The sequence below is a fragment of the Simplicispira sp. 125 genome (assembly GCF_003096555.1).
GTDB lineage: Bacteria > Pseudomonadota > Gammaproteobacteria > Burkholderiales > Burkholderiaceae_C > Simplicispira.
In genome coordinates this window covers 2,664,701-2,721,675 of sequence record NZ_QEKM01000001.1, presented here as the reverse complement: position 1 = coordinate 2,721,675, position 56,975 = coordinate 2,664,701, and the positions used below count along the sequence as shown (strand labels likewise).

Sequence of the window (56,975 nt, the reverse complement as noted above, 5' to 3'; positions counted from 1 at the left end):
GCCGTGCAACTGGTGCAGACCACCGACCGCGCAGTGGTGGGCCAACTCATCACCCTGCCGCAGTATGTGGATGTGATCATTCCGCGCGGTGGCAAGGGTTTGATCGAGCGCATCAGCGCGGACGCCAAAGTGCCCGTCATCAAACACCTGGACGGCAACTGCCACACCTATGTGGACGACCCCTGTGACCTCGACATGGCCGTGCGCGTAGCCGACAACGCCAAGACCCAGAAATACAGCCCCTGCAACGCCAGCGAAAGCCTGCTGGTGGCGCGCGGCGTGGCCGCGGCATTCCTGCCCCGCATCGGCAGCATCTTCGCGGAAAAAGGGGTGGAAATGCGGGTTTGCGCCGAAAGCAGGGCGCTGTTAGCTCCTGTTTCGGGAGCGAAACTGGTCGATGCCACCGAGCAGGACTGGTCTGAGGAATACCTCGCGCCCATCATCTCCATCCGCGTGGTGGCGGGCGTTCAGGAAGCCATTGACCACATCAACCAGTACAGCAGCCACCACACCGAGGCCATCCTCACCTCTGACCACAGGCATGCCCAGCAGTTTTTGCGCGAGGTGGATTCCAGCAGCGTGATCGTCAACGCCAGCACGCGCTTTGCCGATGGTTTTGAATACGGGCTGGGCGCCGAGATCGGCATCAGCACCGACAAATTCCATGCGCGCGGGCCTGTGGGGATCGAAGGCCTGACCTCGCTCAAATACGTTGTGCTGGGCGAAGGCGAAGTGCGTGCCTGAGCGTGCGCCACGCTTACATTGCGCCTGACGCACCATGAAAATCATCATTCTGGGGGCGGGCCGCGTGGGCCAAAGCGTGGCCGAAAGCCTGGTGTCCGAGCGCAACGACATCACCGTCATCGACACCGATGCCGACCGCCTGCGCGAGCTTGAAGCCCACCTGGATCTGCGCGGCGTGGTGGGCAACGGCATTGACCCTGCGGTGCTGGCCGAGGCTGGCGCCAAGGACACCGACATCCTGATTGCCTGCGCAGCGCAGGACGAGACCAATCTGGTGTGCTGCAAGGTGGGGCAACTGTTGTTCAACATCCCCACGCGCATTGCGCGCGTGCGCTCGTCGGGGTTTGATGCCGCCGGACCGCTGGCAGGTCCCGAGGGCTTTGCTGTCAGCATCATCTGTCCCGAGGCTTCGCTCACGCGCTACATCAGCAAGCTCATCGAATACCCCGAGTCCATGCAGGTGCGCGAGTTTGCCGGCGGGCGGGCCTGCCTGGTGGCCACGCGCGCGGTCGCGGGCGCACCCATGGTGGGCAAAACCATTGGCGAGGTGCGCGAAGCGACGCCCGATGTGGCCATGCGCCTGGTGGCCATTTACCGCCGCTTTCCGGAGGAGCCCGACCGTTTTGTGCCGTGCAGCGGCAGCACGCGCATCGAGCCCGGTGACGAAGTGTTTGTGCTCGCCGCACGTGAGAACCTGCCTTTTGTGTTGGCGTCGCTGCACCGCCGCAATGGCCAGCAGGCGCGCACGGTGCGCCGCATCATGGTGGCCGGTGGCGGCGATGTAGGTTTGCGCTTGGCGAAAAAGCTCGGTGCCGAACCGGGGCGCTTTCACGTCAAGCTGATTGAGGACAACCCGCAGCGCTGTATCGACCTGGCCTCTGCGCTGCCCTCGCATGTGCTGGTGTTGCAGGGTGATGCCACTGACGAGAAGCTGCTCGAGAGCGAGAGCATCGAAGAGGTGGACCTGTTTCTCTCGCTCACCGATGACGACGAGGACAACATCATGTCCAGCCTGCTGGCCAAGCGCATGGGTGCCAAGCGCGTGCTGGCGCTGATCAACCGGCGCAGCTATGCCGACCTGATGCATGGCACGCAGATCGACATTGCCCTGTCCCCTGCGCAGGCCATGCTGGGCGAGCTGCTGGCGCATGTGCGCCGGGGCGATGTGCAGGCCGTGCACAGCCTGCGCCGCGGCGTGGCCGAGGCGCTGGAGATCGTGGCGCGTGGCGACCGCAAGAGCTCGCGTGTCATCGGGCGCAAGGTGAGCGACTTGCGCTTGCCCGAGGACGTGCACATCGGGCTGATCGTGCGCGGCTTGCCCGAAGCCGGTGCCGAGGTGTTGCCCGGTGCGCCGAGCGTACCGCCCGAGGTCATCATTCCGCACAGCCATACGGTGATCGAAAGCAACGACCACGTGGTTTTCTTCCTGCCCCACAAGCGCCTTGTGCCGGATGTGGAAAAACTCTTCCGCGTGAGCGCCACGTTCTTCTAACGCTGCAGTCCGCAGCGCTTGTGCCATGACCGACGTTTTTCCCGTTCTGCGCGTGCTGGGCATGCTGATCATGCTGTTTGCCATGGCCATGGGCGTGCCGCTGGCGGTGTCCTGGTACTGGCAGGATGGCGTGTGGCAGGTTTACCCGCTGTCCATGGGCGTGACGTTGCTGGCGGGCCTGGCTCTGGTGGTTTTTCTGCGCCGCTACAAACGCGAGTTGCAGCCGCGCCATGGCGTGATGCTGGTGTCGCTGGTATGGGCGCTGCTGCCGCTTTTTGCCTCCATACCGCTCATGCTGGCGTGCGACGCGGTCGGACGCCCCTTGTCTTTCACCCATGCCTATTTCGAGGCGGTGTCAGGCCTGACGACCACCGGGTCGACTGTTTTGTCGGGCCTGGACAGCTTGCCGGTATCGGTCAATGTGTGGCGCACCTTCCTGCAGTGGATCGGCGGCATGGGCATCCTGATCCTGGCCGTGGCCGTGCTGCCGCTGCTGGGCGTGGGCGGCGCCCAGCTGTTCAAGGCCGAAGCCGCTGGCCCCATCAAGGACACCAAGCTCACGCCGCGCATGACCGGAACGGCCAAGGGGCTGTGGGGGGTTTATTTTTTCTTTTCGCTCGGCTGCGCGCTGGCCTACTGGCTGGGCGGCATGGAGCCGCTCGACGCCGCCATGCACATGTTCACGACGGTGAGCCTGGGCGGGCTGTCATCGCACGATGCGAGTTTTGCGCACTTCCAGTCGCCGCTGCTGGAATGCATCGCGCTGGTGTTCATGCTGCTGGCGAGCTGCAATTTTGCGCTGTATTTCGTCGCCATGCGCAAGGGGCACTGGTACGGTTTTTGGCGGGACCCGGAGATGCGTGCCACGTTTACCGCGCTGCTGGGCGGCGGCCTGTTCGTGGCCGCCCTGTTGTGGGCCAAGGGGGTGTACGGTCCGCTGGAGGCGCTGCGGCATGGCGTTTTTCATGTGGTTTCGGTGGCTACCACCACGGGTTATGCTACGGTGGACTATCTGACCTGGCCGGTGTTTGCGCCGGTGTTCATGCTCATGCTCTCGGGCGTGGCCACCAGCGCCGGCTCGACCGGCGGAGGCATCAAGATGGTGCGCATGCTCATTCTGGTCAAGCAGGCGCGCCGCGAACTCACGCGCCTGGTGCACCCGAACGCAGTGCAGCCCGTGCGTCTGGGCGGCGCGGTGGTAGAGCCCCGCATGATTTTTTCGGTCATGGCCTTCATGCTGGTCTATGGTGGCACCATCATCGTTTTGAGCATGGTGCTCATGCTGACCGACCTCGACCCGCTGACGGCCTTCAGCGCTGTGATCGCCAGCGTCAACTGCACCGGCCCGGGCCTGGGCATCGTCGGGCCAACCTCTAACTACACGGTGCTGACCGACTTCCAGACCTGGGTGTGTACGCTGGGCATGCTGCTGGGGCGCCTGGAGATCTTGAGCTTTATGGCGCTGCTGACGCCGGCGTTTTGGCGGCGCTGAGGCTGAGAAATGGGCATCTGTGGCACTCTGAAAAGTCTGGGAGGCGCTGTGCAAGTCCCTACAATCGACTCCAACCGCGTCATTCAAGGCAGCCATGGTCCCGAACCTCATCACGGCCCTCACCGGGCCCATCAACGAGCTTGAACAGCGCATCATCGACTCCATGCCCGCCACAGAGCGCTGGTTCCGGCTGGAGTGGATGGAGCATACGCCGCCGTTCTACACCTCGGTGGACATCCGTAACGCCGGGTTCAAGCTGGCGCCGGTCGATACCAACCTGTTTCCCGGGGGCTGGAACCACCTGACGCCCGAGATGCTGCCTTTGGCAGTGCAGGCGGCCATGGCGGCTATCGAGAAGATCTGCCCCGAGGCACGCAACCTGCTGATCATTCCCGAGAACCACACGCGCAACAGCGTCTATTTGGAAAACCTGGTGCAGTTGCAGCGCATCTTCAATATGGCCGGTTTGAATGTGCGCGTGGGCTCCATCAGCCCCGAGGTCAAGAAGAACACCGTGATCGAGTTGCCCAGTGGCGAGTCCATTACGCTCGAACCCGTGGTGCGCACCCGCGGGCGCCTGGAGCTCAAGAACTTCGACCCCTGCACCATCCTGCTCAATAACGACCTGTCGGCCGGTGCACCGGGCATTTTGGAAGACTTGCACGAACAATACCTGCTGCCACCGTTGCATGCGGGCTGGTCTGTGCGGCGCAAAAGCAACCACTTTCGCAGCTATGAAGAGGTGTCCAAACGCTTTGGCAAACTGCTGGGTATCGATCCGTGGCTCATCAACCCGATGTTTGCCAAATGTGGAGAGGTCGATTTCGCAGCCGATACCGGGATGGAAGGGTTGCAGGCCCAGGTGGACGCGCTGCTCGGCAAGATCCGGCGCAAGTACAAGGAATACGGCATCCACGAAAAACCGTTTGTGGTGGTCAAGGCTGATAACGGCACCCATGGCATGGGCGTGATGACGGTGCACGATGCCAAGGAGCTGCAAGCGCTCAACCCCAAAGCCAAGAACATGGTGGCGGTGATCAAGGACGGGCAGCCCGTGCATGACGTCATCGTTCAGGAAGGCGTGCTGACCCAGGAGCGCATGCACGACGCCGTGGCCGAGCCCGTGGTTTACATGATGGACCGTTACGTGGTGGGGGGCTTCTACCGTGTGCACGCTGACCGGGGCGTGGACGAGAACCTCAACGCGCCAGGCGCCGATTTTGTGCCGCTGGCGTTTGACCACAGCAATCACCTGCCGCAGCGCGGTGTACGCCCCGGGGCCAGTGCGCCCAACCGCTTCTATATGTATGGTGTGGTGGCGCGCCTGGCCATGCTGGCCGCAAGCTACGAGCTGGAAGCAACCAACCCGGACGCCGAAATTTACGACTGAGCGGGGCGGTCGCGTTCAGTTGTTGCGACGCAACAAATTGTAATTTTGCGGGGTGAATGGTTCCGCACACACCGGAGGGGCGGGGCCTGGGAGCGCAGAATAAGCCCTCTCAGGTTCATGGAACCCTGTCCGCCCGGCAGGCAGGGGAAATCAGTGCAGCACACAAAATCTTCTGCGGCAGCGCTCACTCTGGCTGCCATCGGTGTCGTCTATGGCGATATCGGCACCAGTGTGCTGTATGCACTCAAAGAGGTCTTTGCCTCAGGCCACGTGCCTTTCACGCAGGCCAACATCTACGGCATTCTGTCGATCCTGTTCTGGACGTTGACCGTCATCGTGTCCATCAAGTACGTGGTACTGGTGCTGCGGGCCGACAACAATGGCGAGGGCGGGCTGGTGGCCATGCTGGCGCTGGCGTCGCAGGCGGTGAAGGACAAGCCCCGCCTGCGCAGTGCCCTGCTGGCCATGGGTATTTTTGGCACTTCGCTGTTCTATGGTGATGGCGTCATCACCCCGGCCATCTCGGTTTTGTCGGCGGTGGAAGGGCTGGAGGTGGTTTCCCCGCATTTCACCCAGTTCGTTCTGCCTCTGACACTGCTGGTGCTGTTCTGCCTTTTTGTGGTGCAAAAGCGGGGTACGGGCGGTATTGGCCGTTTTTTCGGGCCGATCACGCTGGTGTGGATGCTGTGCATTTCGGCTCTGGGGGTCTCGCACATCATTGGCCACCCCGAAATCCTGTGGGCGCTGAGCCCTCACCATGCAATAGGTTTCATTTTCTACAACCCGGGAACGAGTTTCATCATCCTTGGGGCCGTGGTACTGTGTGTGACGGGCGCCGAGGCCTTGTATGCCGACCTGGGCCATTTCGGAAAAAAACCCATCCGCATGGCCTGGTTCGCCGTGGTGATGCCTTCTCTCACGCTCAATTACTTTGGCCAGGGTGCGCTGCTGCTGGCCAACCCCGAAGCGGTGAAGAACCCGTTCTACATGATGGCCCCGGACTGGGCGCTGGTGCCGCTGGTGGTATTGGCCACCATGGCGACGGTGATTGCCTCGCAGGCCCTGATTACCGGTGCCTTCAGTGTGACCAAACAAGTGATCCAGCTGGGTTATCTGCCACGTCTGAACGTGCAGCACACCAGCGTGCGCGATACCGGGCAAATCTACATACCGTTTGTCAACTGGGGCTTGTTTGTCGCCATCGTGCTGGCCGTGGTGATGTTCCGCTCGTCCAGTAATCTGGCAGCCGCCTATGGCATCGCCGTCACGCTGGACATGCTGATCACCACCGTGCTGACCTTCTTCGTGCTGCGCTATCGCTGGAACTATCCGCTGGCGCTGTGTGTGGCCGCCACGGGTTGCTTTTTTATCGTCGATCTCGCGTTTTTCAGCTCCAACCTGCTCAAATTGTTCCAGGGCGGGTGGTTCCCGCTGCTGATTGGCGGCGCGGTCTTCACATTGATGATGACCTGGAAGCGGGGCCGTTATCTGCTGAACGACAAATTGCGCTCCGACGCGATCGATCTGGTCAGCTTTCTCGATTCGGTTTTCATCAGCCCGCCGACGCGGGTCGACGGAACCGCTGTGTTCCTGAGCTCCGAGCATGGTGCGGTGCCCAATGCCCTGTTGCACAACCTCAAGCACAACAAGGTACTGCACCGCCAGAACCTGTTTGTGACGGTGCAAAACCATGAGGTTCCCTGGATCGGGCTGGATAAGCGCCTGCAGGTCGAATCGTTGGGGCACGACTGCTGGCAAGTGGTGATCCATTACGGTTTCAAGAACGACCCCGATGTGCCGCGCGCCCTGCAACTGCTGCGTGGGCGCGGCTGCGAAGTCGAGCCCATGACCACCAGCTATTTCCTTTCGCGCGATACGGTCATCCCGTCGATTGGCGGCGGCATGGCGCCATGGCGCGAAAAGCTGTTTGCCCAGATGCACCGCAACGCCAGCGCGGCGGCAGACTTTCTGAACCTGCCCAACAACGCAGTGGTCGAGCTAGGCTCCAAGATCGAGCTGTGAGGCACGCTGCGGGGGGGCTTTCACCTCTTTTGAAGTGTTTTTAGCCTCTTTCGCTTTACCCGTAAGCGCTATCAGCTATTATTTAAATAGCAATTTTGTGCAAGAGAGTGCTGCGTTGTGCAGCTTTGCCGCTGGCACGAGTAACCGGATGCTGCCCATGCGATTTTTCAAAGATCTGAGTCTGTCGGCCTTCACTGCCGGATTCGTAGCCGTGCTGGTGGGGTTCACCAGTTCGGTCGCCATCGTTTTCCAGGCAGCGCAGGCCTTCCACGCCACACCGGCGCAGGTCACTTCCTGGATGTGGGCCCTGGGTTTGGGCATGGGCTTGTGTTCACTGGTGCCCTCGCTGTGGCTGCGTAAGCCCGTCATGGTGGCTTGGTCCACGCCGGGCGCCGCCGTCCTGGCCACTGCGGGCATGGCTGGGGGCTTCAGCATGGCCGAGGCGATCGGTGCTTTCATGGTTTGCGCGGCGCTCATTACGGTGGCGGGCGTCACGGGCTGGTTCGAGCGCATCATGGGCCGCATCCCCATGGAAATCGCATCCGCCCTGTTGGCGGGGGTATTGGCGCGGTTTGGTCTGCAGGCTTTTGCTGCCGCGCAAACAGCCTTGCCGCTGATTTTGGTGATGCTGGCCAGCTATTTGGTCACGCGCCGACTGTTGCCTCGTTATGCCGTGGTCGTCACTTTGGCCGTTGCTATTGCCTACGCGGCTTTGCAAGGCCAGATGGCCTGGTCGGCAGTTGCGTTCGAACTGGCCATGCCCCAATTCACTACGCCGCAGTTCACCTGGGGCGCGCTGGTCAGCCTGGCCTTGCCCCTGTTTGTAGTCACCATGGCGTCCCAGAATCTGCCCGGGGTGGCGGTCATGCGCGCCACAGGTTACGACATGCCGGTCTCAGGTTTGATCACCCTGACAGGCTTGGCGACGCTGGTGCTGGCACCCTTCGGTGCATTCGCTCTCAATTTCAGCGCCATCACGGCCGCCATCTGCATGGGCCCCGAAGCCGATGAAGACCCAAACCGGCGCTACACCGCAGCAGTCTCCTGCGGAGCGCTGTATGTTCTGATTGGTATTTTTGGTGCTGTGGTCACGGGCTTGCTGACGGCGTTTCCCAAGGAACTGGTGATTGGCATCGCCGGGCTCGCGCTGCTGGGCACCATCGGCAACGGCCTGGCTGTCGCCTTGCGCGACGAGGGGCACCGCGAAGCAGCCCTGATTACGTTTCTGGTCACCCTCAGTGGTGTAGTGATCGGAGGCATTGGATCGGCCTTCTGGGGCGTGGTGGCCGGCAGCGTTGCGCTGTTTGTGCAACAGTACGCACGACGCGGCACGGCATCCTGGTAACGCAGGGGCTGGGGCCCAACGCTCAAATCGTCATTTCCAAAGCCACACCATGCAACTGCTTTTCATTGCCGACCCACTCGAAGTCTTTAAAACCTACAAGGACACCACCTTCGCAATGATGCGCGAGGCCGAGCGCCGAGGGCACACGCTTGCGGCCTGCCAGCCGCAAGATGTCATGTGGGAGCGTGGTCGGCCCGTAATGGCCCAGGTGCGCGACATTGCGCTGACCGGACACGCCGAAGACTGGTTTCGTGTGCGCACGGAACGAGCGGTGGCCCTGGCAGATTTTGACGCTGTGCTCATGCGCAAGGACCCGCCCTTCGACAGCGAGTATTTCTATGCCACGCACCTGCTCGAGCAGGCTGAGCGCGATGGCGCACGGGTGTTCAACAAGCCGCGCGCCCTGCGCGACCACCCAGAAAAGCTGGCCATCATGGAGTTCCCGCAATTCATTGGCCCTACGCTGGTGACGCGCGATGCGCGCGACATCCAGCGCTTCCATGCAGAACACCGCGACATCATCCTCAAACCACTCGATGGCATGGGGGGCATGGGCATCTTTCGCGTAGGGCCGGATGGCATGAACCTGGGCAGCATCACGGAAACCCTGAACCGAGGTGGAACACAAAGCCTGATGGTGCAGAAGTTCCTCCCCGAAATCGTCGAGGGCGATAAGCGAGTACTCATCATTGGTGGTCGCCCCGTGCCGTTTTGCCTTGCGCGTATTCCCCAGGGCAGCGAAGTGCGTGGCAACCTGGCCACCGGCGGAAAGGGTGTGGCACGGCCGCTATCAGAGCGCGACTTTGAAATTGCCCACGCATTGGGCCCCATCTTGCAGGATCGTGGATTGCTCCTGGCCGGCGTGGATGTGATTGGTGACTATGTCACGGAAATCAATGTCACCAGCCCGACCTGCTTTCAGGAGATACAGCAGCAAACAGGCTGCGACGTAGCCTCCTTGTTCATCGATGCCCTGGAAGAAGCGACGAACAAGGAATAAAAGCGAAACTTGAGCCGAGGAGCCGAAATACTGTGCTACAGTCGAGGGCTTCGCTGCACAGAGGTTCTTCCTAGGAAGAGCGACTGAGCCGATGTGGTCTGGGGGTTGAAGAGCCTGGGCTGAGATTGTTGAGAGGGGCGGATAAAAAATCTTCGGTTTTGCGTGGTGGGGAGTAAAAACCCGGTATACAATGCAAGGCTTCGCTGAACGGAAGTGCTGCTTGCGGTGCTGATGGGAAGTGAAAAGATGCAGGGGGTTGAAAGACCCCTTGTGTTGACAGGAAATAAAAAAACCTGTTATAATTTGAGGCTCTGCTGATCGCGGCGGAGTTGGCAAAAACAAAGATGCAAATCTGGTTTTTGCGGGAACATTAAAAATATACAGCCGATAAGCGTGGGCGTTTGAAGCGAATTGCGAAGTTCTTTTGGAACTGAAGTCGCAAGACTTTAAACGCTCATGGAGATAGAAGTGAAGTTCACTTCAATTCCGTTTTTATGAGTGAAGTCGGAAGACTTTAAATTTATCAAGATCGAACTGTAGAGTTTGATCCTGGCTCAGATTGAACGCTGGCGGCATGCCTTACACATGCAAGTCGAACGGTAACAGCACTTTGGTGGCTGACGAGTGGCGGACGGGTGAGTAATACATCGGAACGTGCCCGATCGTGGGGGATAACTACTCGAAAGAGTGGCTAATACCGCATACGATCTACGGATGAAAGCGGGGGATCGCAAGACCTCGCGCGGACGGAGCGGCCGATGGCAGATTAGGTAGTTGGTGGGATAAAAGCTTACCAAGCCGACGATCTGTAGCTGGTCTGAGAGGACGACCAGCCACACTGGGACTGAGACACGGCCCAGACTCCTACGGGAGGCAGCAGTGGGGAATTTTGGACAATGGGGGAAACCCTGATCCAGCCATGCCGCGTGCAGGATGAAGGCCTTCGGGTTGTAAACTGCTTTTGTACGGAACGAAAAGACTCTTTCTAATACAGAGGGTCCATGACGGTACCGTAAGAATAAGCACCGGCTAACTACGTGCCAGCAGCCGCGGTAATACGTAGGGTGCAAGCGTTAATCGGAATTACTGGGCGTAAAGCGTGCGCAGGCGGTTATATAAGACAGATGTGAAATCCCCGGGCTCAACCTGGGAACTGCATTAGTGACTGTATAGCTGGAGTGCGGCAGAGGGGGATGGAATTCCGCGTGTAGCAGTGAAATGCGTAGATATGCGGAGGAACACCGATGGCGAAGGCAATCCCCTGGGCCTGCACTGACGCTCATGCACGAAAGCGTGGGGAGCAAACAGGATTAGATACCCTGGTAGTCCACGCCCTAAACGATGTCAACTGGTTGTTGGGAATTTACTTTCTCAGTAACGAAGCTAACGCGTGAAGTTGACCGCCTGGGGAGTACGGCCGCAAGGTTAAAACTCAAAGGAATTGACGGGGACCCGCACAAGCGGTGGATGATGTGGTTTAATTCGATGCAACGCGAAAAACCTTACCCACCTTTGACATGTATGGAAGATCGCAGAGACGCGATTGTGCTTGAAAGAGAGCCATAACACAGGTGCTGCATGGCTGTCGTCAGCTCGTGTCGTGAGATGTTGGGTTAAGTCCCGCAACGAGCGCAACCCTTGCCATTAGTTGCTACATTTAGTTGGGCACTCTAATGGGACTGCCGGTGACAAACCGGAGGAAGGTGGGGATGACGTCAAGTCCTCATGGCCCTTATAGGTGGGGCTACACACGTCATACAATGGCTGGTACAAAGGGTTGCCAACCCGCGAGGGGGAGCTAATCCCATAAAGCCAGTCGTAGTCCGGATCGTAGTCTGCAACTCGACTACGTGAAGTCGGAATCGCTAGTAATCGTGGATCAGAATGTCACGGTGAATACGTTCCCGGGTCTTGTACACACCGCCCGTCACACCATGGGAGCGGGTCTCGCCAGAAGTAGTTAGCCTAACCGCAAGGAGGGCGATTACCACGGCGGGGTTCGTGACTGGGGTGAAGTCGTAACAAGGTAGCCGTATCGGAAGGTGCGGCTGGATCACCTCCTTTCTGGAAAACTGCAGTTCTAATTGAACGCCCACACTTATCGGTTGTTGGAAAAAGTCGCTGCAAGCGCATATGTGAAAGCATGTGAGTGAGTAGAGGCAGGCCTGGGTCTGTAGCTCAGTTGGTTAGAGCACCGTCTTGATAAGGCGGGGGTCGGTGGTTCGAGACCACCCAGACCCACCAAGTGCTGCGGGCGACACGTGAGAAGACAATGCGGTTCCTGGGGGATTAGCTCAGCTGGGAGAGCACCTGCTTTGCAAGCAGGGGGTCGTCGGTTCGATCCCGTCATCCTCCACCAACATCCAAAGTTGCACAAGGCAGTGCAGCAAATCAACACCAAAGCAGCTTTGCAAAAGGCTGTTTTGTTGTTGATCGAGATAGTTCGATCAATCGGCTGTTCTTTAAAAATTCATAGAGTCGAATCAGCGTTGCTGATGGAAAGCATCGAAAGATGCACCGTGCCATCAGCAACATGAAATTTGATTGCGTCAACACGAATGAAACTTTGTTTTATTCAAGTAATGACGAATTGTTCTCTAGGTAGCAATACCGAAGAAACATTCATATTACGGCATAACGCGCAAGGTGAAAGACCTTGCAAGTCCTTGAAAAATTAGATGGAGATGTTTCGCAAGAGACGTCAAAGTTATAGGGTCAAGTGACTAAGAGCATGTGGTGGATGCCTTGGCGATGATAGGCGACGAAAGACGTGATAGCCTGCGAAAAGCTTCGGGGAGCTGGCAAATAAGCTTTGATCCGGAGATATCTGAATGGGGAAACCCACCCTTAGGGGTATCGCAACCTGAATACATAGGGTTGCGAGGCGAACCGGGTGAACTGAAACATCTCAGTAGCTCGAGGAAAAGACATCAACCGAGATTCCGAAAGTAGTGGCGAGCGAAATCGGAGAAGCCGTGCAGTGATAGCACGACGGTTAGCAAAATGGGATGGAAAGCCCAGCCATAGCAGGTGATAGCCCTGTATGCGAAAACCGACGTGTGGTACTAGGCTGCAGACAAGTAGGGCGGGGCACGAGAAACCCTGTCTGAATATGGGGGGACCATCCTCCAAGGCTAAATACTCATCATCGACCGATAGTGAACCAGTACCGTGAGGGAAAGGCGAAAAGAACCCCGGGAGGGGAGTGAAATAGATCCTGAAACCGCATGCTTACAAAAAGTAGGAGCCTCGAAAGGGGTGACTGCGTACCTTTTGTATAATGGGTCAGCGACTTACATTCAGTGGCAAGGTTAACCGAATAGGGAAGCCGTAGAGAAATCGAGTCCGAATAGGGCGAACATAGTCGCTGGGTGTAGACCCGAAACCAAGTGATCTATCCATGGCCAGGATGAAGGTGCCGTAACAGGTACTGGAGGTCCGAACCGACTAATGTTGCAAAATTAGCGGATGAGCTGTGGATAGGGGCGAAAGGCTAAACAAACTTGGAAATAGCTGGTTCTCTCCGAAAACTATTTAGGTAGTGCCTCAAGTATTACCGTCGGGGGTAGAGCACTGTTTAGGCTAGGGGGTCATGGCGACTTACCAAACCTATGCAAACTCCGAATACCGACGAGTACAGCTTGGGAGACAGAGCACCGGGTGCTAACGTCCGGACTCAAGAGGGAAACAACCCAGACCGCCAGCTAAGGTCCCTAAAATTGGCTAAGTGGGAAACGAAGTGGGAAGGCTAAAACAGTCAGGATGTTGGCTTAGAAGCAGCCATCATTTAAAGAAAGCGTAATAGCTCACTGATCGAGTCGTCCTGCGCGGAAGATGTAACGGGGCTAAGCCAGTTACCGAAGCTGCGGATGTGCAATTTATTGCACGTGGTAGGAGAGCGTTCTGTAAGCCTGTGAAGGTGCCTGGTAATGGGTGCTGGAGGTATCAGAAGTGCGAATGCTGACATGAGTAGCGTTAAAGGGGGTGAAAAGCCCCCTCGCCGTAAGCGCAAGGTTTTCTACGCAACGTTCATCGGCGTAGAGTGAGTCGGCCCCTAAGGCGAGGCAGAGATGCGTAGCTGATGGGAAACAGGTCAATATTCCTGTACCGATCAATAGTGCGATGTGGGGACGGAGAAGGTTAGCTCAGCCAACTGTTGGATATGTTGGTTCAAGCCTGTAGTCGTGCCCGGTAGGCAAATCCGCCGGGCTTAGATGAGGGGTGATAACGAGTCTGCTTGCAGACGAAGTGAGTGATACCCTGCTTCCAGGAAAAGCCACTAAGCTTCAGCTATTGACGACCGTACCGCAAACCGACACTGGTGCGCGAGATGAGTATTCTAAGGCGCTTGAGAGAACTCAGGAGAAGGAACTCGGCAAATTGATACCGTAACTTCGGGAGAAGGTATGCCCCAAGTAGGTGAACCTGTACAAGGCGAGCCCAAAGGGGTTGCAAAAAATCGGTGGCTGCGACTGTTTACTAAAAACACAGCACTCTGCAAACACGAAAGTGGACGTATAGGGTGTGACGCCTGCCCGGTGCTGGAAGATTAAATGATGGGGTGCAAGCTCTTGATTGAAGTCCCAGTAAACGGCGGCCGTAACTATAACGGTCCTAAGGTAGCGAAATTCCTTGTCGGGTAAGTTCCGACCTGCACGAATGGCGTAACGATGGCCACACTGTCTCCTCCTGAGACTCAGCGAAGTTGAAATGTTTGTGATGATGCAATCTCCCCGCGGAAAGACGGAAAGACCCCATGAACCTTTACTGTAGCTTTGTATTGGACTTTGAACGGATCTGTGTAGGATAGGTGGGAGGCTTTGAAGCCAGGACGCTAGTTCTGGTGGAGCCAACGTTGAAATACCACCCTGGTGCGTTTGAGGTTCTAACCTAGATCCATTATCTGGATCGGGGACAGTGCATGGTAGGCAGTTTGACTGGGGCGGTCTCCTCCCAAAGCGTAACGGAGGAGTTCGAAGGTACGCTAGTTACGGTCGGACATCGTGACGATAGTGCAATGGCATAAGCGTGCTTAACTGCGAGACTGACAAGTCGAGCAGATGCGAAAGCAGGACATAGTGATCCGGTGGTTCTGTATGGAAGGGCCATCGCTCAACGGATAAAAGGTACTCTGGGGATAACAGGCTGATACCGCCCAAGAGTTCATATCGACGGCGGTGTTTGGCACCTCGATGTCGGCTCATCTCATCCTGGGGCTGTAGCCGGTCCCAAGGGTATGGCTGTTCGCCATTTAAAGAGGTACGTGAGCTGGGTTTAAAACGTCGTGAGACAGTTTGGTCCCTATCTTCCGTGGGCGCTGCAGATTTGAGGAAGCCTGCTCCTAGTACGAGAGGACCGGAGTGGACACACCTCTGGTGTACCGGTTGTCACGCCAGTGGCATCGCCGGGTAGCTAAGTGTGGAAGAGATAACCGCTGAAAGCATCTAAGCGGGAAACTCGTTTCAAGATGAGATCTGCCGGGGGCTTGACCCCCCTAAAGAGTCGTTCTAGACCAGGACGTTGATAGGCTGGGTGTGGAAGTGCAGCAATGCATTAAGCTAACCAGTACTAATTGCTCGTGCGGCTTGACCCTATAACTTTGATCTCTCCAGATCAGGGATGTTATGCCAAGTTGTCGCAATCAAAATATAAGCTGATTCCAAACTCTATGAATTCGCCAGGCAGTCCTCAAAAACTGCCCAGCACCAAGTTATGCCTGATGACCATAGCAAGTTGGTACCACTCCTTCCCATCCCGAACAGGACCGTGAAACGACTTTGCGCCGATGATAGTGCGGGTTCCCGTGTGAAAGTAGGTCATCGTCAGGCTCTTACAGCGCAGCAACGCCCCTCTCAGCAATGAGCGGGGCGTTCCTGTTTCTGGGACTGGATATCGAAAGAACCCTTAGTCTGAAGCGCAGTTTTTAAAAAATTGCATTACGGCGCTTGCGGGCGGGATATTTCTGGATGGAAGACAGCGCCATCCACAAATACCTTGAGTTCTTGGTGCCCAAAGGCGGTCCAGGGCTCGTCCCGTGTCAGCGGGGCAGTCACAATGACGGCAACCTTGTCGCTCGGTGAGGTCTGCGTAGAGAAATCCACATGCAAATCTTCGTCGGCTAGTTGGGCGCTGGCAAAGGGATGGCGACGCTCGATAAAGTACAGATTGGAGGAGGCGTGCGCCCAGAGAGCTTGGCCGTTGGAGAGCAGGAAGTTGAAAGTACCATGGGGTGCAATGCGCGACGCCAGCTCACGGAGTGTGAGTGTGAGTTCGCTGATACTGGGCACCTGGGCATGGGACTTGGCCAGTTCCTGCATGATCCAGCAAAATGCATGCTCGCTGTCGGTAGCACCCACTGGGTGAAAGCTGCCATGTAGCAGGGGACGAAAGTCCTTCAAGTCGCCGTTGTGCGCAAAAACCCAATACCGTCCCCACAGTTCCCGCACAAAAGGATGGCAGTTTTGCAGTGCGACGGCGCCTTGGGTCGCTTTGCGAATGTGTGCAATCACATTGCAGCTCTGGATTGGATAGCGTCGAATGAGGTCTGCGACCGGTGAATCGAGCGCACGTTGGTGATCCACAAAGTGACGCACACCTTTGTCTTCAAAAAATGCGATGCCCCAGCCGTCGCTATGGTCGCCGGTATGTCCGGCCCGTTGCGCAAAACCCGTGAAGCTGAAGGTCACGTCCGTGGGCGTGTTGCAGTTCATTCCCAAAAGCTGGCACATATAACTTGCGGGCGACGAGCGCTTTGGATAGAAAATTATTGAACGGAGGAGGTTGCTGGAGGTGTCTCGCGCAGTTGCCAAGCCGCCACCAGCGCAAGCAGGCACAGGCCGGCGAGCATCAGGAAGGTTTCGCCAAACGCTGTGACGCGCGCAGGGCTGCTGGCGGCTACGGAAAGTGCGTCGCCGTGGGCTGCGATACGCCACTCCAGCACAATACCGCAGAGGCTGACGCCGGCCGCGCCGCCGAGCATACGCACAAAGCCGATGGCGCTCGATGCCTGAGAGATCAGAGGCTTGGGCAGGGGGCGCATGGCGCCCAGGTTGAGTGAAGGCAGGATGAAGCCAAGACCGACACGCCCCAGGATGGAAAACAGCACCAGCATCCACATCGCTGATTGCAGGCCAACCAGTAGCATGAGCGCAAAAGAAAGTGCTAGCAAGGCCAGCCCGATACTGACCAGCATTTGGGTAGATTGCCGGTCGGCCAGGCGTCCGACGATGGGGATGGTGATGGCCAGCACAATACCGGCGGGCAGCATGATGGTGCCCACCAGCGAGGCCGACATTTGCAAGCCTAACTGCATGAAGACTGGCAGCAGATAGGTTGAACCGAAAAGCGCCGTCCCATAGATGAACGCCACTACGCTGCCCATGGCGAAGGAGCGGTAGCCAAATACGCGCAAATCCATCAAGGGATGTCGGCCGGTGTTCGCCTGACGGCGCTGCCACCAGATGAACAGCACCAGGGAAAACACTGCGCCCAGCAGCAGGCCAAGGGCCTCGGCAAGTGGACCACTGTGCAGGGAAACCAGACCATTGAGCAGGCACAACGTGCCCAGAGTGCCAAGCGCCATGCCGCGCCAGTCGAGCGAAGCACTTTTTGGGTCTGCGCTCACGCCGCCAGGCGCATTCACCGGCACATATTTCCAGGCCAATGCGATCGATGCGATACAGAACGGCACCACCATAAAAAAGATGGACCGCCAGCCAAACCAGTCCACCAACAGGCCACCGATGCTGGGCCCTATAGCTGGCGCCAGCACCACTCCCATCCCAAAAAAACCGCTTGCCCGACCTTGCTCATGCGGTTGAAACGCATGCAGGATGATGACAGCCGGAATCGGTTGCACAATGCCCGCCGCCAGCCCTTCGGCCACGCGGGCGACCATGACCAGGCTGAAGTGGTGGGCCAGCCCGCCTGCCATGCCGCCCAGCAGCAACAGCACCATGGCCGAGATGTAGGTGTGCCGATAGCCATAGCGGGACAGGAGCCATGGTGTAGTGAGCATGGACGCCGTAGTGGCGACCATGAAGCCAGAACTCACCCACTGCGCGCGGGCCTGGCCCAAGACAAAGTGGTGGCTGATGTCGGGAATCGCTACGTTGACGATGGTCGACGACATGATCGACGCCATCGTGCCGACCATGACGGACAGCAGCAGCAGCCAGCGATAGTGCTCGCCATGGCGCTCACGCAGCACGGCCGCGGAATCGGTGCTGCGCATGGGGATTTTGCCTAGCTGCGTTCCAGCCAGAGCTTGCCGCCGGTGGCCCAGTTTTCACGCTTCACATCGGTGATGAGAATGTCGACAGACTCTGGAGATCCACCCAAAACTTCGACAGAAACACGGGTGATCTCTTCCACCAGCTTGCGTTTTTGCTCAATGGTGCGGCCTTCCATCATCTCGATATGGTACGTGGGCATGGGGCGTAATCCTCGTGTAAAAAATGCATCATAAAGGCGCAGTTGTCGCAGCGCCCGGTGGTACTTGCAAACCCCGACCGCAGGATGGGCAGATGCAGCGTTGGCCGCGCTCCTGCAGCGCCAGGGATGCCAGTGCCATGGGCGTGATCACGCCGTGCATACACCAGCATTCATCTGCGGGCTGGCCTTGCGCCATGGCGCATTGGTTGGGTTGGCCGCACAAAGGGCATTGGGCGGCAGAAGGGGCTTGCGGTTGCGGCATGACCTTCAGTGTAGGGCGCAGGTACCGAGAAGGCACAACGGCGCCCGAAGGCGCCGTTTGTTTTCTATAAAAATAGCCTCCAGCGCTTTACTGTCAAGCGTTAGAAGCTATCAACATGATAGTTCGTGAGGCTCAGGATGCCGCCTTGACCTTCAGACGCCAAGCGTGCAGCAGGGGCTCGGTGTAGCCGCTGGGCTGCTCCAGGCCCTTGAAAACGAGTTCGCACGCGGCCTTGTAAGCCATGCTGGTCTCGAAGTTGCCCGCCATGCGTTGGTACAGCGGGTCGCTGCCATTTTGCTGGTCCACCACGGCGGCCATGCGCTGGAAGGTCGCCTGGATGCGGCCTTCGCTCACCACACCATGCAAAAGCCAGTTGGCCATGTGCTGGCTGCTGATACGCAGCGTGGCGCGGTCTTCCATGAGGCCGACGTTGTGGATGTCGGGCACCTTGGAGCAGCCTACGCCCTGGTCCACCCAGCGCACCACGTAACCCAGAATGCCTTGCGCATTGTTGTCGAGCTCCTGCTGGATTTCGGCGTCGCTCCAGTTCGGGCTGGCGGTAACGGGGATGGTGAGCAGGCCGGTCAACAGGTCGTCGCGCACGGCGTTGAAGTCGGTTTTTTCCAGCTCCATCTGGATGTCGCTGACGTTGACCTGGTGGTAGTGCAGGGCATGCAACGTTGCGCCAGTGGGGCTGGGCACCCAGGCAGTGTTGGCGCCAGCTTTGGGGTGGGCGATTTTCTGCTTGAGCATTTCGGCCATCAGGTCGGGCATGGCCCACATGCCCTTGCCGATTTGCGCCTTGCCGCGCAGGCCGCACGAGAGGCCGACCAGCACGTTGTTCTTCTCGTAGGCGGCAATCCAGGCGCTGGTCTTCATGTCGCCCTTGCGGATCATCGGGCCCGCGTGCATGGCGGTGTGCATTTCGTCGCCTGTGCGGTCGAGGAAACCCGTGTTGATGAACGCCACACGGCTCAGTGCGGCAGCAATGCAGGCCTTGAGGTTGACGGAGGTGCGGCGCTCCTCGTCCATGATGCCCAGCTTGACCGTGCTGTCTGGCAAGCCCAGCAGCTTTTCGACGCGGCCGAACAGCTCGGCGGCAAAGCCCACTTCGGCCGGGCCGTGCATCTTGGGCTTGACGATGTAGACGCTGCCCTTGCGCGAGTTGCGGATGCCGTCCTTGCCATGGCCCTGCAGGTCGTGCAGCGCGATGGTCGTGGTGACCACGGCGTCCATGATGCCTTCGGGAATCTCGCGCTGAACGCCCTGCGCGTCGGTGTACAGGATGGCCGGATTGGTCATCAGGTGGCCCACGTTGCGCAGGAACATGAGCGAGCGGCCATGCAGGCGCACGGCCTCGGCGGCGCCATTGGGTGCGGTGTACAGACGGTCGGGGTTCAGGCCACGGGTAAAGGTCTTGCCGCCCTTGGCGACCTGTTCGGTCAGGGTCGCCTGGATGATGCCCAGCCAGTTGCGGTAACCCAGCACCTTGTCCTCGGCATCCACGGCGGCGACCGAATCCTCCAGATCAAGAATGGTGGACAGGGCCGCTTCCAGCACCACATCGCTGACGCCTGCTGCGTCAGATTTGCCAATGGGCGTGCTGCGGTTGATCTGGATGTCCAGGTGCAGGCCGTTGTGCTGCAGCAGTACCGATGTGGGCTGGGTAGCGTCGCCCTGGTAGCCCTTGAACTGTGCTGGGTCTTTCAGACCGGTGCTGCCGCCCGCCAGCGAGACCACCAACTGGCCATTCTCCACGCGGTAGCCGGTGGCGTCCTTGTGCGAGCCGCTGGCCAGGGGGGCCGACTGGTCGAGCACGTCACGCGCAAAGGCAATCACCTTGGCGCCACGCACGGGGTTATAGCCCTGGCCCTTTTCGGCGCCATCGGTCTCGGGAATGGCATCCGTGCCGTACAGCGCGTCGTACAGGCTGCCCCAGCGTGCGTTGGCGGCGTTCAGGGCGTAGCGGGCGTTCAGGATGGGCACCACCAGCTGTGGGCCGGCCTGCACGGCCAGTTCGTCATCTACGTTGGCCGTGGTGGTCTGCACGTTGGCAGGTTGAGGCACCAGGTAACCGATCTTCTCCAGGAAGCCACGGTAAGCCACCATGTCCTTGATGGGGCCGGGGTTGGCCTTGTGCCAGGTGTCCAGCTCAGTCTGCAGGCGGTCGCGCTCGGCCAGCAGGGCGAGGTTGCGCGGCGCCAGGTCGGTCACGATGGCGTCAAAGCCCTTCCAGAAAACTGCCTTGTCGATGCCGGTGCCGGGCAGAACCTGGTCTTCGATGAAGCGGAGCAGGGGAGTAGCCACTTGCAGGCCGTGGACGGTGGTGCGATCGGTCATGGAGAAAGCCTTCTTGAAAGAAATGAAAACAGCGGCCCGCGCGAGGCAAGGGCCATATCAACACTGTATTGCAAATATGAATAGGCATAAATAACCAAAAAAGCTCAAAACTAGTGACTTATTGGTAAGAGTGGAATGTGTCCGTACAGGCTGGAGATGCCGTGGCGATGGGCAGTTTTGTGGGCATTGGCTTTGCCGAATCCATTGCGGTGGAGCTGGCAGACGCCGATACCGCCATGCTGTGGTTTGCGCTTTGCCTGACGACGATTTCGGTATCTTTATTTTTCCAACCAACTTTTCACTCAGGACACTAGGCGTTTCTGAAGTCACAGCCGCGAATGCTATTGAATACATAGCTGTTAGCGCTTATTGAATAAGCGCTAGAGGCTAATTTGAGCCATATCTCTTAAGCCTTGCACATGATGTGCGCATGATTCGTTCTGGGGGTTTGTCTCCATAATTGGCGCCCATGGACAAACTCAAGGCCTTCGAGTCCTTTGTATCGGTCGCTACGCGCGGCAGCCTCACGGCCGCAGCGCGTGCCGAAGGCGTGGCGCCGGCCATCATGGGCCGTCGGCTGGATGCGCTGGAGGAGCATCTGGGCGTGAAGTTGCTGGTGCGCACTACGCGGCGCATCAGCCTCACGCACGAGGGCAGTGCTTTCTTGGAGGACTGCCAGCGCCTGCTGTCCGATGTGGCCAATGCCGAGGCCAGCGTGTCGGCCGGTGGCGTCAAGGCCAGCGGACATTTGCGTGTCACCGCGCCGGCCGGCTTTGGCCGCCGCCATGTGGCGCCGCTCGTACCGCGCTTTCGGGCGCTGCACCCGGATGTCACCATCTCGCTGAACCTCAGCGACCGCGTGGTCGACCTGGCGGGCGAGGGCTTTGACTGCGCCGTGCGCGTGGGCGACCTGCCCGACTCCTCGCTGGTGAGCGTGCGCATCGCCGATAACCGGCGCCTGTGCGTCGCCACGCCGGGCTATCTGGAGCGCCGTGGTACGCCCCAGCACCCCACCGAACTGGCCCAGCACGACTGCCTCACGTTGTCGAGTGAAGCCTCGCAAACGCGCGGTTGGGCCTTTCGCATGCCGGGCGAAGATGGCAGCAGTGAGGTGGTACACCTCAAGCCGGGCGGGCCGCTGGACTGCTCGGACGGCCAGGTGCTGTACGACTGGTGCCTGGCAGGCCATGGCATTGCCTGGCGCAGCACCTGGGAGGTCGAGAGCGAAGTTGCCTCTGGCCAACTGGTGGCCGTACTGGAAGACTATGCCGCGCCGCCCAACGGTATTTTTGTGCTGTTTCCACAGCGCAAGCACCTGCCACTGCGCGTGCGGCTGTGGATCGACCACCTCAAGCACCACTACGAACAACCCCAATTCTGGAAAACCGGAGCCCCCGCATGACCCTGGAAGCCTTGCTCGCTTTTTTCCATCTGGTGGCCATCATGACCATGGTGGTCTTCATGGCCAGCGAAGCAGCGCTGTGCCGCATGGAATGGATGAACCCCGCCGTGGTGCACCGCCTGGTGCGGTTGGACCTGATCTATATGGTGGCGGCCGCCTGCGTTTTGCTGGCAGGCCTGGCGCGCACCTGGTGGGGCATGAAAGGCGTGGGCTGGTACTGGAGCCAGCCGCTGTTGCATGCCAAGCTGGGGCTGTTTGCCGCCATGTGGCTGATGTCGCTGCGGCCCACGCTGTCGTTTAGGCGCTGGCGCCGCACGCTAGAGGCCACGGGGGCCTTGCCGCCCGAGGACGAAGTGCGTGCTGCGCGCCGCTGGATCATGATCGAGACGCACCTGCTGGGCTTGCTGTTGCTGGCGGCGGCCTTCCTGGCGCGGGGTGTGGGCACCCGGGGCTGAAAAAGACAAAACCCCCGCCAGGCCAGGCCTGCGGGGGTGTGGTAGTGGGGGAGCGTAGCGCTTATTTCTTGAGGCACTCGCTCATGAAAGCCTTGCGCTCGTCACCCTTTTTGCCTGCGGCTTCGGCGTTGCAGGTTTTCATTTTGGTCTGTTGGGTTGCCGCTGCTTCGGGTTTGTTGCTCAGGCAGTTCTTCATGAAAGCCTTGCGCTCATCGCCCTTCATGCCCGTAGCTTCCTTGTTGCAGGTGGCCATCTTGGTTTGCTGCTTGGTCGGCGCTTTCTCTTCAGCGGCATGGGCGCTGCCCAATGCCAGTGCCATACCCAGTGCGGCCAGGGAAAGAAGCTGTTTCATGGTGACTCCAGTAAAAAATGGAAGGGGAAACCCCTGCGGAATTCCATCACACAACGGGCCACGCTACAACGGGGATGACCCACTGCGTGGCGGCTCGGCCACGGCCCCGTAAAATCGGTTGATGCTTTCTGCCAAAAATGAATTGCTGGCCGCCTTGGCGGCTGAGCTGGACCAACTTTCTCCCGGTGCCGGTGCCCGGGCCGCTTTTGAGTCGCCCAAGGTGGCGGCCCATGGTGACTTTGCCTGCACCGCCGCCATGCAGCTGGCCAAGCCGCTCAAACTCAACCCGCGTGCTTTAGGCGAACAACTCAAGGCGGCGCTGGAAGCCACGCCTGCTTTTGCGCGCTGGGTCCAGGCCATTGAAATCGCCGGGCCGGGTTTTCTGAACATCCGTCTCCAGCCCGCTGCCAAGCAAGAGGTGGTGCGCGAGGTGCTGGCCGCTGGCGAGCGTTTTGGCCATCAGGCTGGCAATGGCCAGCAGGTGCTGGTGGAATTCGTCTCGGCCAACCCCACGGGCCCGCTGCATGTGGGCCATGGCCGCCAGGCCGCGCTGGGCGATGCGATCTGCAACCTGTTTGCCACCCAGGGCTGGAAGGTGCACCGCGAGTTCTATTACAACGACGCGGGCGTGCAGATCCAGACGCTGACCCACAGCACCCAGTTGCGCGCCAAAGGCTTCAAGCCCGGTGATGACTGCTGGCCTATCGACCCAGAGAATCCCGCAAGCAAGGCGTTCTACAACGGCGACTACATTGCCGACATCGCCGCCGACTTTCTGGCCAAGAAAACCGTCAAGGCCGACGACCGCACCTTCACCGCCAGTGGTGATGTGGATGATGTGGAGTCGATTCGCCAGTTTGCCGTGGCCTACCTGCGCAACGAGCAGGACAAGGACTTGCAGGCCTTCAACCTGAAATTCGACGAGTACTACCTCGAGTCGAGCCTGTACACCAGTGGCCGCGTCGAGGCCACGGTGAACAAGCTCGTCGCCAACGGCAAGACCTACGAGCAGGACGGCGCGCTGTGGCTCAAGAGCACCGACTACGGCGACGACAAGGACCGCGTCATGCGCAAGCAGGACGGCACCTACACCTACTTCGTGCCCGATGTGGCCTACCACATCGCCAAGTGGGAGCGCGGCTTTACCAAGGTTGTCAACATCCAGGGTACCGACCACCACGGCACCATTGCCCGTGTGCGCGCGGGCCTGCAGGCGGCCGATGTGGGTATCCCGCAGGGCTACCCCGACTACGTGCTGCACACCATGGTGCGCGTGGTCAAGGGCGGCGAAGAGGTCAAGATCAGCAAGCGCGCGGGCAGCTACGTCACGCTGCGCGACCTGATCGAGTGGACCAGCAAGGATGCCGTGCGTTTCTTTCTGCTCAGCCGCAAGCCCGACACCGAGTACACCTTTGATGTGGACTTGGCGGTGGCCCAGAACAACGACAACCCCGTGTACTACGTGCAGTACGCCCATGCGCGCATCTGCTCGGTGCTGGCAGGTTGGGGCGGCGACGTCGCGACGTTGGCGGGCGTGGACCTCTCGCCACTGGACGGCCCGCAGGCCCAGGCGCTGATGCTGCAACTGGCCAAATACCCCGAGATGCTCACCGCAGCCACCGCGGGCGAGGCGCCGCACGACGTGACCTTCTACCTGCGCGACCTGGCCGCGAGCTACCACAGCTATTACGATGCCGAGCGCATCCTGGTGGACGATGAGGCCGTCAAGCGGGCACGCTTGGCCTTGGTCGCAGCCACGGCGCAGGTATTGCACAATGGGCTGGCGGTGTTGGGCGTATCGGCCCCCCGCAGAATGTGAGCGGTAACTGACTTATGAAAAAACAACAACAGGGCGGCACCATTGTCGGCTTCATCCTTGGCCTGGTCGTGGGCTTGGGCGTGGCGCTTGCCGTGGCGGTTTATGTGACCAAGGTGCCCGTGCCCTTTCTGAACAAGGGCAGTACCCGTGGCGTGGACCAGGACGCTGCCGAAGCACAAAAAAACAAGAACTGGGACCCCAATTCTCCGCTGTACGGAAAGAACCCAACCCGTGCCGTAGTGCCAGCGCCCGTGGCATCTGCACCCAACGCTGCGGCTTCTGCCGATGCGCGTGCGGCAGCGGTGCCTGCCAAGGCGGCAGCCAGCAAGGCGGAGAGCAAGCCGGGTGCCGACCCACTGGGTGACCTGGCGGTTGCCAAGGCGGCGGCGGCGGGCAATGTGGACCCGTTTGACTACTTCGTGCAAGCTGGTGCCTTCCGCACCCAGCAGGATGCCGATGCGCAGCGTGCCAAACTCGCCATGCTGGGCTGGGAGGCGCGTGTGAGCGAGCGCGAGCAGAACGGCCGCAATGTCTTCCGGGTGCGCGTGGGCCCGTTCGTCAAGCGGGATGATGCCGACCAGCTCAAGGAAAAATTGGCCGGGGCCGGCGTTGAGGCCGCCCTGGTGCGCGTACAGCGCTGAACTTTGCCTCAGACCGCTGCTCAGATACCCCAAGAACAAGGAGTGATTGAATGAAACGACGTGTGTTTTCCCTGACCACTGCCACGGCCCTGGTGGCTTCGGCCTTGCCACTGTCTGCGCTGGCCCAGGGCGCGCAGCCCAAGGAGGGTAAAGATTACGCCAAGCTGGGTAAGCCGGTAGCCACCGATGCGCCTGCCGGCAAGGTCGAGGTGATCGAGTTCTTTTGGTACAACTGCGGCCATTGCAATGCCTTTGAGCCCACCCTGGAGGCTTGGACGAAGTCTGCGCAGGCGAAAAATTTGGCCGTGCGCCGTGTTCCTGTCGCTTTCAACAAGAGCTTTGAAGCCCAGCAAAAGCTGTACTACGCTCTCGAAGGCATGGGCAAGGTGGGTGAGTTGCACGCCCGCGTGTTCCGTGCCATCCATGTGGAGAAAGTGAACCTCGCGAAGGAAGATGCCATCCTGGAGTGGATGGGCAAGCAGCCCGGCATCGACATCGCAAAGTTCAAGGAGATGTATGGCTCCTTCAACGTGGCGAGCCAGGTGCGCCGCGCTGCACAGTTGCAGGAGGCCTATGGCGTCGAGGGTGTCCCCTCCATGGGTGTGGCCGGGCGGTTCTACACCGACGGCACCATGGCCGGCAGCCTTTCGGGCGTGCTGCAGGTAGTGGAATACCTTGCAGGCGTGGTGCAAAAGGGCGCAGGTTCCAAGGGCTAGACAGCGTCGCTTGCACAGTGCGCAGGCCTTTGCGTGCCACAAGCCCGCCCCTGGCGGGCTTTTTTACGCCCCGGGTTTATGACGCAACAGTGTCAGGGCTACAATGCTTGCAAGATTCGTGCCCTGCACATTTCGCGTGCCCTGGAAGGGTATGCTTCTCTGGAAAGCCGCATGGACATTCATTCTTCGATTCCTCCGGGCGACCGCAGTCCGGGCGCGCGAGCAAGGCACGTGCAAGCGCGGCAGGCAGGCTGCCTCCTGCGCCGCTGGGTGCCTGCCCTGGCGTCTCTGGCCCTGCTGGCTGGGGTGGGCGGGGCGCAGGCAGAAAAGGCCGACCGGAGCAAGCCCATGAACATCGAGGCCGATGCGCTGCGCCACGACGACCTTAAGCAAACCAGCGTCTTTACCGGCCGTGTCGTGATGACCAAGGGCAGCATCGTTCTGCGCGGCGCCCGCCTCGAAGTGCGGCAAGATGCCGATGGGTACCAAGCCGGCGTGGTCACAGCCGACGCCGGGCGCCGGGCGTTCTTCCGCCAGCGGCGCGATGGAGCGCCAGGTGCTCCCGAAGAGTTCATCGAAGGCGAGGGCGAAGTGATCGAGTACGACGGGCGCAGCGACACGGTGCGCTTTGTGCGCAATGCCGAGCTGCGCCGCCTGCGGGGTGCTGTGGTCAACGACGCCATCACGGGTGCCGTGATCGTCTACAACAACCAGACCGATGTGTTCACCGTGGACGGACAGAAAACAACCGGTGATAACCCGGCCAGTGGTGGCCGCGTGCGGGCCGTGCTGTCGCCCAAGGAGGTCGTGCCTGACACGGCCGCGGCGCCAGCGGCTGCAGCTTCGGCGCCGGGCTTGCGTTCCAGCACCACGCTTGGCGGTGGTGCCAAGTGAGCGCCCCATCGATGCCTGCGGGCGCGCAAGCCGCGCCAACGAGCCGCCTGGAAGTGCTGCACCTGGCCAAGTCTTATGGCAGCCGCAAGGTGGTCAAAGACGTTTCGCTGGAAGTGCAAAAAGGCGAAGTGGTCGGCCTGCTGGGGCCCAATGGCGCGGGCAAGACCACATCGTTTTACATGATCGTCGGGCTGGTGCGCAGCGATGGGGGCGATATCCGCATCGACGGCCAGTCGGTGGCGCACATGCCCATCCACCGGCGCTCGCGCCTGGGGCTGTCGTATCTGCCGCAAGAGGCCTCCATCTTTCGCAAGCTCACGGTGCAGGAAAACGTGCGCGCCGTGCTCGAACTGCAGCGCGATGACCAGGGCCAACCGCTGCCTGCAGCCGTGATCGAAGAGCGTCTCACCGCGTTGCTGCAGGAGCTGCGCGTGGACCATTTGCGCGATTCTCCCGCGCTGGCTCTGTCGGGTGGCGAGCGCCGCCGCGTCGAGATCGCCCGCGCGCTGGCGACACAGCCACGGTTCATCCTGCTCGATGAACCCTTTGCCGGCATTGATCCCATCGCCGTGATCGAGATCCAGCGCATCATTGGTTTCCTCAAGGAGCGCGGCATTGGCGTGCTCATCACCGACCACAACGTGCGTGAAACGCTGGGGATCTGCGACCACGCCTTCATCATCAGCGACGGGAATGTGCTGGCCCAGGGCACGCCGTCTGAAATCGTGGACAACGCCGAGGTGCGCCGCGTGTACCTGGGCGAGCATTTCCGGATGTGAGTGTGGCCCCCACGCTCCCTCACTTCGTGTGGTCGCTGCCCCCCAAGGGGGCCGCTTTTTGCCTTGGGGCGGCCCGGCGGCAAAACATAGCCCCCACGCTCCCTCACTTCGTGTGGTCGCTGCCCCCCAAGGGGGTCGCGTTTTGCCTTGGGGGCGGCCCGGCGGCAAAACATAGCCCCCACGCTCCCTCACTTTGTGTGGTCGCTGCCCCCCAAGGGGGTCGCGTTTTGCCTTGGGGCGACCCGGCGGCAAAACCATTGCCGGCCCGGGTGAAAGTGCTCTCATGAAGCCCGGTCTCTCACTGCGCGTTTCGCAGCATCTGGCACTGACGCCGCAGCTGCAGCAATCCATCCGCCTGCTGCAACTTTCCACGCAAGAGCTGTCGCAGGAAATCGAGCAGATGCTCGATGAAAACCCTTTCCTCGAACGCAATACGGAAGATGCGCCGCGCGAGGAGTTCGGTCTGGCCCAGTCCGACGTACCTGCACAAGGGGACGATGCGGCGGCTGAGGTTGCTATTTATTCAGGAGCTGATGGCGTAAGTACATCAAGCCTTGAAGGCAGAAATGATGCGGATTCTGTGGGTGCCTCCGATGAACCCGACTGGGGCGGCGACGGCACCACGGAGATGGCCGCAGACGATGGCGAATGGGGGGGCGACGCCCCTGCGCGCAACAACGGCAGCAGCGATGGCGACAGCGAAGCCGACGCTGCCGATTTGGCGCATGGCCATGAGTCGCTCACGGCATTTCTGCACCGACAGGCACTGGCGCTGCGCCTGTCGGCACTGGACCGGGCTGCGCTGCAATACCTGATCGAATCGTTGAACGACGACGGTTATCTGGAGGATTCCCTGGAATCCCTGGCCCTGGGGCTGGCAGGCGAGAGCGATCTGGAGCAGATCGAAGAGCTGGTGCACCGCTTCACCGTGGCGCTGCGGCTGCTGCAAAGTCTGGAGCCCTCCGGTGTGGGGGCGCGCAATCTGGCGGAATGCCTCACCCTGCAACTCCAGGCACTGCTCCAGGACGGCGTTGAAAATCCCAGCACAGTGCAGAACGCGCTGTGCATCTGTCGGCAACCGTTGGAGTTGCTGGCACGCCGTGATGTGCGCCGCCTCGTTGCGCTGTGTGGCACCAGCGAAGAGCGCACGCGCGCCGCCATGGCCCTGATCGCCCGGCTCGAACCGCGCCCCGGGCGTCGCTTTGCTGATGTGGAGCGCAACATCGTGATTCCCGATGTGCTCGTGACCCGTGTGGGCCGCAGTGGCCAGCAGTTCAATGTGCAGCTCAACCCCGATGTGATGCCGCGCCTGCGTGTGCACGACATCTATGCCGGAGCCCTGCGCGGCCACAAAGGGGGGGATGGACACCAGGCCTTGCAGCAGCGACTGCAGGAGGCGCGCTGGTTCATCAAGAACATCCAGCAGCGCTTTGACACCATCTTGCGTGTCTCGCGCGCCATCGTCGAGCGGCAGAAAAATTTTTTCGTGCATGGCGAACTGGCCATGCGGCCGCTGGTGTTGCGCGATATCGCCGACGAGCTGGGCCTGCATGAATCCACCATCTCGCGCGTGACCACGGCCAAATACATGGCCACGCCGCAGGGCACTTACGAGCTCAAGTATTTTTTCGGCTCGGGCCTGGGCACCGACACCGGCGGCAATGCGTCGAGCACGGCCGTGCGCGCGCTCATCAAGCAGTTCGTCGCCGCCGAAAACCCTGCCAAGCCGCTGTCCGACAACCAGTTGGCAGACATGCTCAAGGAACAAGGCATCGAGTGTGCACGCCGCACCGTGGCCAAATACCGCGAAGCGCTCAAGATACCCACAACCACTTTGCGCAAGGCGCTGTAGACGCAGGTGCGCGGTGTTGGCGGGCCGATGACCGCGAACCGGCGGTTGCCGCGTGATGGCAAGGGCCCGTGGCGTCGCCGTGCTGGGGGTTGATAACCATTCGCCGTGCTGGGCAGAGTTTGCTCCTGGCCCACAGCCTCTCCGGCATGGGTAGACTGTTGCGAAGAAGGAGCTACCGTCCATGAAAGTCATCGACTCCATCGCTGCCCAGGCAGCACTCATTGCTGCGGTGCGCCGCGACATCCACGCCCATCCCGAACTGTGCTTCGAGGAATTGCGCACCGCCGATCTGGTGGCGCAAAACCTGGCCGACTGGGGCATTCCCATCCACCGCGGCATGGGAACCACCGGGGTGGTGGGTATCGTGCACGGGCGCGACGGCGGCGCGTGTGGCCGGGCCATCGGCCTGCGCGCCGACATGGATGCGCTGCCCATGCAGGAGTTCAACACCTTCGATCATGCCAGCCAGCACCCGGGCAAGATGCACGCCTGCGGCCACGACGGGCACACCGCCATGCTGCTCGCAGCGGCGCAGCATCTGGCAAAGCATCGTGATTTCGATGGCACGGTCTACCTGATCTTCCAGCCGGCCGAGGAAGGCGGTGGTGGTGCGCGCGAGATGATCAAGGATGGCTTGTTTGAGCGCTTTCCCATGGAGGCCGTGTTTGGCATGCACAACTGGCCAGGCATGGCGGTGGGCCAGTTTGCGGTCAGTCCCGGACCCGTGATGGCTTCGTCCAACGAATTCAAGATCACCATCCGGGGCAAAGGGGGCCACGCCGCCATGCCGCACACGGGCATCGATCCGGTGCCGATTGCCTGCCAGATGGTGCAGTCGTTCCAGACCATCATCAGCCGCAATAAAAAGCCCGTGGATGCGGGCGTGATTTCGGTCACCATGATCCACGCAGGCGAAGCCACCAACGTGGTGCCCGACAGCTGCGAGCTGCAAGGCACGGTGCGCACCTTCACTCTGGAGGTGCTCGACCTGATCGAGCAACGCATGCGCCAGATTGCCCAGCATGCCTGCGCCGCGCACGACGCCCAGTGCGAATTCGAATTCGTGCGCAACTACCCGCCCACCGTCAACGCCCCCGCGGAGGCTGCGTTTGCCCGCAAGGTGATGGCCTCCATCGTGGGCGATGCCAACGTGCTGGCGCAGGAGCCCACCATGGGCGCCGAAGACTTTGCCTACATGCTGCAAGCCCTGCCCGGGGCCTATTGCTTCATTGCCAACGGCGACGGCGACCACCGCGCCATGGGCCATGGCGGCGGGCCGTGCACGCTGCACAACCCCAGCTACGATTTCAACGATGCGCTCATCCCGCTGGGCGCTACCTACTGGGTGCGCCTGGCCAACGAATGGCTGGGCCAGCCTAAGGGCGCCGCATGATCGGGATCACCGACGCCTTTGCTGGCAGCTACGCCCGCGCCCGCGTGCAGTTTCTGGAGGCCGCGGCCACCGCCGGGCTGCCGATCGAGTCGCACGCCCACCCGCTCAAGGGGCGCGATGGGGAAGACCTGGCCATGGACGTTGTGCGCGACGGCCCACCGGACGCCGAAAAGCTGCTGATCGTCAGCAGCGCCTGCCACGGGGTCGAGGGGTATTGCGGCAGCGGTGTGCAGGTCTATGCGCTGCACGATGCCGCTTGGCGCGAAGAAGCGCGCGCGCACGGCGTGGCCGTGCTCTATATCCACGCGCTCAACCCCTATGGCTTCTCGCACACCCGCCGCACCACGCACGAAAACGTGGATTTGAACCGCAACTTCCAGGACTTCAGCCGCCCCTTGCCGGTCAATGAGGCCTACCGCGAGGTCGAGCCCTTTTTGCTGCCGTCCACCTGGCCGCCTGCAGCCGACAACGTAGCGGCGGTGGAGCAGTTCATCGCCACCCGGGGCGAAGCGGCCTGGCAGGCCGCCATCTCGCAGGGGCAGCATGAATTTGCGCAGGGGATGTTCTTTGGCGGCACGGCGCCCACCTGGAGCAACCGCACCCTGCGCCAGGTGCTGCGCCAGCATGGCAGCCGGGCCCAGCGCATCGGCTGGATTGACCTGCACACCGGCCTGGGGCCCAGCGGCCATGGCGAGCGCATCTATGCCGGGCGCGACGATCCTGCCGCCCTTGCGCGTGCCCGCCAATGGTGGGGGGGCAACGGAGCGACACCCATTACCTCGTTCTACGATGGAACGTCCACTTCAGCGTTTCTGACGGGCCTGATGTGGACCGCCATCTACGACGAATGTCCGCAAGCCCAGTACACCGGCATTGCCATGGAGTACGGCACCCTGCCCATTCTGGACATGCTGCAGGCGCTGCGTGCCGAGCATTGGCTTCACATCCACCCGGAGGCGCCGACAGCATTGGCAGCACAGATCAAGGCGCAGATGCTGGCGGCCTTCTGCACCGACACCGATGCCTGGAAAGGCCAGATCATTGCCCAGGCGCGGCAGGCCTTGTTCCAGGCAGTGCAGGGGCTTGATTGATAGTGTTTTAGGGCTCAAGCGCTTATCCGGTAAGCGCTATAAGCTATAAAATATATAGCATCAATCAACCTGTGCGCCTTGTGTTGCACCATGCCGTGTGTCGCGGTCGTAGGTTTTTTCCAGCGCGGCCTGTTCTGCCAGCAAGCGGTGGCCCAATGCATTGGCTTGCCGCTCCAGAGTGGGGCAGTCCGGGGCCTCGGACAGGGCGGCGATGCCCTGGTCGATGGACTGCGCGGCCCGGCGGCCGAACTGCACATGGCCCTGCTCGTGCTGGTGCAAGGCCCGGGCATAGCGTGCGAACCGGGCCTGCTGTGCATCGCTGGCGGTGCGCAGCACGGGCATTTGGATGCGGGTGGACAGCCGTGTGCTGACGCGGGCGATGCGGCAGTGCCCGGCCGCATCACGGTTCCACCAGAAATTCCAGTGCACGTTCCACTGCGTATGGCCATGAAAACGCTGCCCGCCCTCGCGGATGGGGGTGGCCGCATTGAGGGCCTGGCGCAGTGTCTGGCCAGGCGGGACGTCCACCGTGTACGGCTGCTCGGCGTGTTCTTCCGTGACCTCCGCAAAGGCCATGCTGCAGGCCAGCAGCAGCGCAACTGCCGGGGCCGTGCAGAGCGCGGCTGTTACTCTTCCTCGCCCCACGGCAGCATCATCGTGAGGGTAGAAAGCGCGGCGAATTCGGGTGCAAAGGCGTCGATGATTTGCTGGGGCTCGGGGCACAGCTGGGTGTCGGTGATGACCCCAAACTGCACGCCGCCGCCGTAGCTCAGAATGGACACGCCCAGGCCCACATGGCCCGACTGGGGCACCCAGAACATGCACTGCGTCACGCGCGAGCCGCACAGCGCCAGCGGTTCGCGCGGGCCGGGCACGTTGGTCATCACGGCCGTGGTCTTGCGGCTGAACAGGCCCAGCAGGGCGTCCTGCGCCGGCTTGATGAGCAGGCCGGCCACGGCCAGCAGGCCAAACGCCAGCAGTGGCTGCGTGCTGCCCTTGAGCGCGGCCATGCGGCTGCGCACTGCATACACACGCTCGATCGGGTTGGTGATGCCGATGGGCAGTACCAGCGGCACCAGGCCGAAATGGTTGCCCAGCTTCCAGGCCTCTTCCATGGGCCGCAGGTTCACCGGGATCATGGCGCGGATTTCTTTGCCCGCGGTGTCGTCGCCGTGGCGGCGCAGGTAGCTGCCGATGGCGCCGGCCACGCAGGACAGCAACACGTCGTTGACCGAACAGTTCAGCGCCTTGCCGATGGCCTTGACCTCGTCGAGCGGCAGCGGCGGGCACCAGGCCACGCGCTTGGCGTTGCCGGGCATGCCCTTGAGCAGCGTGGGGGAGTCATCGGGCATGAGGGCCAGTGCGGCCGCATCACTGAGGAGCTGGTAGCCCAGGCGGGCCGCGTCCATCGAACCGGCCAGGCCGTGCTGCACGGCCTTTTCGGGGTCGAGCAGCATGTGCAGCGATTTGGCGGCGCTCTCGCCCACCAGGTCGAGCGCTTTCACGGTCATGCCCGTGAAGGGCTTGATCAGCGTGTCTGCAATCCAGGCCTCGGCGTTGGCTGCGGTCTTTTTGCGGCGTTTGGGGGGCTCTGTACCCCCGTCCACCAGCGACATGGTGACCGAGATGAGGGCAATGCCATCGGCAATGCAGTGGTGCAGGCGCACCACCAGGGCGCTGCCCGGCAGGCCATCGTCGCCCACGAAATCTTCCACCAGATAAAAGTGCCACAGCGGGCGCCGGGGGTCGAGCGGTTTCATGGCCAGGTCGCCCACAAAATTTTGCAGCGCTGCCTGCTGGCTGCCCCCCCGGCGCCGGGGCAGTGTGATGCGCTGCACGTGGGCGTCGATGTCAAAGCGCTGGTCCTCGACCCAGGTGGCGCCTGCGGCGTCCTCGACCACGCGCTGGCGAAAGCGCGGGTACTGCAGCAGGCGCTGCTGCACCCGCTCTTGCAGGGCCTGGAGCGAAATGCCGGGCGCGACGGTCCACACGCCGTTGATCATCATCAGGTTGCTGTCCGAATCCATGCGCAGCCAGGCGGTATCGACTTTGCTCATGCGCTCGCCCGACAGGCCCAGCATGCCGCTGGCGGCGCGGCGCACGGTTTTTTGCATGGCCAGGGCGGCGTCGCGTGCGACGTTGCTGGCGCTGGGCTGATCCGTGGGGGCGGCGGGCGTGCCTGCGGCGGCGCGTGAAGGGATGCGGGTCACCATGTGCGGAAGGTCCTGAGGGTTGTCATTGGAGGCGGGCGTCTATGGATTTTCGCCATTGTGGCCGCAGCGTAGCCGTAAGATACATCGTTGCAGGGGGTTGGCTCCCCCGTTTTTTCCCACCCCCTGAACCCAGGAGCATCTGACCATGGCTGATCTCAACGCCGCTTTCGAAGCTGCCGTAGCCCAATCCAAGAACCTCAGCGAGCGCCCAGACAACGCCACGCTGCTCAGCATCTATGCGCTGTACAAGCAAGGCACCGCAGGTGACAACACCGAGAAGAAGCCCAGTTTTTCCGACATGGTGGGCCGTGCCAAGTGGGACGCCTGGAGCAAGCTCAAGGGCACCGAACTGGACGCCGCCAAGCAGCAGTACATCGACCTCATCCAGTCACTGAGCTGATCGCTGGCCAGGGCCCGGGCAGGGCCTTTGGAGGCCTTGCCCCGCGCCTATGGCCTAATATGGGTTTTCCAACCATTGACAGAGACTTCGCCATGGGCAACAAGATCGTTACCGAAGCAGACCGTAAATTCACCCCCCAGCCCAAGCCGCTGCCAGGCATGAGCCTGCCCACCAGCGGTCGTGGCCAGCGCGTGAGCCTGGAGCGCGGCGTGGCCACACGCAGCAAAAAGAACCCGGGCAAGCGCTCGAAAAAGGGCGGCTGACCGCTCGCAACGCGCGGATCGCCGCACGCAAAAAAGCCCTCTTTCGAGGGCTTTTTTGCGTGCGCACAGGCGGGTGTTGCCCGGCCCTCAGGCCTTGGGCGCCGCTGGTTTCTTTTTCTTGCCGACCTTGGGCGGGTGCAGCAGCGTGTCGAGCTGCTCGGCAATCTCGGTCTCGATGCGGGCCTTGAAAGCGCTGACCAGAAAACCCAGCTCGGCCTTGAACTCAAACTGGTCGCCCAGCACCTGCAAGGTGCCCTTGATGCCGGCACGGGTGAAATACACGGTGTCCTGGGTGTCGCCTTCTTCGTAGGCGCATTCCATGTCGAATTTTTCCTCGGCTTGTTCGGCCCATAGGAAGGCGATTTTGCGGGCCTCGGGCATGCCCAGGTGGTGGTGGCGGTGGATGTGGATCATGGACATGTTGCGTCTCCTCAATGGGGGCTGGCGTTGACAGGTAACAGGGCACGCAGACGCTCGGCGCGCACCGGCTGCGCCAATGCAGTCAGTTCTTTGACTGCATCATAGAACGGTTGCCAGCGCCGTCCCGACTGTTCAAACAGCGCTTCGAAGGCTGGAACCCATTCGTCATAGGCGGCCTGCGCAGCAAAGCTGGCGTTGTTGGCGTGCTCTACCCATCGGTCGTAGCCGGCCTGTTGTGCAGGGGGGGCGTGCCAGTGGCTGCGCAGTGCGGCATAGTCCCTGCGGAACGCATCCATCGCTTCTGTTTTCATAGCTGATAGCGCTTTCTCATCAAGCGTTTGAGACTGATTTGATGTGTATATTTCGAGCAGACGTGCGCGTGTCGTCCGCGTCAGGGCGCGGAACTGGTTGCGCCGCGCTTGGCTGGCGGCAAAGGCCTCGCGGGCCTGGGGCGTGGCCTGTGTGGCGAGCCATTGGGCGCTGCCCAGGCGCTCCACAGCCGTGGCAAAAGATTCGTTGAACAGCGTGTCGCCGCTGGCATACACCACCTGGTGTGCCAGCTCGTGGAACAACAGGCGCACGAAGTCGCCCTCGGGCCAGCCGATGAAGGTGCTCAGCAGCGGGTCGCCACCGGCCCAGTTCATGTAACCCAGGGTGGAATAGGCAGGCACGCCATACACCTCGACCTCGAGCCCCTGCGCAGCCAGGCGTGCGCCCTCGGCCTGGGCATCGGCTTCGCTGAAGTAGCCCCGGTAGCCAATGCAGCCCGTCACCGGAAAGCACCAAGTGTGCAACTGCAGCGCATAGGGCGGCGCCGCCACCACGTTCCAGACAGCGGCTGGTCGTTGCAGGTCGGCGTAGCGGCGGTAGCTGTCGTTGTCGGGCATGGCCAGTTCCGTCACGGCAAAGTCCCGGGCACGTTGTGCCAGGCGCAGGCGCTCGCGCAGGGCCGGGGCCAGGTCGTCGCGCGCGATCCAGGCCTCCAGCGGCTGAGCGGCCTGCATGATCTGGACATGGCCGCGCACGGACTGCCAGTAGTACGCCAATGCACTGTCGCCATGCGCGCAGCCTGCCAGGACGAAAAACCCCGCAAAGGCGAGGGGCCTGTAGACGCAAAAACGGGCAAGGTGTGAAAGGGGCATCGGTCGGTAAAAATCAAGGGGGCGAGCGCTTGAGCGCCCACAGGGCCAGCACCACCGTCAGCCCCAGCGCTCCGGTCAGCAGGATGGCCGAAGCGCCTGCACGGTCGAGCAGCAGGCCAAACAGCAGTGGGGCAAAAGCCTGCGCCACGCGCGCTGGTGCCATGAGCCAGCCTTGGCGCATGCCATAGCCCGCAGGCCCAAAGAGTGCCAGCGGCAGGGTGCCCTTGGCAATGGTCAGAATGCCATTGCCCGCGCCATGCAGCGCGGTGAAAACCGCCGCCGCAGGCCCGCCCAGCGTGACCAGCAGCAAGGCGCCCAGCGGGTGTGCCATGGCGATGCCCATCAGCGCCCAGGCTGCAAACAGGGTGACGGGGCCCTGTGCCAGCGCCAGGGCTGCCAGCGCCAGCGCAAACACCATGTTGGTAGCCAGCAGCACCGGGCGGCCGCCATGCCGGTCAATTGCGTGGCCCGCCAGCGGGCCCAATAGCGCCGAGACGACGAGCGCCAGCGAGAACGCTGCAAAGACCGTCGGTGTACTGACCCCCAGGTCGCGTGCCATGGGGGCCGCCAACATGGCGGGCAGGTAGTACGACGAAGCCCAGGCCAGGGTCTGGGTGGTTCCCAGGCATGCCACGGCCCAGCGCTGTGGGTGGGCGGTCATGGCCGGTCCTGCGTCACGCTCTAGAAGGGCAGCTTAAGCGCCCGGGGTGGCGGGCGGCAGGAGGTCGAGCACCTGCTCCGGCGGGCGGCACAGCCGCGTTCCCCGGGGTGAGACGACGATGGGGCGGTTGATCAGTACGGGGTGCTGTAGCATCGCTTCGATGAGTTGGGCATCGGTCACGCCGGGCTGGTCCAGGTGCAGTTCGGTGAATGCGGCTTCCTTGCTGCGCACCAGGTCGATCACTGGCCCGCCGCTGGCGGCCACCAGGGCCAACAAGGTTTCACGGCTGGGCGGGTGGCGCAGGTATTCGATGACCTCGGGCTCGATGCCGTGGCTGCGGATCAGGGCCAGCGCGCTGCGGGAATTGCTGCAGCGGGGGTTGTGGTAGATGGTGATGGTGCTCATGGTTCAGTCGGTTTGGCCAGCCAGCCCAGATCCAGCGGGCGGTCTTCAAATTCGGTGTTCAGCACGACGGTGCTGGTCGTGCGGGCCACGCCCTGGATGGCCTTGATCTGGTAGATCACATCCTCGAGCGCACGCGCATGGGTGGTGCGGATTTTGGCCAAAAAATCGTATTCGCCTGCCACGCTGTGCAGCTCTTCCACTTGTGGCATGGCCAGCAGGCGCGGTGCCACGTCGCGGCAGTGGATGCCGCCATCGTTGCGGATCGCCACGAAGGCGGTGAAGTTCAGCCCTACGCGGTCCGGGTCCACGCTGATGGAAAAACGGCGGATTACGCCTTTTTCCAGCATTTTTTTCACCCGCTCGTGCACGGCAGCGGTGGATAGCCCCACCTCGGCACCAATGTCGGCATAGGAACGACGGCCGTCTGCCGCTAAGGCCGAAATAATTCTGGAGTCAACGTCATCTATCTGAATATTTGCTTGCGTCATGGGGTGTATTCGGTAAAAATTCAGAAATTGACAAAATTTCAAACAAATTTTCGGTAAAGCAGAGAATATGACGTCTATTTTCAATATGCAAGCCGCCAGCCGGCGGGGTATGGCTTTGGCCGTGGCGCTGCTGCTGGTCTATGTCGTGTGGGGAACCACTTACTTTGCCATGGGCATTGCTCTAGAAACCATGCCGCCGCTGCTGATGAATGCGGCGCGCTTCCTGTGTGCCGGGGGGGTGATGCTGCTGGTGGCCCTGGCACAAGGACATACGCTGCCCACGCGGGCGCAGTGGCGCAGCAGTGCCGTGGTGGGTGGGTTGATGGTCTTCCTGGCCATGAACTGCATTGGCTTTGCGCAAAAAATGGGCATCGGTTCCGGCCTGATGGCCACCGTGGTCACCACCATGCCCATGTGGCTGGCTTTGTGGACGCACTGGGGGGGTGAAAAAGTGCCTGCCACCAGCTGGGCCGGGCTGGCGCTGGGCGTGGTGGGGGCATTGCTGCTGGCGCTGGAGGGCGATTTCTCAACCTCCGGCTGGGGCGCGCTGTTGGCTTTTGGCGCGCCGCTGTGCTGGAGCCTCGGCTCGTATGCGTCGCGCAGGCTGTCGCTCCCGCCACCCGCCATGGCGTCGGCGGCGCAGTGGCTGGTAGGCGGTGCGATGGGGCTGGTGGTGGCGCTGTGGTTTGAGCCGGTGCAGCAGCTCGCCCATGTGAGCGCACGCTCGTGGATGGCCTGGGTCTATCTGCTGGCCATGGGAACGCTGGTGGCGCTCAATGCCTACCTGTGGCTGTTGCAAAACACCTCGGCCGCCGTGGCGGGCAGCTATTCGTTCGTGAACCCGGCCGTGGCGCTGCTGGTGGGCGTGGCTCTGGGCGGCGAGCGTCTCACGGGCTGGGTGTTCGCGGCGCTACCGCTGATCGGCGCGGCGCTGGCCTTCATCCTGTATGGCGGCGCCCTTGGCCAGTGGCTGCTGCGCACGCGGGCGGGCCTGTCGGTCGGCAAGGCCCATTCCTGAGGACTTTCGTCCCCGCCTTGCCGGAGTTGCGGGGCCGGCCCATGGCACCACCTGCGCGGCTGGGTCCGGGCACGCTGGGGGCGTAGCCCCGGTGCCAGGGCTGCCCGCCGTGTTGACGGTGGGCGGCCAGCGGGACAAGAATGGCAGACCATGCCACATCTGCTGCACAACCTCGAAGAGCGGCTGCACCGTCTGCCAGTCCGCCTGGCGCTCGAACTGCCGGGCGGGCAGCGGTTGGGCAGCCAGGACGCCGATGTCCGCCTGCGCTTCGCGGACCGGCTGACGCTCGCCGCCCTGGCGGGCGGGCAGGTGGGTGATGTGGGCGCGGCCATCGTGGAAGGCCGCGTGGAGATGGAGGGCAGTATGCGCGCACTGATGGCCGCAGCCGCCGGGCTGGTGGTGCACGACCCTGCACACGACCACACCGGCTGGTGGACGCGCGCCATGGCCCGGGCCCGGTCCCTGGTGGTGCACACGGTCGTGCGCGATACGCGCTATGTGCGGTTCCACTACGACCTGTCGGACGATTTCTTCGCGCTCTGGCTTGATCCGCTGCGTGTGTACTCGTGCGCCTACTACCGCACGCCGGACCTCACGCTCGCGCAGGCGCAGGAGGCCAAGCTCGACCACATCTGCCGCAAGCTGCGGCTGCGCCCCGGGGACCGCCTGCTCGACGTGGGTGCGGGCTGGGGCGGGCTGCTGCTGTGGGCGGCCGAGCATTACGGTGCCGATGCCACCGGCATCACGCTGTCGCGCAATCAGCACGCCCATGCGCAGCGCCGCATCGCCGAGTGCGGCCTGCAATCGCGTGTGCGCATGCAGCTGTGCGACTTCCGCCAGATGGAGGACCTCGAACCGTTCGACCGGATTGCGTCCGTCGGTATGTTCGAGCATGTCGGGCGGGCGCAGATGCCGCGCTACTTCGGTACCCTGCACGGTCTGCTGCGGCCCGGCGGGCTGCTGCTGAACCATGGCATCACCGCCGCAGGAGTGGACAACACGGAGCTGGGCGCTGGCATGGGCGATTTCATCGAGGAGTACATCTTCCCGGGCGGTGAGTTGCTGCACGTGAGCACGGTGCTGCACGACCTGGCCCGCTCGGGCCTGGAGATGGTGGACACTGAAAACCTGCGTCCCCACTACGCGCGCACGCTCTGGGCCTGGTCGGATGCGCTCGAGGCAGTGCTGCCTCGAGCGCAGCAGGTGCTGGAGGCGCAAGCCGGCCCCGTGGAGGCCGCCCAGGCGCTGCGCGCCTACCGCCTGTACCTGGCGGGCAGTGCGCTGGGCTTCGAGCGCGGCTGGATCTCCCTGCACCAGATCCTCGCGGCGCGGCCCGACGGCGGAGCGCAGGCGGGCGCCTTGCCCGGTGCACAATCGGCGTACCCGTTCACCCGCGACTACATGTATTCCAAGGAAGTGCCATGCTCTACAAATTCAAATCCCGCGCCACGGCCGATCTGATCCTGCTGGAGCCGCACGGGCGGCGCCTGCTGCAGGCCATGGGCAGGGAGCCAGCACGCCAGGGCATCGTGACGGCCGCGCAGATTCCTTCGGCTATAGCGGCGCTGGAGGCCGCCGTGGCAGCCGATGAACGCCGCAGGGCCGAAGCGGCCCAGGCCGACGAGGCCAAGGAGACAGAATCCGGTGACGCGGAGCAGGATACGGTCACGCTGCGCCAGCGGGCCGCGCCCTTTATCGACATGCTGCGCCGCAGCGCTGCCGAGGGGCAGGACGTGGTTTGGGGAGCGTAGCCCGGAAAATCCGTATCAGCGGTAGCTGCGCGCGTCCTCGATCACCTTGCCGTCGTTGGGCAGGGTGCCCGGGGCGACCAGTTCCACCTCGCCCCGCAGCTTGGTCACTTCTCGGATGGCATCCTGCAGCCGGGGTGCGAGGCCCCCAGTGGTTTCGGTGGTTTCCACTTGCAGCACCATCTGGTCGTTCGCCATTTCGCCGCGCACCACCAGGCGTGCACGCAACACCTGCGGGAAGCGGCTGGTGATCAGGGCGACCTGGCCCGGATGCACGAACAGGCCGCGTACTTTGGTGGTCTGGTCGGCACGGCCCATCCAGCCCTTGATGCGCGTGTTGGTGCGACCAGTGGGGCAGGTGCCGGGCAAGATGGCCGAGAGGTCGCCCGTGCCAAAGCGGATCAGTGGGTAGTCGGTGTTCAGTGTGGTGATGACGAGTTCGCCCACCTCGCCCTCGGGCACCGGGTCGCCGGTGCCGGGTCGTACGATCTCAACGATCACGTTTTCGTCCATTACCAGGCCTTCACGCGCGGCTGTTTCGTAGGCAATCAGACCCAGGTCTGCGGTGCCGTAGCACTGGTAGCCGGTGATGCCGCGCTCGGCAAACCAGTCGCGCAGCGACGGCGGGAAGGCCTCGGCCGAGAGCAATGCCTTGGTGATGCTGGGCAGCGGCACCTGCATGTCCAGTGCCTTCTCGACAATGAGCTTGAGGAAGCTGGGCGTGCCGATATAACCGGCAGGACGCAAATCGGCCATGGCTTGCACCTGCTGCTCGGTCTGGCCCGTGCCGCCGGGGAAAACGGTGCAGCCCAGGGCATGGGCGCCACTTTCCATCATCGAACCCGCGGGAACGAAGTGGTAAGAAAAGCAGTTGTGGATGAGTTCGCCCGCCTTAAAACCGGCTGCATTCAAGGCCCGCGCCATGCGCCAGTAATCGCGGCGGGTTCCCTCGGGCTCATAAATGGGGCCGGGGCTCGCGAAGACGCGCGGCATAGCAGCACCAAAGCCGACCGTGGCAAACCCCCCAAACACATTGTGCGAGCGCTCTGCCTGTTGGCGCTCGAGCAGCTCATGCTTGCGGGTGACCGGCAGGCGGGCCAGAGCGGCACGGCTGGTCACCAAGGTGGGATCCACATCGGCCAGGATCGCGGCGAAGGCCGGCGAGTGCGCGCGCGCATGGGCTACCTGCACAGGCAGCGCCGCCATGTGGGCTGCTTCGCGTTCGGCTGGTGTGCGCGTTTCCAGCGCGTCGTAGAAAGAGGTCATGGAAGTTCCAGTGCGGTGCAAATTCGTGCGGGAGCTGCGGACACGGCGATCCGATCGATGCCGGGCCGCCCTTTGGTGGTTGAAGAGCCCATGGGCCCCTATGGCTTTAGGCCAGCCAGCGCTTGCGGCGCTTGTAGCTCTTGACGTCCTTGAAACTCTTGCGCTCGCCGCCGCCGACGCCCAGGTAGAACTCCTTGACGTCTTCGTTGTTGGCCAGGTCGGAAGAGACGCCGTCCATCACGATGCGGCCCGATTCCATGATGTATCCATAGTCGGAATACTTCAGGGCCATGTTGGTGTTCTGCTCGGCCAGCAGGAAGGTGACCTTTTCCTTGGTGTTCAGATCCTTGACGATGTTGAACACCTCTTCGACGATCTGCGGCGCAAGGCCCATGGAGGGCTCATCCAGCAGCACCATGCTGGGGTTGGTCATCAGGGCGCGGCCAATGGCGCACATCTGCTGCTCGCCCCCCGAGGTGTAGGCCGCCTGAGAGGTGCGGCGTGTCTTGAGGCGCGGGAAGTAGTTGTAGACCTTCTCCAGGTTGGCAGCGATCTCCGCCTTGCTCGAGCGCGTGTAGGAGCCGGTCAGAAGGTTTTCCTCGATGGTGAGGTGGGCAAAGCAGTGGCGCCCTTCCATCACCTGCACCACGCCGCGCTTGACCAGATCGGCCGGCGAGAGGTTCTCGATGCGTTCGCCGCGCAGATCGATGTTGCCCTTGGTGACTTCTCCCCGTTCACCCTTGAGCAGGTTCGAGATGGCGCGCAGCGTGGTGGTCTTGCCGGCACCATTGCCGCCCAGGATGGCCACGATGCTGCCCTCGGGCACCTGCAGCGAGACACCCTTGAGCACAAGGATCACGTGGTTGTAGATGACCTCGATGCCGTTGACGTTCAGAACGATGTTTTTGGAGTCCATTGTGTTGCCTTCGCTTTGCCAATCGAAAGGGTTGAGTTGGCAACCCTTTCGATTGGCGGCTGCCCGAGGGCAACCGCTACGTAATCAGCCGTTGAGCGGACACGGCCCAGGCCAGGGCCACCGCGCAAGGGCCGCCCCGCCGCGCCGGTGGCGTCCCCCTTCCCGAATCGCGCAGCGATTCGAGAGAAGGGGGAAGGCGCGAAAGCGCCTCAGGGGGATGAACCGAATCAAGACTGGCAATCGGCCGTATCGCGGCGTGTCAGCTTCTTGTCGGACATGTACTTTTCAGAACCTGCCTTGACCATGGGCTTGAGAATCTGCTCATCGGCCTGGTACCAGTCGGCGCCGATGTCCCACTTCTTGCCGTCCCAGGTCTGCACACGGGCCCAGGTCGAGCCCATGTGGTCGGCACAGCTCGTGGACAGCGGGCGCATCACACCGTTAAAGCCCATGGCATCGAGCTTTTTCTGGTCGAGGGCCAGGTTCTCCAGGCCCCAGCGCACTTGCTCACCGGTCATGACCTTGCCCTTGCCAAAGCGCTCCTGCGCACGGCGCACACCTTCCACACCCAGCATCTGGATGATCACGCCCCGGGTGTACAGCACCGAACCCACCTCATCCTTGGGCCCTGTGCCCTGTCCCTTGTCGTGCACGTTTTTGAGAATGTCCTGGATCACCTTGGGCTGCGTGCCCGAACCGTTCAGCGCCAGAGCGTGGTAGCCCTTGGCGCCTTCGCCCACGTCGCGCACGTCAGGCTCGGCACCGGCCCACCACACGCCGTACATTTTTTCGCGCGGGAAACCAGTGGCTTGCGCTTCCTTCAGGGCGGTCGAATTCATCACCCCCCAGCCCCAGAGCAGCACATAGTCGGGTCGGCTCTGGCGCACCTGCAGCCAGGTGGCCTTTTGCTCCACACCGGGGGCCGTCACGGGCAGCATCTGCAGCTCAAAACCGTGCATCTTGGAGCGCTCCTGCAGCAGCGGGATGGGTTCCTTGCCGAACGGGCTGTCGTGGTACACCAGCGCAATCTTCTTGCCCTTGAGCTTGTCCATGCCGCCCAGGCCCTTGCCGATGTGCTGGATCAGAATGTCGGCGCCGGTCCAGTAGCTGCCCATCAACGGGAAGTTCCACTTGAAGGCCATACCGTCCTGCGCCACCGACAGGCCATATCCCAGCGTCATCAGCGGGATCTTGTCCACAGGGGCCTTTTCGGTCAGTGCAAAGGTGATACCGGTGGCTTGCGGGTCGAACAGGGCCACGCCGGGCTTGCTCTTGAGGCGTTCGTAGCATTCCACGCCGCGGTCCGTGGCATAGCCGGTTTCGCACTCTTCAAATGTGAGCTTGACACCGTTGATGCCGCCGTCGCGGGCATTGATCATCTTGAGATAGTCCTGCTTGCCGTTGGCCCAGGGCGTGCCGTTGGGTGCGTAGGGGCCGGTGCGGTAAGACAGCAGCGGGAAGAACTGCTCCTTGGCCTGCGCCAGCGCGCTGGTGGACAGCGACGCTGCACCTGCGACCACGACAGTAGCGGCAATCACGATTTTCGAAAGCTTCATGGATGTCTCCTTTGAATGAAAGTGTTGAAGCACGGGGGAAATACCAGTTGCGTAGTGGACGCCCCTATCAGGGCTGTCGGTATCAGGAATAGCGTGTAAGTGGTTTCCTGCAGCAGCCCTCAATGCGGGAACGGCCAGAGGCGGAGTTTTTGCTTGCCGATGGACCACAGCTTGGCCAAGCCATGGGGTTCGACGATCAGGAACCAGACGATCAGGGCGCCAAAGATCATCAGTTCGGCGTGCGAAACGGCCGCCGTGGAAATCTCGAACCCGAACAGGCCAGCCAGTGCCGGGAGAAACTGGTTGAGGAAGATGGGCAGCACCACGATGAAGGTCGCGCCAAAGAATGCGCCCATGATGGAGCCCATGCCGCCGATGATCACCATGAACAGCAGGCGGAACGAAATTTCCACCGAGAAGGCTGCTGGTTCCCACGCGCTCAGGTGCACAAAGGCCCACAGCGCGCCGGCCATGCCGATGATGAAGGAGCTGACGGCGAAGGCGCTGAGCTTTGCGTACATCGGGCGGATGCCGATCACGGCGGCGGCTACGTCCATGTCGCGGATAGCCATCCACTCGCGGCCAATGGCGCCGCGCACCAGGTTCTTGGCCAGCAGGGCCACGATGACCAGCAGTGTCAGGCAGAAGAGGTACTTGCTCACAGCGCTGTCGATGGACATGCCCAGAACCTGCAGGTTATTCACTGACACCGAGCCCGAGTCCGAGTTGTTGGTGAACCACTTGATGCGCAGGAACATCCAGTCACTGAAAAACTGCGCGGCCAGCGTGGCCACGGCCAGGTACAGGCCTTTGACGCGCAGGCTGGGCAGCCCGAACAGAATGCCGAAGAAGGTGGCGCACAGGCCGCCCAGGATCAGCGCTGGAATCAAGGGCATGCCGGGGAAACGCACGAAGAAGTTGAAGGCCCCGTAAGCGCCCACGGCCATGAAGGCGCCCGAACCCAGCGAGATCTGGCCACAGTAGCCCACAAGGATGTTCACGCCCAGCGCCGCCATCGACATGATGACCAGCGGAATCAGGATGGCGCGGTAGAAATAATCGCTGGCCAGCATGGGCACCACCAGGAAGGCCACGGCCAGCAGCAGGGCGAGGGCAATGCGGTCCTGGGCGATCGGGAAAATCTGCTGGTCGGCCCGGTAGCTGGTCTTGAACTGGCCGTTTTCGCGGTAGAACATGGGTTCTCTCCTTGTTGTTCTTGGGGTGGTTCAGACGCGGTCGATGATCTTCTCGCCGAACAGACCTTGCGGACGGAACAGCAGGAACACGAGTGCCAGCACATAGGCAAACCAGATTTCGATGCCGCCGCCCACGAAGGGGCCCAGGTACACCTCGGAGAGCTTTTCGCCCACGCCGATGATCAGGCCACCGATGATGGCGCCAGGTACCGAGGTCAGGCCGCCCAGGATCACCACTGGCAGGGCGCGCAACGCCACGGTGGTGAGCGAGAACTGCACGCCCAGCTTGGAGCCCCAGATCATCCCGGCCACCAGGGCCACGACGCCCGCCACGCACCAGACGATGACCCAGATGTGGTTGAGCGGGATGCCGATGGACTGGGCCGCCTGGTGGTCGTCGGCCACGGCGCGCAGGGCGCGGCCGGTTTTCGTCTTCTGGAAGAAGATGCTCAGCAGCAGCACCAGCGCGGCGGCGATCGCGGCGGCTATCACATCTTCCTTGTTCACCAGTACACCGCCCGGGAACATGGATTCGAACAGGAACACCGGATCCTTGGGCATGCCAATGTCGATTTTGTAGATGTCGCTGCCAAAAAACGTCTGGCCCAGGCCTTCAAGAAAATAGGTGATGCCCAACGTGGCCATCAGCAGGGTGGCGCCTTCCTGGTTGACCAGGTGGCGCAGCACCAGGCGCTCGATGAGCCAGGCCACCGCGAACATGAAGACGCCCGCGATCACGAAGGCCAGAAGATTGGCCACGATCAGGTTGTCGATGCCAGTCCATTTTGGAATCCACTCGGCAAAACGGGCCATGGCCAGCGCTGCGAACAGCACCATGGCGCCTTGGGCGAAGTTAAAGACGCCCGAGGCCTTGTAGATCAGCACGAAGCCGAGAGCCACCAGCGAATAGAGCATGCCGGCCATCAGGCCGCCAATCAGTGTTTCAAGAAAGAATGCCATTTGCTTTTTCCGTTCAGAGTCGGTCGGCGCTGGGCCGCCCCAAGGCGACCGAGGCCCCCTTGGGGGGCAGCGCAGTACACGAAGTGACAAGCGTGGGGGTCATGTTTTTAGTGGCTGGTGCCCAGATAGGCGCGAATCACGTCTTCGTTGTTGCGCACCTCTTCGGGCTCGCCATCGCCGATCTTTTTGCCGTAGTCCAGCACCACGACACGGTCGGAGATGTCCATCACTACGCCCATGTCATGCTCGATCAGCACGATGGTGGTGCCGAACTCGTCGTTCACATCGAGGATGAAGCGGCACATGTCCTGCTTCTCTTCCACGTTCATGCCGGCCATGGGCTCATCGAGCAGCAGTACCTGCGGCTCCATGGCCAGTGCACGGCCCAGGTCGACGCGCTTTTGCAGGCCGTAGGGCAATTGACCCACGGGGGTCTTGCGGAAGGCCTGGATTTCGAGGAAGTCGATGATGTGCTCGACCTTCTCGCGGTGCGCGATTTCCTCACGTTCGGCCGGGCCGATGCGCAGCGCCTGCAGCAGGAGGTTGCTTTTGATCTTGAGGTTGCGGCCGGTCATGATGTTGTCGATCACGCTCATGCCTTTGAAAAGCGCCAGGTTCTGAAACGTGCGTGCCACGCCCATCTCGGCCACCTGGCGGCTGTTCATGTGGCCGAAGGTCTTACCACGGAAGGTGATCGAACCCTCCGAGGGCGTGTAGACACCGTTGATGCAGTTGAGCATGGAGCTCTTGCCGGCGCCGTTGGGTCCGATGATGGAGCGGATTTCGTGCTCCTTCACGTTGAAGGAAATGTCCGTCAGGGCCTTCACGCCGCCAAAGCGCAGGCTGATGTTCTTGACGTCCAGGATGACGTCGCCAATCTTTTTCTGGGTCATGGGCTGCTTTCCGGTGTCTCAGGCAGTGGCCTTGGCAGGCGCATGGATCTTGGCGTCGAGGATTTGCAGCGTGGCGCTCACGCTGCCGGTGCGGCCGTCCTCGAACTTGACCTGGGTTTCAATGAACTGCGCGGTGCGGCCGTCATAGAGTGCATCGACCAGCACACCGTACTTCTGTGCGATGAAGTTGCGGCGTACCTTGCGGGTGCGGGTCAGCTCGTCGTCATCGGGGTCCAGCTCTTTGTGCAGCACCAGGAAGCGCGCTACCTGCGTGTCGGACATGCCAGGCTCGCTCGCCAGGTCGGCGTTGACCTGGCCGATGCATTCGGCGATGAGCTGCAGCACCTGGGGCTTGGAGGCCAGGTCCACATAGCCGCCATAGGGCAGGCCCTGGCGCTCGGCCCAGTTGCCCACGGCCTCGTAGTCGATGTTGATGAAGGCGCAGACCTGGTTTTTGTCGTGGCCGAAGCACACGGCTTCCTTGACCTGCGGGAAGAACTTGAGCTTGTTCTCGATGTAGTTTGGCGCGAACATGGCGCCGCCGGTGAGCTTGCCCACGTCCTTGGCGCGGTCGATGATGCGCAGGTGGCCGTCCTGGTCGAGCACGCCGGCATCGCCGGTGTGGAAGTAGCCGTTGGCGTCGATGACCTCGGCCGTGGCGTCGGGGCGCTTGTAGTACTCCTTGAGCACCGAGACGCCCTTGACCAGCACCTCGCCGTTGTCGGCAATCTTCAGCTCGATGCCGGGCGCGGCCTGGCCCACTGTGTTGAGCTTGACCTGGCCGTTCTTCTGGATGCACACATAGGCGCAGGTCTCGGTCTGGCCGTAGAGTTGCTTGAGGTTGATGCCGATGGAGCGGAAAAAGCGGAACAGGTCCGGGCCGATGGCAGCGCCCGCGGTGTAGGCCACGCGAATGCGCGACAGGCCCATGACGTTGCGCAGCGGGCCGTAGATGGTGATGTCACCCAAGGTGTACATCAGGCGGTCCATCAAACCCACCGGCTTGCCGTCGAGGATGTCCGAGCCCACGCGCCGGGCCAGGTCCATGGCCTTGGCGTACATCCAGCGCTTGAAGGGCGCGGCATCTTCCATGCGGATGGAGACAGACGTCAGCATGCCCTCGAACACGCGCGGCGGCGCGAAGTAGTAGGTCGGGCCGATCTCGCGCAGGTCGATGGAGACGGTGGCGGCCGACTCGGGGCAGTTGATGGTGAAGCCCGCCACCAGCCACTGGGCCAGCGAGAACAGGTGATCACCCACCCAGGCCGGGGGCAGGTAGGAAATCACGTTGTCTTTGGGGTTCAGGCCATCGACCTCGACGCCGCCTTGGGCGGAGCCGATGAAGCTTGCGTGGGTCTGGCACACGCCCTTGGGCTTGCCGGTGGTGCCCGAGGTGTAGAGGATCACCGACACATCGTCGGGCCTGTTCTGTGCCACCTGGGCATCCCAGGCACCTGCGTGGGTGCGGTCCCATTCGGCACCCAGTTCCTTGAGTTTTTCGGTGCTGATCAGGCCGGGCTGGTCGTATTTGCGCAGGCCGCGCGGGTCGTCGTAAATGATGTGTGCCATGCCGGGCACGGTTTCGCGCACTTCCAGCAGCTTGTCGACCTGTTCCTGGTTCTCGGCGAACAGGAACTGGACTTCGGCATCCTCCATCACGAAGGCCATTTCAGAGGCCACGGCATCCTGGTAGAGCGGAATGGGCACGCCGCCAATGCTCTGCACGGCCACCATGCTCATGTAGAGGTGGGGGCGGTTGTCGCCCACCAGGGCCAGGTTCTGGCCGCGCTGGAAACCCAGGGCGAGCAGGCCGCAGGCCAGGTGCCGTACGGTTTCGGCGGTGTCATTCCAGGTCCATGTCTGCCAGATGCCGTATTCTTTTTCGCGCAGCGCCGCGTCGGTGGGGCGCTCGGCTGCGTGTTTGAGCAGCAGTTGCGGGAACGTGGTCTTCATTCCGGTTCCTATCATGTGCAAGATGTCTGTGGGTCCGGTAGTTCCGGTGGTGGAGCCTATGCCACACCTCTGGGGCTATCGTAGGACTGACTTTGACGCTATCTTGTCTTTGTGACGACAATTTAAGGGAAACTCCTGATCGGGTATGTACCCCATCAGCGCATGAACCGACCGTCACGCGTCACCAGCGTGAGCTCCACAAAACGAGAGGCATTGCGCTCGGGTGTGCTGGCGTTCACTTCGAAACCTCCCAGATCCATTTTTTTGAGATTCCAGGTCGCATCAATAAACGCGGCACGCGTCGGGTTGCGCCCGGCACGCTGCAGCGCTTCGATGAAGACGCGGGCATTGATGTAGCCCTCCAGCGCCAAGTGTGAGGAGTCGGCCGGTGTGCCCAGGGCCTTGAGGGCTTGCTGGAATTCGCGCACGACAGGAACCACCACGTTCGATGGCAGAGGCATAACCTGTGAAATGGCCATGCCGGTGGCGTGGGGCCCCAGCGCTTTGACATTGGCCGAGGTGCCCAGCACCGAGAGCGCATAGAGCGTGACGCCCTGGCGCATTGGGCGAAAAGCCTTCACAAACTCCAGGGCGGGCTTGCCCGCAAGACCGATCAACACCGCCTCGGGATTGCCAGCGGCCAGCTTGGCTGCGGCGCTGGCCGCATCGGAAGAGTCGTTCTCTACCGTGGCCGTGAGGGCCGGGGGTAGCTTGGCTTCGGCAATGGCCTTTTGCGCGCTGTCAAACACCTCCTTGCCGAAGGCGTTGTTCTGGTACACGACCGCAATGCGGCGGATGCCGATGGTGGCCAGGTGCTGCACAGCCTTCTCAGCCTCCTCGGCGTAGCTGGCGCGGATGTTGAAGACATTGCGGGCGCCCGGAATGCGGCTGAGCTGCCCCCCCGTGAACGGGGCAAAGAACGGCACGCCCGACTCCAGCACCTTGGGCATCATTGCGCCCACCATGGGGGTGCCCATGCAGTTGAAGAGAGCGAAGCAATCGGGGTCTGCCAGAAACTTGTCGACGTTGGCCAGGGCACGCGGAATTTCATACCCATCGTCCAGGGTCGCAAGCTCAATTTTTCGCCCATGTACGCCGCCGCGTGCATTGGCGCCAGCGAAGGCAGCCTTGGCGCCCTGGTGCATGGCAGAGCCCAGATCACCCAGCGGGCCTGTCAGTGCGGTCGATTGAAAGATCTTCACCACGCCGTCTTGCGCATGTGCACGCGAGGCCCAACCCAGCACGGGCAGGGCAAGAGCGGCGGCGAGCACGCTGCGACGCCTGGGGAAATAGGGCTGTGCAGACGATGAAGCCGTGGGGGAAGGGGGAAAATGCATGTGACGTTGCTCCTCTGTGTTCTGAGCGGTGAAGCCTTGACACACCTATCATTGAGCGCAAATTGGAAATATTTTGTCTTTCCGACGACAATTTGTGTCGTGGTATTCCCGTACAAATTTTCTTGAAAAGAAAGGGCATGCTCAGGAACCAATGCGCAAGGCGCGCTGGTTTCCCAGGCGTTCCGCCCAGCAATCACCGTATGTACCAGGACTTGTCACTGCACCACCGCCGACGCCAGCCCACCACGGAAGAGTTGGGCGGGATTCCTTGGCTGTCCCTCCTGCAGGCTGCCGAGCGTGAGCGCGCAGTGGCAGCGCTGCTCGTGGGCGATGCCCTGGCCGGCGACTACGTTTGCCGAATCGGACGCCCTGTCACCTACTGGTTCGGCGTAGTCGAAGGGCTGTTGAAAATGAGCAACGACAACGCCGATGGCGGCACCATGACCTTTGCCGGTCTGCCACCTGGAGGCTGGTTTGGAGAGGGCACGGCGGTCAAGCGCGAACCCTACCGCTACAACGTCCAGGCGCTGCGCAAGAGTGTGGTCGCCGGGCTGCCCATTGATACTTTTCACTGGCTGCTAGACCACTCCATCGGGTTCAACCGGTTTGTAATGCACCAGCTCAACGAGCGCCTGGGGCAATTCATCGCGGCGCGCGAAATCGATCGATTGAACAACCCGGATGTGCGGGTCGCCCGCAGCTTGGCCGCGCTGTTCAACTCGGTGCTTTACCCCGGTGTGGGGGAAGTGCTGCGCATTACCCAGCAAGAACTGGCCTATTTGGTGGGGCTGTCGCGCCAGCGCGTCAACGAGTCCCTGGCCACGCTGGAAGCGCAAGGGGCCATTCGTGTCGAATACGGCGGTCTCAGGGTGCTGAATCTGGAAGCCATGCGTGCAGGTTGGCTCCGCGAGGGCAAATGACGTGTGCACGAGACTGTCAGAAATTTTGTGCACTTTGGCATGCGCTATAAACAAGGGACAAAGGAGCCCGCCGCGATGAAATCACTGCTATTGCCGGTAGGTTCCTGGTTGCGGGCGGTCGGGTTGGCGCTGTTGCCCCTGGCGTCGGCCTGGGCGGGCAGTGTGCAGGTGGAGGTTCGTGACGCCGCTGCAGACAAGCCCCTGGATCAGGCGGTGGTTTATCTGGAGTCCGCCGAGGCGCGCCGCCAGGTGAGGCCTATGCATGGCGTGGTCATGGCACAGCAACAAAAGCAATTTGTGCCTGCCGTGCTGGTGACCACCGTGGGCACCGAGGTGCAGTTTCCGAACATGGACGCGGTGCGTCACCATGTCTATTCTTTCTCGCCTACCAAGAAATTTGAACTCAAGCTCTACAAGGGCAAGGATGCCCAGCCGGTGCTGTTTGATCAGCCGGGAGTGGTCTTGCTGGGCTGCAATATCCACGACAACATGGTGGGTTGGATTGTTGTGCTGGATACACCCTACTACGCACAGACGGGCCTGGGTGGCTCTGTGGCAGGCCGCGTGCGCCTCGATAACGTGCCCACAGGCAGCTACCAGTTGCGCGTCTGGCACCCACGCCAGCCGGTGGGTACGCCCGCTCTGCAACAAACCCTGACGGTGCCGGCTGCGGGCGAAGCCGTGGTCACGGTGCAGATGGTGGGGTTGCAGCCTTGACGTTTCGGGCTTTGCCGCGCAGTCTCATTGCCCGCCTCGTGGGCATTTCGCTGCTGCTCTTGCTGGTCGTGCAAGCGGCAGGTTTCGCCGTCGTGCGCGCCAGCATCGACCGCAACGCAAGGAGCCAGATTGCGCGAGAGCTCGATACCGACGAACGGGTGTGGCACCGGCTACTGGAACAAAACGCTGAGCGTCTGCGCCAGGGGTCGGTCCTGCTGGCCGCCGATTTTGGTTTCCGTTCGGCAGTCAATTCGGGCGACCGGGACACCATCCAGTCGGCGCTGGAGAACCACGGCGCACGCATTGGTGCGGTTGTCACCGCCTTGTTGGACACCCAATTCGCTCTGCGCGCCACCAGTCTGGCCGAAGGGATGCCTCCCCTGCCGGAATCTCTGTCGCCAGTCATCCAGGCTCTGGCCGCACAACCCCAGTCGAGCCAGGTCGCTGTGCTGGGTGGGCAGGCCTACATGTTTGTCATGGTGCCGCTCAAGGCGCCTGTGGTGATTGGCTGGGTGTTGATGGGTTTCCCGATTGGCCAGCCCTTGGCCGAAGAAATGCGCCAGTTGCTGGCTGTGGACGTGACCGTGCGGGTACAGCCGGAAGGCGGGGCCGTGTCGCTGCCTGTGAGCACGCTGACGGGTTCTGCGCTGGCCGCGCTGCGTGACAGTGGCGGCGCGGTGAACGAACTGGAGACCGATGCCGGAACCCTGCTGGTGCGGTCCAGCAGCATGGACGCCCTGGGGGGGCAGGTGCATGCATTGCTGCTGCGTTCTGTTGATCCGCTGGTGGCGCCGTACCGGCAGCTGCAGTTTCTGCTGGCCAGCATCACGGTGGGCGGTCTTGTGCTTTTTGCACTGGGCAGCGGGGCCATGGCGCGGCGCGTGACGACGCCGCTGCGTTCACTGCTGACTGCCACAGGGCGGCTCTCGGAGGGAGATTACAGCGTGCCCATGGAGCACATGGAGCGTGCCGATGAGATCGGGGATCTGGCCCGTTCTTTCGACCACATGCGCCTCGATATTGCCCGCCAGCAATCCAAGGTGCGCGACCTGGCCTACCGGGACCGCTTGACGGGCCTGCCCAATCGTGAGCGTTTTCGCAGTGCCTTGATGCAGTCCATCAAGGCGCAGGGTGACGAACCGCGCCCATTGGCCGTGCTGTTGCTCGATTTGGACCGCTTCAAGCATGTGAATGATGTGCTGGGTTACGCCTTTGGCGATCGGTTGTTGCAGGCCGTGGCCGGACGGCTGCGGCCCCATGTCCACATGCCCGAAGACATGGTGGCGCGCGTGGGTGGCAATGAATTTGCGCTGCTGTTGCACGATACCGATGGTATCCAGGCGCTGGAGGTGGCACGGGGAATTGCACGTTCCTTCGAGACACCGCTGGAGTTCGATGACCAGACGGTGGATTTGAGTGCAGGCATCGGCATTGCCTGCTGGCCAGGCGATGCCGCAGATGCCGACACCTTGCTCAACCGCTCAGAAATCGCCATGTACGCGGCCAAGCGCAAACTGAGTGCCGCCCTGCTGTATGACCCGGCGCTCGATTCGTCGAGTGCACAGACTTTGACGCTGTTGGGCGATCTGCGGCGCGCCGTTGACCAAAGCGAGCTGCGCCTTTTCCTGCAGCCCAAGGTGGCGCTGCACAGTGCCCAGGGGTGTGCTGCCGAGGCTTTGGTGCGCTGGCAGCACCCGCACCGCGGTCTGGTGCCGCCCATGGAGTTCATCCCCTTTGCCGAGCAGACCGGTTTCGTGCGCCAACTCACGTTGTGGGTTTTTGACGCTGTGGTGCGCCTCCTGGCCGATGAGCGTTCCCGGGCGCTGCAATTGCGTGTGTCGGTCAACCTGTCCACCCGCGATCTGCTCGACCCCGAGCTGAGCACCCGACTGGCGGCTATCTTGTCGCGCCATGGCGTACAGGCTTCAAGCCTGTGCCTTGAAATCACCGAGAGCGCCATCATGGACGATCCGCTGCGCGCCGAGGCCATGCTCAACCGCCTGTCACAGCAGGGTTTCAAGCTCTCCATTGATGACTTTGGCACGGGCTACTCGTCGCTGGCCTACCTGCGACGCCTGCCGGTGCAAGAGCTGAAGATCGACAAGTCCTTTGTGATGGGTATGCAGGAAGGCGAAGGCGACGAGCAGATCGTGCGCTCCACCATTGACCTGGCGCACAATCTGGGCCTGAGTGTGGTTGCCGAAGGCGTGGAAAATGCGGACATCCTGGAACGTCTGCGCACCCTGAACTGCGATGAAGCGCAGGGCTATCACATCAGCCGGCCATTGCCGGCGAAGGATTTTCTGGCTTGGCAAGAGCAGCAGGCCTGAAGTTCTGGACCCGTTATCGCGCGAGGCTGCCCATGGCGTCCTGCGCACCCATTGCACCGCTTTCTGACCATGCCCTCCAGCCCTCGCCCGCCTGCAGTCCCTCCTGAGCAGCCCACCGCCTCCCGGCGCCTGAGCCTGCGCCGTCCTGCAGCGCCCGCCCAACCGCCCGCCCAACCGCCCGATCGTCCAGTCCTGCCGCCGCCCGCCGCCAGCCCCGGGCCCCGCAGGGATGCCGCGCCGCTACCCCGTGGGCGGCGGGTGGCGCACCCTGTGGCGGCATCAGCATCCGCCGGTACGCGCCTGAACAAGCGCCTGGCCGAGCTGGGCCTATGCTCGCGCCGCGAGGCCGATGACTGGATCGCCCATGGCTGGGTCTACGTGAACGGCAAGGTGGCGGAAATGGGCGTCAAGGTCACGCCGCAGGACAAGGTCACCGTCGAGCGCGCAGCGCAGCGCCAGCAAGCCAGCCAGGTCACCATCGTACTGCACAAGCCCATGGGCTATGTGTCGGGACAGGCCGAAGACGGGCACACACCGGCAGTGGCCCTCATCAACCCGCGTACGCATTGGCGTGAAGACCCCAGCGGCCTGCGTTTTACGCCGCCGCATCTGCGTGGCTTGGCGCCTGCGGGTCGGCTCGACATCGATTCGGTGGGTCTCCTCGTGCTGACGCAGGATGGGCGTGTGGCACGCCAGCTCATCGGGGAAGACTCTCTGATCGACAAGGAATATCTGGTGCGCGTGGTGTATGAAGGGCCCGATGCCCGGCGATCGGGTGAGCGTGCTGCGCCCTTGCAGGAAATGGATGAGCGTGACCCGGTGCGCACCAACGTCCAGGCGGTGTTTCCTCCCGCGCTGTTGGAGCGCTTGCGCCACGGCCTGAGTCTGGACGGCCAGCCGCTCAAGCCTGCCAAGGTGGATTGGCAGAACCCTGAGCAGTTGCGTTTTGTGCTGACCGAGGGCAAAAAACGCCAGATCCGGCGCATGTGCGAGCAAGTAGGGCTCAAGGTGGTGGGCCTCAAACGCATCCGCATTGGCCGTGTCACGCTGGGAAACCTGCCCGTGGGGCAGTGGCGTTATCTGGGAGCGCATGAGCGCTTCTGACCGCCTTTCGATTCATTCCTTTCATTTTCTGGAGCATCCATGGCCTCTACGAGCAAACCCTCGCCGGACAATGCTGCGCGGGCCGCCATGGCGGCTTTGCGGCACTTGCGTCCTGCCGACCTGCGCGGCGTGGCTCGCCTGGCCACCCAGGCCACCACCGGTGTCACCGGCATTGCCGAAGGCGTGCACCAGTCGGTTTTAGGCACGATGGGCCTGCCCGGCGGCTCGGAGGCGGGTCGTGCACGCGGGCTCACGGGCCTGGTGTACCAGGGCATACGGGGTGTCACGCGCCTGGTCGATGCCAGCCTGCAGGCGGTACTGCTGCGGCTCGAACCGTTCCTGGAGCGTCGAGGTGTCGGCACCGCACCGTCACCCGAGCGCGAAGCCGTGCTCGCGGCCCTGAACGGCGTCATGGGCGACCGACTGGCCGAGGATGGCAACCCGCTGGCGTTGTCGATGGAACTGCGCCAGCAAGGCCGGGAAATCGATCTCGTGGCCCTGCGCGCCTCAGGCCAAGCCAGCGGCAAGGTGCTGCTGTTGTTGCATGGCCTGTGCATGAATGATTTGCAGTGGTTGCGCGCAGGCCATGACCATGGCGCGCACCTGGCGCAGGCACTGGGCTACACGCCAGTCTATGTGCGCTACAACACGGGGCTGCACACCTCCATGAACGGCCAAGAACTGGCGGGCCGCATCGAAGCCCTGTTGGCCGACTGGCCTGTGCCGGTGCAAGAGCTGAGCGTGCTGGTCCACAGCATGGGCGGTCTGGTCGCGCGCAGTGCCTTCCAGCAGGCAGTGCAGGCCGGACTGCAGTGGCCAGGCCAGCTGCGCAAATGGGTCTTTCTGGGCACGCCGCACCACGGGGCGCCGCTGGAGCGCGCAGGCAATTGGGTCGACGTCATCCTGGGCAGCACACCCTGGAGCCGACCCTTTGCCCGGCTGGGGCATTTGCGCAGCGCTGGTATCACCGATTTGCGCTACGGCCATGTGCAGGAAGCCGATTGGCAGGGGCGCGACCGTTTTCGCAAGAGCCCGGACGCGCGTCACCACCTGCCGCTGCCCGCAGGCGTTGCGTGCTACACCGTGGCCGCTACGTTGGCGCGCCAGCGCAGCCCGCTGGCAGAGCGGCTGGTGGGCGATGGCCTGGTGCCATTG

The 56,975-nt window shown here is 62.1% G+C and carries 49 protein-coding genes, 2 tRNA genes and 3 rRNA genes (2 of these 54 running past the window's edge); 33 read left to right on the top strand and 21 right to left on the bottom strand.

Going from position 1 to position 56,975, the window contains the following annotated elements; genetic code table 11:
* The 12 genes from C8D04_RS12720 to rrf all read left to right on the top strand — a co-directional run.
* Positions 1-744, top strand: the 3' portion of a protein-coding gene (locus C8D04_RS12720) for a glutamate-5-semialdehyde dehydrogenase (RefSeq protein WP_116005184.1). It extends 537 nt beyond the left edge of the window; the window shows 744 of its 1,281 coding nt (coding positions 538-1,281); its start codon lies beyond the left edge, outside the window; it ends in the stop codon at positions 742-744.
* A 34-nt stretch (positions 745-778) separates the two neighbouring features.
* Positions 779-2,236 carry a Trk system potassium transporter TrkA gene (gene trkA / locus C8D04_RS12715; protein WP_116005183.1) on the top strand — a complete coding sequence of 486 codons (1,458 nt, stop codon included), beginning with the start codon at positions 779-781 and terminating at the stop codon, positions 2,234-2,236.
* A gap of 25 nt (positions 2,237-2,261) precedes the next feature.
* Positions 2,262-3,728 (top strand): potassium transporter TrkG, encoded by a 1,467-nt coding sequence (locus tag C8D04_RS12710; protein WP_116005182.1) that lies wholly within the window; start codon positions 2,262-2,264, stop codon positions 3,726-3,728.
* 94 nt (positions 3,729-3,822) lie between these two features.
* Complete coding sequence (gene gshA / locus C8D04_RS12705; protein WP_116005181.1) at positions 3,823-5,118, top strand: glutamate--cysteine ligase; 1,296 nt, start codon at positions 3,823-3,825, stop codon at positions 5,116-5,118.
* A gap of 153 nt (positions 5,119-5,271) precedes the next feature.
* Positions 5,272-7,140, top strand: a complete 1,869-nt coding sequence (locus C8D04_RS12700) for a potassium transporter Kup (protein WP_116005180.1) — start codon at positions 5,272-5,274, stop codon at positions 7,138-7,140.
* A gap of 157 nt (positions 7,141-7,297) precedes the next feature.
* Positions 7,298-8,485, top strand: coding sequence for a benzoate/H(+) symporter BenE family transporter (locus tag C8D04_RS12695; protein WP_116006175.1), 1,188 nt, complete (start codon positions 7,298-7,300; stop codon positions 8,483-8,485).
* Between the two features lie 49 nt (positions 8,486-8,534).
* A complete protein-coding gene (gene gshB, locus C8D04_RS12690) occupies positions 8,535-9,485 on the top strand; it encodes a glutathione synthase (protein ID WP_116005179.1) in 951 nt (316 codons plus the stop codon).
* Positions 9,486-10,016: 531 nt separating this feature from the next.
* Positions 10,017-11,549, top strand: a 16S ribosomal RNA gene (locus tag C8D04_RS12685).
* A 103-nt stretch (positions 11,550-11,652) separates the two neighbouring features.
* A tRNA-Ile gene (locus C8D04_RS12680) sits at positions 11,653-11,729 on the top strand.
* A 39-nt stretch (positions 11,730-11,768) separates the two neighbouring features.
* Positions 11,769-11,844 (top strand) — tRNA-Ala (locus C8D04_RS12675).
* Positions 11,845-12,198: 354 nt separating this feature from the next.
* Positions 12,199-15,078: ribosomal RNA gene (locus C8D04_RS12670) — 23S ribosomal RNA — on the top strand.
* 122 nt (positions 15,079-15,200) lie between these two features.
* Positions 15,201-15,313 (top strand): 5S ribosomal RNA (gene rrf, locus C8D04_RS12665).
* Together the 16S, 23S and 5S rRNA genes with 2 tRNA genes alongside form the textbook arrangement of a ribosomal RNA operon.
* A gap of 108 nt (positions 15,314-15,421) precedes the next feature.
* Here the strand turns inward: rrf and C8D04_RS12660 are convergent.
* The 5 genes from C8D04_RS12660 to C8D04_RS12640 form a co-directional block, all read right to left on the bottom strand.
* Positions 15,422-16,213, bottom strand: a complete 792-nt coding sequence (locus tag C8D04_RS12660; RefSeq protein WP_116005178.1) for a class II glutamine amidotransferase — start codon at positions 16,211-16,213, stop codon at positions 15,422-15,424.
* Positions 16,214-16,248: 35 nt separating this feature from the next.
* Positions 16,249-17,718, bottom strand: a complete 1,470-nt coding sequence (locus tag C8D04_RS12655) for a DHA2 family efflux MFS transporter permease subunit (RefSeq protein WP_116005177.1) — start codon at positions 17,716-17,718, stop codon at positions 16,249-16,251.
* An 11-nt stretch (positions 17,719-17,729) separates the two neighbouring features.
* Complete coding sequence (locus tag C8D04_RS12650) at positions 17,730-17,918, bottom strand: 4-oxalocrotonate tautomerase (RefSeq protein WP_116005176.1); 189 nt, start codon at positions 17,916-17,918, stop codon at positions 17,730-17,732.
* 28 nt (positions 17,919-17,946) lie between these two features.
* Entirely contained in the window at positions 17,947-18,114 is a 168-nt protein-coding gene (locus C8D04_RS12645) for a cysteine-rich CWC family protein (protein ID WP_233521259.1), read from the bottom strand.
* Positions 18,115-18,312: 198 nt separating this feature from the next.
* Positions 18,313-20,520, bottom strand: coding sequence for a malate synthase G (locus C8D04_RS12640; protein WP_116005174.1), 2,208 nt, complete (start codon positions 20,518-20,520; stop codon positions 18,313-18,315).
* A 161-nt stretch (positions 20,521-20,681) separates the two neighbouring features.
* Here C8D04_RS12640 and C8D04_RS18715 point away from each other — a divergent pair, with 161 nt between their 5' ends.
* The 3 genes from C8D04_RS18715 (at position 20,682) to C8D04_RS12630 (ending at position 22,377) form a co-directional block, all read left to right on the top strand.
* Positions 20,682-20,834, top strand: coding sequence for a hypothetical protein (locus C8D04_RS18715; protein WP_158550310.1), 153 nt, complete (start codon positions 20,682-20,684; stop codon positions 20,832-20,834).
* 155 nt (positions 20,835-20,989) lie between these two features.
* Positions 20,990-21,922 carry a LysR family transcriptional regulator gene (locus tag C8D04_RS12635; protein WP_116005173.1) on the top strand — a complete coding sequence of 311 codons (933 nt, stop codon included), beginning with the start codon at positions 20,990-20,992 and terminating at the stop codon, positions 21,920-21,922.
* Positions 21,919-22,377: a DUF2214 family protein gene (locus C8D04_RS12630; protein WP_116005172.1), complete on the top strand. Its 459-nt coding sequence runs from the start codon at positions 21,919-21,921 to the stop codon at positions 22,375-22,377. The genes C8D04_RS12635 and C8D04_RS12630 overlap by 4 nt, the downstream gene beginning before the upstream one ends.
* Before the next feature lie 61 nt (positions 22,378-22,438).
* Here the strand turns inward: C8D04_RS12630 and C8D04_RS12625 are convergent, their stop codons facing one another.
* Positions 22,439-22,729 (bottom strand): PsiF family protein, encoded by a 291-nt coding sequence (locus tag C8D04_RS12625; protein WP_116005171.1) that lies wholly within the window; start codon positions 22,727-22,729, stop codon positions 22,439-22,441.
* Between the two features lie 121 nt (positions 22,730-22,850).
* Here C8D04_RS12625 and argS point away from each other — a divergent pair, with 121 nt between their 5' ends.
* From argS to C8D04_RS12585, 8 genes are all read left to right on the top strand, one after another.
* On the top strand, positions 22,851-24,548 hold the full coding sequence (argS, locus tag C8D04_RS12620; protein WP_116005170.1) for an arginine--tRNA ligase: 1,698 nt from the start codon (positions 22,851-22,853) through the stop codon (positions 24,546-24,548).
* A 14-nt stretch (positions 24,549-24,562) separates the two neighbouring features.
* A complete protein-coding gene (locus C8D04_RS12615) occupies positions 24,563-25,189 on the top strand; it encodes an SPOR domain-containing protein (RefSeq protein ID WP_116005169.1) in 627 nt (208 codons plus the stop codon).
* A 50-nt stretch (positions 25,190-25,239) separates the two neighbouring features.
* Positions 25,240-25,905: a thiol:disulfide interchange protein DsbA/DsbL gene (locus C8D04_RS12610; protein WP_116005168.1), complete on the top strand. Its 666-nt coding sequence runs from the start codon at positions 25,240-25,242 to the stop codon at positions 25,903-25,905.
* Positions 25,906-26,076: 171 nt separating this feature from the next.
* Positions 26,077-26,799, top strand: coding sequence for a lipopolysaccharide transport periplasmic protein LptA (lptA, locus tag C8D04_RS12605; protein ID WP_116006174.1), 723 nt, complete (start codon positions 26,077-26,079; stop codon positions 26,797-26,799).
* A gap of 11 nt (positions 26,800-26,810) precedes the next feature.
* Entirely contained in the window at positions 26,811-27,578 is a 768-nt protein-coding gene (lptB, locus tag C8D04_RS12600) for an LPS export ABC transporter ATP-binding protein (protein ID WP_116005167.1), read from the top strand.
* Between the two features lie 283 nt (positions 27,579-27,861).
* Positions 27,862-29,430: an RNA polymerase factor sigma-54 gene (locus tag C8D04_RS12595; protein ID WP_116005166.1), complete on the top strand. Its 1,569-nt coding sequence runs from the start codon at positions 27,862-27,864 to the stop codon at positions 29,428-29,430.
* Between the two features lie 181 nt (positions 29,431-29,611).
* Positions 29,612-30,823, top strand: a complete 1,212-nt coding sequence (locus C8D04_RS12590) for a M20 aminoacylase family protein (RefSeq protein WP_116005165.1) — start codon at positions 29,612-29,614, stop codon at positions 30,821-30,823.
* A complete protein-coding gene (locus C8D04_RS12585; RefSeq protein WP_116005164.1) occupies positions 30,820-31,914 on the top strand; it encodes a M14 family metallopeptidase in 1,095 nt (364 codons plus the stop codon). Before C8D04_RS12590 ends, C8D04_RS12585 begins: the two co-directional genes overlap by 4 nt.
* 60 nt (positions 31,915-31,974) lie before the next feature.
* On the opposite strand, the gene C8D04_RS12580 is transcribed toward C8D04_RS12585, so the two are convergent.
* On the bottom strand, positions 31,975-32,490 hold the full coding sequence (locus C8D04_RS12580; RefSeq protein WP_116005163.1) for a DUF922 domain-containing protein: 516 nt from the start codon (positions 32,488-32,490) through the stop codon (positions 31,975-31,977).
* Between the two features lie 50 nt (positions 32,491-32,540).
* Positions 32,541-34,127, bottom strand: coding sequence for a wax ester/triacylglycerol synthase family O-acyltransferase (locus C8D04_RS12575; RefSeq protein WP_116005162.1), 1,587 nt, complete (start codon positions 34,125-34,127; stop codon positions 32,541-32,543).
* Between the two features lie 145 nt (positions 34,128-34,272).
* Between C8D04_RS12575 and C8D04_RS12570 the strand changes: the two genes are divergently transcribed.
* Positions 34,273-34,527 carry an acyl-CoA-binding protein gene (locus C8D04_RS12570; protein WP_116005161.1) on the top strand — a complete coding sequence of 85 codons (255 nt, stop codon included), beginning with the start codon at positions 34,273-34,275 and terminating at the stop codon, positions 34,525-34,527.
* A 92-nt stretch (positions 34,528-34,619) separates the two neighbouring features.
* Positions 34,620-34,790, top strand: a complete 171-nt coding sequence (locus tag C8D04_RS18710) for a hypothetical protein (protein WP_165829131.1) — start codon at positions 34,620-34,622, stop codon at positions 34,788-34,790.
* Between the two features lie 87 nt (positions 34,791-34,877).
* Here C8D04_RS18710 and C8D04_RS12560 read toward each other — a convergent pair whose 3' ends face one another.
* From C8D04_RS12560 to C8D04_RS12540, 5 genes are read right to left on the bottom strand one after another with little or no spacing between them, the layout of a single operon-like run.
* A complete protein-coding gene (locus C8D04_RS12560) occupies positions 34,878-35,210 on the bottom strand; it encodes a polyhydroxyalkanoic acid system family protein (RefSeq protein ID WP_116005160.1) in 333 nt (110 codons plus the stop codon).
* An 11-nt stretch (positions 35,211-35,221) separates the two neighbouring features.
* Entirely contained in the window at positions 35,222-36,352 is a 1,131-nt protein-coding gene (locus C8D04_RS12555; protein ID WP_116005159.1) for an aminopeptidase, read from the bottom strand.
* A 13-nt stretch (positions 36,353-36,365) separates the two neighbouring features.
* On the bottom strand, positions 36,366-37,013 hold the full coding sequence (locus C8D04_RS12550) for an MFS transporter (RefSeq protein ID WP_116005158.1): 648 nt from the start codon (positions 37,011-37,013) through the stop codon (positions 36,366-36,368).
* Positions 37,014-37,046: 33 nt separating this feature from the next.
* Entirely contained in the window at positions 37,047-37,418 is a 372-nt protein-coding gene (gene arsC / locus C8D04_RS12545) for an arsenate reductase (glutaredoxin) (protein ID WP_116005157.1), read from the bottom strand.
* On the bottom strand, positions 37,415-37,906 hold the full coding sequence (locus C8D04_RS12540) for an Lrp/AsnC family transcriptional regulator (RefSeq protein WP_116005156.1): 492 nt from the start codon (positions 37,904-37,906) through the stop codon (positions 37,415-37,417). Before C8D04_RS12540 ends, arsC begins: the two co-directional genes overlap by 4 nt.
* A 67-nt stretch (positions 37,907-37,973) precedes the next feature.
* Between C8D04_RS12540 and C8D04_RS12535 the strand changes: the two genes are divergently transcribed.
* The 3 genes from C8D04_RS12535 to C8D04_RS12525 all read left to right on the top strand — a co-directional run bounded on the left by C8D04_RS12535 (position 37,974) and on the right by C8D04_RS12525 (position 40,675).
* Positions 37,974-38,924: an EamA family transporter gene (locus C8D04_RS12535; RefSeq protein ID WP_116005155.1), complete on the top strand. Its 951-nt coding sequence runs from the start codon at positions 37,974-37,976 to the stop codon at positions 38,922-38,924.
* Positions 38,925-39,074: 150 nt separating this feature from the next.
* Complete coding sequence (locus tag C8D04_RS12530) at positions 39,075-40,385, top strand: class I SAM-dependent methyltransferase (protein WP_116005154.1); 1,311 nt, start codon at positions 39,075-39,077, stop codon at positions 40,383-40,385.
* A complete protein-coding gene (locus C8D04_RS12525) occupies positions 40,346-40,675 on the top strand; it encodes a DUF1840 domain-containing protein (RefSeq protein ID WP_116005153.1) in 330 nt (109 codons plus the stop codon). Before C8D04_RS12530 ends, C8D04_RS12525 begins: the two co-directional genes overlap by 40 nt.
* Positions 40,676-40,690: 15 nt before the next feature.
* Here the strand turns inward: C8D04_RS12525 and C8D04_RS12520 are convergent, their stop codons facing one another.
* From C8D04_RS12520 to C8D04_RS12485, 8 genes are all read right to left on the bottom strand, one after another.
* Positions 40,691-41,938 (bottom strand): AMP-binding protein, encoded by a 1,248-nt coding sequence (locus tag C8D04_RS12520; RefSeq protein ID WP_116005152.1) that lies wholly within the window; start codon positions 41,936-41,938, stop codon positions 40,691-40,693.
* A gap of 106 nt (positions 41,939-42,044) precedes the next feature.
* The gene (locus C8D04_RS12515; protein ID WP_116005151.1) at positions 42,045-42,854 is read right to left on the bottom strand and encodes an ABC transporter ATP-binding protein; all 810 of its coding nucleotides are present in this window, start codon (positions 42,852-42,854) and stop codon (positions 42,045-42,047) included.
* 227 nt (positions 42,855-43,081) lie between these two features.
* Entirely contained in the window at positions 43,082-44,410 is a 1,329-nt protein-coding gene (locus C8D04_RS12510; protein WP_116005150.1) for an ABC transporter substrate-binding protein, read from the bottom strand.
* Between the two features lie 119 nt (positions 44,411-44,529).
* Entirely contained in the window at positions 44,530-45,606 is a 1,077-nt protein-coding gene (locus tag C8D04_RS12505) for a branched-chain amino acid ABC transporter permease (RefSeq protein WP_116005149.1), read from the bottom strand.
* Positions 45,607-45,636: 30 nt separating this feature from the next.
* The gene (locus C8D04_RS12500; protein WP_116005148.1) at positions 45,637-46,566 is read right to left on the bottom strand and encodes a branched-chain amino acid ABC transporter permease; all 930 of its coding nucleotides are present in this window, start codon (positions 46,564-46,566) and stop codon (positions 45,637-45,639) included.
* Positions 46,567-46,673: 107 nt separating this feature from the next.
* Positions 46,674-47,459: an ABC transporter ATP-binding protein gene (locus C8D04_RS12495; RefSeq protein WP_116005147.1), complete on the bottom strand. Its 786-nt coding sequence runs from the start codon at positions 47,457-47,459 to the stop codon at positions 46,674-46,676.
* Between the two features lie 18 nt (positions 47,460-47,477).
* Entirely contained in the window at positions 47,478-49,412 is a 1,935-nt protein-coding gene (locus C8D04_RS12490; RefSeq protein WP_116005146.1) for an AMP-binding protein, read from the bottom strand.
* A 155-nt stretch (positions 49,413-49,567) separates the two neighbouring features.
* A complete protein-coding gene (locus tag C8D04_RS12485; RefSeq protein ID WP_116005145.1) occupies positions 49,568-50,749 on the bottom strand; it encodes an ABC transporter substrate-binding protein in 1,182 nt (393 codons plus the stop codon).
* Between the two features lie 200 nt (positions 50,750-50,949).
* Between C8D04_RS12485 and C8D04_RS12480 the strand changes: the two genes are divergently transcribed.
* From C8D04_RS12480 to C8D04_RS12455, 5 genes are all read left to right on the top strand, one after another.
* Positions 50,950-51,669: a Crp/Fnr family transcriptional regulator gene (locus tag C8D04_RS12480; protein WP_116005144.1), complete on the top strand. Its 720-nt coding sequence runs from the start codon at positions 50,950-50,952 to the stop codon at positions 51,667-51,669.
* Between the two features lie 75 nt (positions 51,670-51,744).
* Positions 51,745-52,386 (top strand): methylamine utilization protein, encoded by a 642-nt coding sequence (locus tag C8D04_RS12475; RefSeq protein WP_116006173.1) that lies wholly within the window; start codon positions 51,745-51,747, stop codon positions 52,384-52,386.
* Positions 52,383-54,716, top strand: a complete 2,334-nt coding sequence (locus C8D04_RS12470; protein WP_116005143.1) for an EAL domain-containing protein — start codon at positions 52,383-52,385, stop codon at positions 54,714-54,716. Before C8D04_RS12475 ends, C8D04_RS12470 begins: the two co-directional genes overlap by 4 nt.
* A gap of 69 nt (positions 54,717-54,785) precedes the next feature.
* Positions 54,786-55,820 (top strand): pseudouridine synthase, encoded by a 1,035-nt coding sequence (locus C8D04_RS12460; RefSeq protein ID WP_233521168.1) that lies wholly within the window; start codon positions 54,786-54,788, stop codon positions 55,818-55,820.
* A gap of 39 nt (positions 55,821-55,859) precedes the next feature.
* Positions 55,860-56,975, top strand: partial view of an alpha/beta hydrolase gene (locus tag C8D04_RS12455; protein ID WP_199563002.1) — the 5' portion only. It continues 144 nt past the right edge of the window; the window shows 1,116 of its 1,260 coding nt (coding positions 1-1,116); the start codon lies at positions 55,860-55,862; its stop codon lies beyond the right edge, outside the window.

What these genes read in the sequence shown, in the direction of transcription:
- trkA (WP_116005183.1), top strand. Translation starts at nt 779, where the DNA reads ATGAAAATCATCATTCTGGGGGCGGGCCGCGTGGGCCAAAGCGTGGCC.
- C8D04_RS12710 (WP_116005182.1), top strand. Translation starts at nt 2,262, where the DNA reads ATGACCGACGTTTTTCCCGTTCTGCGCGTGCTGGGCATGCTGATCATG.
- gshA (WP_116005181.1), top strand. Translation starts at nt 3,823, where the DNA reads ATGGTCCCGAACCTCATCACGGCCCTCACCGGGCCCATCAACGAGCTT.
- C8D04_RS12695 (WP_116006175.1), top strand. Translation starts at nt 7,298, where the DNA reads ATGCGATTTTTCAAAGATCTGAGTCTGTCGGCCTTCACTGCCGGATTC.
- gshB (WP_116005179.1), top strand. Translation starts at nt 8,535, where the DNA reads ATGCAACTGCTTTTCATTGCCGACCCACTCGAAGTCTTTAAAACCTAC.
- C8D04_RS12660 (WP_116005178.1), bottom strand. Translation starts at nt 16,213, where the DNA reads ATGTGCCAGCTTTTGGGAATGAACTGCAACACGCCCACGGACGTGACC.
- C8D04_RS12655 (WP_116005177.1), bottom strand. Translation starts at nt 17,718, where the DNA reads ATGCGCAGCACCGATTCCGCGGCCGTGCTGCGTGAGCGCCATGGCGAG.
- C8D04_RS12650 (WP_116005176.1), bottom strand. Translation starts at nt 17,918, where the DNA reads ATGCCCACGTACCATATCGAGATGATGGAAGGCCGCACCATTGAGCAA.
- C8D04_RS12645 (WP_233521259.1), bottom strand. Translation starts at nt 18,114, where the DNA reads ATGGCGCAAGGCCAGCCCGCAGATGAATGCTGGTGTATGCACGGCGTG.
- C8D04_RS12640 (WP_116005174.1), bottom strand. Translation starts at nt 20,520, where the DNA reads ATGACCGATCGCACCACCGTCCACGGCCTGCAAGTGGCTACTCCCCTG.
- C8D04_RS12635 (WP_116005173.1), top strand. Translation starts at nt 20,990, where the DNA reads ATGGACAAACTCAAGGCCTTCGAGTCCTTTGTATCGGTCGCTACGCGC.
- C8D04_RS12630 (WP_116005172.1), top strand. Translation starts at nt 21,919, where the DNA reads ATGACCCTGGAAGCCTTGCTCGCTTTTTTCCATCTGGTGGCCATCATG.
- C8D04_RS12625 (WP_116005171.1), bottom strand. Translation starts at nt 22,729, where the DNA reads ATGAAACAGCTTCTTTCCCTGGCCGCACTGGGTATGGCACTGGCATTG.
- argS (WP_116005170.1), top strand. Translation starts at nt 22,851, where the DNA reads ATGCTTTCTGCCAAAAATGAATTGCTGGCCGCCTTGGCGGCTGAGCTG.
- C8D04_RS12615 (WP_116005169.1), top strand. Translation starts at nt 24,563, where the DNA reads ATGAAAAAACAACAACAGGGCGGCACCATTGTCGGCTTCATCCTTGGC.
- C8D04_RS12610 (WP_116005168.1), top strand. Translation starts at nt 25,240, where the DNA reads ATGAAACGACGTGTGTTTTCCCTGACCACTGCCACGGCCCTGGTGGCT.
- lptA (WP_116006174.1), top strand. Translation starts at nt 26,077, where the DNA reads ATGGACATTCATTCTTCGATTCCTCCGGGCGACCGCAGTCCGGGCGCG.
- lptB (WP_116005167.1), top strand. Translation starts at nt 26,811, where the DNA reads ATGCCTGCGGGCGCGCAAGCCGCGCCAACGAGCCGCCTGGAAGTGCTG.
- C8D04_RS12595 (WP_116005166.1), top strand. Translation starts at nt 27,862, where the DNA reads ATGAAGCCCGGTCTCTCACTGCGCGTTTCGCAGCATCTGGCACTGACG.
- C8D04_RS12590 (WP_116005165.1), top strand. Translation starts at nt 29,612, where the DNA reads ATGAAAGTCATCGACTCCATCGCTGCCCAGGCAGCACTCATTGCTGCG.
- C8D04_RS12585 (WP_116005164.1), top strand. Translation starts at nt 30,820, where the DNA reads ATGATCGGGATCACCGACGCCTTTGCTGGCAGCTACGCCCGCGCCCGC.
- C8D04_RS12580 (WP_116005163.1), bottom strand. Translation starts at nt 32,490, where the DNA reads ATGGCCTTTGCGGAGGTCACGGAAGAACACGCCGAGCAGCCGTACACG.
- C8D04_RS12575 (WP_116005162.1), bottom strand. Translation starts at nt 34,127, where the DNA reads ATGGTGACCCGCATCCCTTCACGCGCCGCCGCAGGCACGCCCGCCGCC.
- C8D04_RS12570 (WP_116005161.1), top strand. Translation starts at nt 34,273, where the DNA reads ATGGCTGATCTCAACGCCGCTTTCGAAGCTGCCGTAGCCCAATCCAAG.
- C8D04_RS18710 (WP_165829131.1), top strand. Translation starts at nt 34,620, where the DNA reads ATGGGCAACAAGATCGTTACCGAAGCAGACCGTAAATTCACCCCCCAG.
- C8D04_RS12560 (WP_116005160.1), bottom strand. Translation starts at nt 35,210, where the DNA reads ATGTCCATGATCCACATCCACCGCCACCACCACCTGGGCATGCCCGAG.
- C8D04_RS12555 (WP_116005159.1), bottom strand. Translation starts at nt 36,352, where the DNA reads ATGCCCCTTTCACACCTTGCCCGTTTTTGCGTCTACAGGCCCCTCGCC.
- C8D04_RS12550 (WP_116005158.1), bottom strand. Translation starts at nt 37,013, where the DNA reads ATGACCGCCCACCCACAGCGCTGGGCCGTGGCATGCCTGGGAACCACC.
- arsC (WP_116005157.1), bottom strand. Translation starts at nt 37,418, where the DNA reads ATGAGCACCATCACCATCTACCACAACCCCCGCTGCAGCAATTCCCGC.
- C8D04_RS12540 (WP_116005156.1), bottom strand. Translation starts at nt 37,906, where the DNA reads ATGACGCAAGCAAATATTCAGATAGATGACGTTGACTCCAGAATTATT.
- C8D04_RS12535 (WP_116005155.1), top strand. Translation starts at nt 37,974, where the DNA reads ATGACGTCTATTTTCAATATGCAAGCCGCCAGCCGGCGGGGTATGGCT.
- C8D04_RS12530 (WP_116005154.1), top strand. Translation starts at nt 39,075, where the DNA reads ATGCCACATCTGCTGCACAACCTCGAAGAGCGGCTGCACCGTCTGCCA.
- C8D04_RS12525 (WP_116005153.1), top strand. Translation starts at nt 40,346, where the DNA reads ATGCTCTACAAATTCAAATCCCGCGCCACGGCCGATCTGATCCTGCTG.
- C8D04_RS12520 (WP_116005152.1), bottom strand. Translation starts at nt 41,938, where the DNA reads ATGACCTCTTTCTACGACGCGCTGGAAACGCGCACACCAGCCGAACGC.
- C8D04_RS12515 (WP_116005151.1), bottom strand. Translation starts at nt 42,854, where the DNA reads ATGGACTCCAAAAACATCGTTCTGAACGTCAACGGCATCGAGGTCATC.
- C8D04_RS12510 (WP_116005150.1), bottom strand. Translation starts at nt 44,410, where the DNA reads ATGAAGCTTTCGAAAATCGTGATTGCCGCTACTGTCGTGGTCGCAGGT.
- C8D04_RS12505 (WP_116005149.1), bottom strand. Translation starts at nt 45,606, where the DNA reads ATGTTCTACCGCGAAAACGGCCAGTTCAAGACCAGCTACCGGGCCGAC.
- C8D04_RS12500 (WP_116005148.1), bottom strand. Translation starts at nt 46,566, where the DNA reads ATGGCATTCTTTCTTGAAACACTGATTGGCGGCCTGATGGCCGGCATG.
- C8D04_RS12495 (WP_116005147.1), bottom strand. Translation starts at nt 47,459, where the DNA reads ATGACCCAGAAAAAGATTGGCGACGTCATCCTGGACGTCAAGAACATC.
- C8D04_RS12490 (WP_116005146.1), bottom strand. Translation starts at nt 49,412, where the DNA reads ATGAAGACCACGTTCCCGCAACTGCTGCTCAAACACGCAGCCGAGCGC.
- C8D04_RS12485 (WP_116005145.1), bottom strand. Translation starts at nt 50,749, where the DNA reads ATGCATTTTCCCCCTTCCCCCACGGCTTCATCGTCTGCACAGCCCTAT.
- C8D04_RS12480 (WP_116005144.1), top strand. Translation starts at nt 50,950, where the DNA reads ATGTACCAGGACTTGTCACTGCACCACCGCCGACGCCAGCCCACCACG.
- C8D04_RS12475 (WP_116006173.1), top strand. Translation starts at nt 51,745, where the DNA reads ATGAAATCACTGCTATTGCCGGTAGGTTCCTGGTTGCGGGCGGTCGGG.
- C8D04_RS12460 (WP_233521168.1), top strand. Translation starts at nt 54,786, where the DNA reads ATGCCCTCCAGCCCTCGCCCGCCTGCAGTCCCTCCTGAGCAGCCCACC.